Genomic DNA, 53,504 nt, shown 5'->3' with positions numbered 1-53,504 from the left:
ACCGCCCGCGCCAAGGAGATGTTCGGCTACGACGAGCTCCGGCGCGAGCAGGAGGAGCGCCGGGCCCGCGGCGACAAGGTGCAGCTCGGGCTCGGCATCTCCACCTTCACCGAGATGTGCGGCCTGGCGCCCTCGCGGGTGCTCGGCCAGCTCAACTACGGCGCGGGCGGGTGGGAGCACGCCGAGGTCCGGATGCTGCCGACCGGCAAGGTGGAGGTGCTCACCGGCGCCTCGGCCCACGGCCAGGGCCACGAGACGGCGTTCAGCCAGATCATCGCCGACCGGCTCGGCGTGCCGTTCGAGGACGTCGAGATCCTGCACGGCGACACCCAGGTGTCGCACAAGGGCCTGGACACCTACGGGTCGCGCAGCCTCGTCGTCGGCGGCGAGGCCCTCGTCCGGGCCGCCGACAAGGTGATCGAGAAGGCCAAGCCGATCGCCGCCCACCTGCTCGAGGCCGCCGTCGACGACCTCGAGTTCAGCGACGGCAGGTTCGCCGTGCGCGGCACCGACCAGGGCCTGGCGCTGACCGAGATCGCGACCGCGGTCTTCGCCGCGCACAACCTGCCCGACGGGGTCGAGGCGTCGCTGGACTCCGAGGCGACGTATGACCCGGTGAACTTCAACTACCCCCACGGGACCCACCTGTGCGCAATGGAGGTGGACACCGAGACCGGCCAGGTGCGGATGCGCAAGTACGTCGCCTGCGACGACATCGGCCAGATCATCAACCCGCTGATCGTGGCCGGCCAGGTCCACGGCGGACTCGTGCAGGGCATCGCCCAGGCGCTCTGGGAGGAGGCGGTGTACGACGACAACGGCACCCTCGTCTCCGGCTCCTTCGTCGACTACCTGCTCCCGACGGCGGCGGACACGATCTCCTTCGAGATCGACCACACCACCTCGCCGTGCACGACGAACTCGCTCGGCGCCAAGGGCGTGGGCGAGGCCGGCACCATCGCCTCGACGCCGGCGGTGGTCAACGCGATCGTCGACGCCGTGCGCCACCTGGGCGTCGACGACATCCAGATGCCGTGCACGCCCGAACGGGTCTGGCGCGCGATCAACGGCGGCTCGCCCGCCAGCCCCACCACCGGCGCCGCGGCGCCGCACTTCGATGAGTCCACCGGTCTGGACGGCAACGTCGACCGCACCACGGGAGGTGCAGCATGATCCCCGCAGCCTTCGAGTACGTCGCCCCGACCTCGGTCGAGGAGGCGCTGCAGGCTCTCCGCGAGCACAGCGGCGCCGGCGAGGACGTGAAGATCATCGCCGGAGGGCAGAGCCTGCTCCCGGTGCTCCGGATGCGGCTGAACGCCCCGGAGTGGGTGATCGACCTCGGCCGCATCGAGTCCCTGCGCGGGGTCCGCGACGCCGGCGACCACCTGGTGGTCGGCGCGATGACCACGCACCACGCCGTGGGCCAGGACCCACTCGTGCACGAGCACGCGACCGTGGTGTCCAAGGCGGTGACCCACCTCGCCGACGCCCAGGTGCGGCACCGTGGCACCTTCGGCGGAGCGCTCGCGCACGCCGACCCCGCGGGCGACCTCGGGGCCCCGGCGCTGGCGCTGGACGCCACCTTCATGGTGCAGGGGCCCGGCGGCACCCGGTCGGTCCCCGCCTCGGAGTTCTTCGTCGACCTCTTCGAGACCGCGATCTCCGAGGACGAGATCCTCACCGAGGTGCACCTGCCGAAGCACACCGGCTGGGGGGCGTCGTACGAGAAGTTCGTGCGCATCGCGCACCAGTGGCCCGTCGTCGCGGTCGCCGCCACCGTCCGGACCGAGGGCGACACCATCGCCGAGGCGCGCATCGGCCTGACCAACATGGGTTCCACGCCGTTGCGCGCGCGGGCGGTCGAGGAGGCGCTCGCCGGCCAGCCGGCGACGGAGGAGGCGGTGGCCGCGGCCGCCGCGCACGCCGCGGAGGGCACCAGCCCGCCGAGCGACCTCAACGGGGACGCCGACTACCGGCGCCACCTCGCGACCGTGCTCACCCGTCGCGCCGTGCTCGCCGCCGCCGGCCGCAACGGCACCGCCGCCCCCGCCTGAGGCCTGGATGGAACTGACGCACACCTTCACCGTCCCCACGCCGGTCGACCGGACCTGGGAGCACTTCCAGGACATCGGCGGTCTCGCCGAGTGCTTCCCGGGCGCCCAGGTCACCTCGGTGGGGGAGACCGACGACGGGGCGCCCACCTTCGAGGGCACCTGCAAGGTGAAGCTCGGTCCGATCGCGCTCGTGTACACCGGCGCGGGGTCGTTCGTCGAGCGCGACGCCGCGGCCCGCCGGTTCGTGGTCGACGCCAAGGGCCGCGACAAGCGGGGGAACGGCACGGCCGGCGCGAAGGTGACGGTCTCGATGGCGCCGGACGGCGACGCCACGCGGGTGGAGGTGCTGACCGACCTCGCGATCACCGGCAAGCCGGCCCAGTTCGGCCGGGGCGTGATGCAGGACGTCTCCGACAAGCTCCTCGGCCAGTTCGTGTCCTGCCTCGAGCAGCGGCTGGCGCCCGGCGGCGGCAGCAGCGGCGACGGCGCGGAGCTCGATGCAGGCGCCGACGCGGACCCCGACGCCGGCCCGGCCTCGGTGCCCACCGGCGCCGCGGCGGCCGAGGAGCCGGCGGGCGACCAGGACGCCGGGCCCGCCTCCGCGCCCCAGCCGTCGCCGACGCCGCAGAGCACTCAACGGGGCGGCCCCCCGCCGGCCGACGACGACGATGCGCTCGACCTGGGCGCGGCGGTGCTGCCCGTGCTGCTGCGCTCCTACGGCCGCCAGGTCGCCGGTGCCGTCGCGGTGGTGCTCGGCGTGCTGCTCCTCAGGCGGCTGCTGCGCCGCTGACCGGGTCGTCGCCGGTTCACCAGGCGTACGGGCGCGAGTAGTCCGGGTCGTCGTACCGCTCGCGGTCCTCGCGACGCTGCTCCAGCCCGCGCTGGTTGTTGCGCTCCAGCTGCTCCTCGCGCGGGTCGGGCTCGTCGCCCTCGCTGTCGCCGGGCTGCGGCGGCGGAGGAGGCTGCTGCTGCTGTCGCTCCTGCTCCTGCTGCTCCACCTTGTCGCGGAGCCGCTTGTCGACGGCCTCGGCGTCGCGGGTCTGCTCCTCGCCCCTGCCCGACTCCTGCGGGCAGCCGCCGTCGGCCAGCGCCTCGATGCCGGCCTGCCACGACGCGATGGCGCCGTCGTGGTCCTGCGCCTCCGCCCGGGCGTCGCCCACCGCCTCGTGGGCGAGGGCCAGGTTGATCCGCACCGTGCACTCCTCGCGGGTCGGCACGTCGTCCAGGGCGGTCCCGTAGTCGGCGATGGCGGAGTCGAGCTCGCCCTCGGCGTGGTGGGCGGTGCCCTCGTCGAACGGCGCCACCCACGGCTCGAGCAGGTTCAGCGACCGCGTCTCGGCGAAGGAGCCCTGGGCCCCGTCGTAGTCGCCGCGCAGGAAGGCGTCCCGGCCGGCGGCGTTGTCCTGCAGCATCCAGACCACCTTCACGGCGAAGGCCAGGACCAGCACGGTGGGCAGCAGGCCGCCGAGCAGCAGATACCGGCGCAGCCGCCGCCGGCCGGTCACCGGCCGGCTCCGCTCGGGTCTCGGCCGGCGAGGGTGTGCGGTGCCGTCCACACCGCCCGCCAGCCCGCCCGCAGCTCCAGCAGCACCAGGCCGAGGAGCAGCAGGCCGAAGAGCCAGGTCAGGTCGTGCTCGGCGGGCCGGCCGCCGTCCCGGCTGTCGGCGTAGGAGGCGTCGAACGACGCCGCGACGGCGCCCATCCCGCCGGGGCCGGTGCGGTGCTCGAACGGCACGCCCAGCTCCTCCGCGATGGACCGCAGGTTGTCCAGGTCGGCGCGGGAGACGGCGTTGTCGTAGGAGTCGTTGTCGCGGACGAAGCCCTCGCTGGCGTCGTAGTCGTCGGAGACCGGCATGACCGCGCCCCGGGTCGTGCCGTAGCCCAGCACGACGCCCTCGTCGACGAGGTCGGCGACCTGGGCGAAGGACCGGTCCTGGCCGGCCTGGGTGGTGTCCTCGCCGTCCCCGGCGTAGACCACGACGCGACGGCGCTGAGGCGCACTCTCCTCGGCCCGCTCGAGCACCTCGCGGAGCTCGGGCACCGGCCGGTCGGCCCGGGAGCCGGTCCCGTCGCGGGGGCCTTCGAGCTGGATCGTCTCGACGGCCGCCGCGAACGCGGCGGCGTCGGTGGTGAAGGGCAGCACCAGGCGCGTCTCCGCGCCGAACAGCAGCATCCCGAAGCGGGCACCCGGCAGCTTCTCGGCCAGCGTGGTCAGGTCCGCCTGGACCCCCTGGATCCGGGCCTGCCGGTCGGCGTGGTCGAGCGCGGCCATGGAGCGGGTCCGGTCCACGACGACCAGGACCTCGAGGTCGGAGAGCTGGGTCGGCACCTCGGCCTCGCCGACGCCGGGGCGCAGCAGCACGACCACGAAGGTCAGGGCGATGCCGACGCGCCGCGCGATCACGAGCGCCGAGGCGAGGGCCGGGCTCACGGCAGGTCCTCCCGCCGGCCGCGGACGGCGAGCACGCCCTCGACGATCCAGACGGCCACCAGGCCGCCGACGCCGAGACCGGCGAGCACCGTGCCGAGCTGGGGCCGGTCGAGCACCTGGACCAGCGGGGGGCGGTCGATCTCCTTGGCCTCCAGCCGGCCGATCGCCTCCACCACGGCCGCCGCGCTGCCGTCCTCGCCGAGCTGCGCGAAGGTGCCACCGGTGCGCGTCACCGCGGCCTCGAACTCCGCCCGGGCCCTGGGTCGCTCGGCGGTGGCGGGCGCGGCGATGCCGTGCACCACGACGCCCCGCGACGCCGCGAGGGCGGCCGCGTCGGCGACCGTGTAGATCCCCCGACCGATCGGCTCGTTGTCGGAGGCGAGGACGACGGCGCGGCTGCGCTGCTGGTCCTTCCGGTCGAAGCGCTGCACGCACGACGCCAACCCGTCGCCGAGCTGCGACTGCACGTCCCAGTCGACGACCGTTCCCGCGGTGAACAGGGCGTACCGCTCGCTGTAGACGCCACCCTCGCCGAACGCCGACTCGGCCTCGACGAGCCGCTCCTGCACGAACTCGTAGTCGTCGGTCAGCGGGAACACGGTGATCGCGACGCCGCTCCAGATGGTCAGCCCGACCCGCTCGCCCTGGAGTCCGGCGACGATCTTGCGGAACTCCCGCAGCACCTCCGCGTCCACGTCCACCATCGACCCCGACGCGTCGAGGCACAGCATGATGTCGCGGGTCGCGTCCGACCGCTCCAGCGTCTGCCGCTCCTGGATCCGCCCGGCGAGCACGATCGCGCCGGCGCAGGCGACGAGCGCGGCCAGGGTCAGGCACGCGCCGAGCACCACCCGCCGGCGGACGAGGGCCTGGTAGCGGGGCAGCGAGCGCAACCGGTCCGCGTGGGCGACGTACGCCGCCTGCGGGGGAGTACGACGCACCCAGGTCCGGCTCCAGGCGACGAGCAGCACGACGACCAGCGCCGCCAGCACCAGCACCAGCCACAGCCACCGGAAGCCGGTGCCGTCGGCGTCCCAGCTCAGCTCCATGTCGCCACCAGCCCCCGCGACCGGCTGACCGCGTCGTCGAACCGGGTCCGGGCCGGGTCGTCCTCCGGGGCGAACTCCGGTGGGTACATCAGCTCGATCGCGTCCACCAGCTCCTGCGGGGCCCGCGCGCGGAAGTCCGCCAGCGCCATGGTCCGCGCGGGCAGGGTGGTGACCGTTGCGACGTAGGAACGGACGACCTCGCTCAGCCGCTGGTGGCCGTCACGGGCGCCGAGCGCGCCGCTGCGCACCTCGGCCGCGACCGCGTCGATCCGCGCCAGGTGGCTGCGCTGGGCGTCGGCGACGTCCACCTCGCGCCGGACGACGCCGCGGTCGCGAGGCGGACGGGTGAACCACCAGGACAGGGCGTAGAACAGGACCGCCACGGCCACCAGGGCCACCGCGATCCACAGCCACCGGTCGGCGTAGCCGACCGGCCCGGAGAACTCCGCCGGCAGCTCGTCGGCGAGCGCGCGGCCGAGCCCGCGGCCGCTAGCGCCGGCGAGCATGCCGGTGCCTCTCCAGGAGCCGGAACACGGCGCCGATGGCGCCGTCCACGTCGTGCACCCGCTCGTGGACCACGCCGAGCTGCTCGAGACGCCGGTGCAGCTGCTGCTCCTCGGCGTCCACGAGCGCGGCGTACTCGCGCCGGAGCCGGGCGTCGTGGCGCAGCCAGCCGGGCACCTCGGCGCCCGCGTCGACGTCGACGAGCCGTCGGTCGGCGAGCGCCGGCACCGTGGGGTCGAGGTCCCCGATCGTCAGGAAGAGCACCTCGTGCTGCGCCGTCAGCCTCCGCAGGAGCAGCGCCATCTCCTCGGGCACGGCCGTCTCGTCGGAGACGACCACCATCAGGGTGCGCCGCCGCACGGTGCGCACGGTGCACCGGAGCAGGGCGGTGAGGTCGCTCGCCGGTCCGTCGGGCCGGGTGTCGTCGTGGACGGCGGCGAGCAGGCGCTCGAGATGCAGCTCGCCGCTGCCGGGCGGCCGGACGTGCTGGCGGCCGGCGTTGCCGTGCACCAGGGAGACCAGGTCGCCGTGGCGCACCGCGAGATAGCCGACCATGCCGGCGACGAAGACCGCGAGGTCGCGCTTGCTGGTGACGTCGTACGACGTGTCGCCCGCCCCGTTGAGCGCGGCCATGCTGCGGCCGGTGGAGACGCAGAGGAGCACGGTGTGCTTGCGCTCGGCGACGTACCGCTTGACCAGCAGCTGGCGGCTCCGGGCGGAGGCCTTCCAGTCGATGTCCTTCACGTCGTCGCCGCGGACGTACTCCCGGAGGTCGTTGAAGTCGATGCCGCGGCCCACGTGCAGCGAGGCGTACTCCCCCTCGAGCAGCCCCCGCACCCTGCGGTGGGCGTGGATCGAGAGCCGGGCCTTGATCCTGGTGAGGTGGGCGGTCATGACGGCAGCCGGTCAGCGCACGGTCACGGCGTCGGCACGGTCCGGAAGACGGCGTCGATCACCGTCTCCGGGCGGACCCGGTCGGCGAGCGCCTCGAAGCTGAGGTGGATCCGGTGGCGCAGCACGCTGTGCCGCAGCTCGCGGACGTCCTCGGGGATGACGTAGTGACGGCCCTGCACTACGGCCATCGCCCGGGCCGCCTGGAAGAACGCGATGGAGCCGCGCGGGCTCGCCCCGATCTCGACGTAGTTGCCGAGCTCGGGACCCAGCAGCTGGCCGACGTGGCGGGTGGCGCGGACGAGGGAGACGACGTACCGCTTGATGGCGGGGTCGACGTACACGCGGCGGACGAGCGCCTGGAGCTCGGCGACCTCGGCGGTGGTGACCACCGGCTCGACGCCGGTCATGTGCTGGCCCAGGGTGCCGTCGTCGATCCGCTCGAGGACCGTCAGCTCGTCGACCTCGCTGGGGTAGTCGACGATCTCCTTCAGCAGGAACCGGTCCATCTGGGCGTGGGGGAGGACGTAGGTGCCCTCCTCCTCGATCGGGTTCTGCGTCGCCAGCACCATGAACGGCGTCGGCAGCGGGTGGATGGTGCCGGCGATCGAGGTCTGGCGCTCCTGCATCGCCTCGAGCAGCGCCGACTGGGTCTTCGCGCTGGCGCGGTTGATCTCGTCGAGCAGCACGAAGTTGGCGTGCACCGGACCCAGCTGGGTCTCGAACTCGTGGCGGCGGGGGTCGTAGACCTGGGTGCCGATGATGTCGCTCGGCAGCAGGTCGGGGGTGCACTGGATGCGGGAGAAGCGGGCGCTGACCGCCTGGGCGAGGGTCGCGGAGGCGAGGGTCTTCGCCAGCCCCGGCACGCTCTCGAGCAGCACGTGGCCCTCTGCGAGGAGGGTGACCAGCAGGGCGGTGCGCACCGAGTGCTGCCCCACCACCCGGCTGGAGAACGCGTCGGAGACCCGCTGGATCGACTCGCTGGCACCGGCCAGCTCCTCGGGCGTCAGCGGCGTGCCGGGGCCCACGTCGGGACGGCGCAGCGTCGATCCCGTGGGGTTCGTCGGCTCGTCGGAGACGTGGGTCATGGCGAGCGGTGCTCCTGTCGCTGAGCGGGTGGCCCCCAACCTACTGCCGCCGCGGTGAGGCCCGGCCGGGTGTGCCGCTCCCGAGGATCAGGAGCCCTGCCCGCCGGACATCAGCCGCCGGCGCACGTCGTCGTCGCGCCGCAGCCGGGCGAGGTCGCGCTCGCGCCGCTCCGCGATCACGGCCATCAGCACCAGCTCGGGCGGGGCGCCTGCCGGGGGCGGCGGCGCCACGTGCGGCAGCACGTCGGCGAGCAGGGCCCGCCCCACCCGGTCCCGCGACGCGGGGTCGAGCGTGGGCAGCCGACCGAGGAACTGCCGTACGGCGAGCGCCGTGCCGGTCGGCAGCGTGCCGAGGTCCGTGCGGCGGGCCCACCCGGCCAGCTCCCGAGGCAGCGGCGGCGGGTGCGGCAGCCGCAGCGGGACCCGCTCGCGGACGACGTACGTGCCGGCGGCGTAGTCGCCGAGCCGCTTGCCGCGGGAGCTCAGCATGATCGAGAAGAAGGCCGGCGCCCCGGTGAAGGCGTAGATCTCGACGAAGCCGATCAGCGCCCGCACCAGGGCGTGGTGGAAGCTGATCGGCCCGCCGTCGTCGCGCACGGTCCGGAGGCCGAGCGCCAGCTTGCCCAGGGAGCGGCCGCGGGTCAGCGTCTCGAGGGTGGCCGGCAGGACGAGGAAGGTCAGCACCGTGGTCAGCACGAACGCCGCCCCGGTGAGCGCGTCGTCCTGGAACCGAAGCGTCGCGAGAGTGAGCACCACGAAGAGGACCAGCAGCGTGGCGACCGTGACCAGCACGTCGATCAGCCCGGACGCGATCCGCAGCCCCAACGACGCCGCGGGCAGGTCCAGGGCCACGCCCTCGCCGGTGACGAGGTCGTCGGCCGTGATCGTGGCGTAGTCGTGCGTCGGCATCGAGCGCAGCCTAGTCACCCCGGCCGGTCGCGGAGGTCGTGCGGCGACGGTCGGGCGACCCGTACCCTGTCCGCGTGCCGCGCATCGACCTCGACGCCTACGTGGCCGCTCACTCCCACGAGTGGCTGCGCCTCGAGCGGCTGGTGCGGCAGGGCCGCCGTACCGGTGCGGAGAGCGACGAGCTGGTCGACCGCTACCAGCAGGTCGCCACCCACCTGTCGGTGATCCGGACGTCGGCACCCGACGGGGAGCTGGTCGCCTACCTGTCCTCGCTGCTGGGTCGCGCGCGGATCGCGATGCTCGCCGCCCGGGTGGCGAGCTGGCGGGCCGTCGGGCGGTTCTTCACCGACCAGTTCCCCGCCGCCCTCTACCGCCTCCGCTGGTGGTGGCTCGGCTGCCTGGCCGGCAACGTGGTCGTCACCGCGGTGATGATGGTCTGGCTGCTCGAGAACCCGCAGGTGGAACAGACCCTGATCTCCCCGCAGGAGGTCGACCAGCTGGTCAACAACGACTTCGAGAGCTACTACAGCGAGAACGCCGCGAGCGCGTTCGCCACCCAGGTGTGGATCAACAACTCCTGGGTGAGCGCGCTCTGCATCGCGCTCGGCATCCTCGGCGTGCCGGTGATCTACCTGCTGTTCGTCAACATCTCTAACCTGGCGATCGTCGGGTCGATCATGGTGCGCCACGACCGGGGCGAGCTGTTCTGGGGCCTGATCATCCCGCACGGGCTGCTCGAGCTCACCTGCGTCTTCGTGGCCGGCGGCGTCGGGCTGCGCCTGTTCTGGTCGTGGATCGAGCCCGGCGGCACCGGCCGTGCGGCCTCGCTCGCGAGGGCGGGCCGCACCGCGGTCACCGTCGCCCTCGGCCTCGCCGTGGTGCTCCTGGTCAGCGGCATCATCGAGGCCTTCGTGACGCCCTCGCCGCTGCCCACTTGGGCGCGGGTCGGCATCGGCATCCTCGCCGAGGTGGCCTTCCTGCTCTACGTGTTCGTCGTCGGCAGGGCCGCCGCGCACCGCGGGTCCACCGGTGACATCTCCGCGGCCCTGCTCGAGGACCGGGTCGCCACCCAGTCCTGAGGCCTGACCGGGGGCCTAGAGCAGGCCCTGCGCCTTCAGGTGCAGGTAGTGGTCGGCGAGCGCCGGCGGCAGCTGGGCCGCGTCGGCGTCGACCACGTCGACGCCGAGCCGGCCGAGGACGTCCCGGATCCACGCGCGGCGGTGCAGCTCCTGCTCGGCCGCCGCGGCGTCGTACACGGTGTCGACGGTGTCCACGGTGGCGCCGTCGGTGGTGGCCTCGTGGGCCAGCCGGCCCAGCTCGGGGTCGCGCACCGACGCCAGCACGACCCGGTGGTGCCGGGTCAGGGTCGGCAGCACGGGCAGCAGCCCGTCGGCGATCGCCGAGGGCTCCAGCGCGGTGAGCAGCACGACGAGCGCACGTTGGCGGCCGAGGCCCTGGACCTCGCCGGCGAGGGCGTCCCAGTCCGCCTCGGCGAGCACCGGGTCGAGCCCCGCCATCTGCTCCTGCATCCGGGCGGCGACGTCGCGCGCGCCCGCCAGGCGCTGCCGCGCCCGGACCCGCCGGTCGCCGGCCAGGAAGTCGACCCGGTCCCCGGCGCGCGAGGCGAGCGCACCCAGCAGCAGCGCGGCGTCCATCGCGGCGTCCAGCCGCGGGATGCCGTCGTCGGGGTCCTCGCCGGCGACGCGCGCCACCCGCCCGGCGGAGGTCCGCGACGTGTCGAGCACGAGCACCACGCGGCGGTCGCGCTCGGGCTGCCAGGTGCGGACCACCACGTGGGGGGTGCGGGCCGACGCGCGCCAGTCGATGGAGCGGACGTCGTCGCCGCGGACGTACTCGCGCAGCGAGTCGAACTCGGTGCCCTGGCCCCGCACCCGCACGGCGGCACGGCCGTCGAGCTCGCGGAGCCGCGCCAGCCGGGACGGCAGGTGCTTGCGCGACTCGAAGGGCGGCAGTGCGCGGACCGACCCGGGGACGTCGTAGCTGCGCTGGCGCGCGGCCAGCCCCAGCGGGCCCCAGACCCGCAGGGTGACCCCGTCGGCGCGCAGGTCGCCGCGGCGGCGGGGGAGGAGCGGGGTGCTGAGCCTCCGGCGCTCCCCGGCCGGCAGGCGGAGCGAGTGGCGGTTGCCCGAGGCGCCCGCCGAGGGCTGCCACGCGTCGCGCACCTGGATCCGCAGTGACCGGGACGAGTCGTTGGCGAGCGTCAGCACCGACGTCGCCGGGTCGCCGAGACGGACCGTTCCCGGCGGTCGGCGGGCGATGCCGACGAGGTCCGGTCGGGGCGTGAGCAGCAGGTCGAGCGCGACGACCAGCAGCACGCCGAGCAGCCAGAGCGCCACGGTGCTCGCCGACGGGCGCAGCAGCACCGCCCCCACCCCGAGCAGGAGCAGGAGCGGGACGCGCCCGGAGATCGCCATCAGCGTCGGCCCCGCCGACCTAGCGGGGGACCGGCACGGAGCCGACCGCCGAGGAGAGCACCTGGGCCACGTCGACCCCCTCCAGCTCGGCCTCGGGACGCAGCCCGAGGCGGTGGGCGAGCGTCGCCTGGGCCAGCGCCTTCACGTCGTCGGGCGTCACGAAGTCCCGGCCCGAGAGCCACGCCCACGCGCGCGCGGCGCGCAGCAGCGCGGTCGCCCCGCGCGGGCTCACGCCGAGCGACAGCGACGGCGAGTCCCGCGTCGCCCGCGCGATGTCGACGATGTACGCCGCCACCTCGGGCGACACCTGCACCTGCTTCACCGCGGCCTGGCCGGCCTCGATGTCGGCGCCGCTCGCCACGGCCCGAACGCCGGCTCCGGCGACGTCGCGCGGGTCGAAGCCCTCCGCGTGGCGGGTGAGGATGGTGACCTCCTCCGAACGCGGCGGCACCGGCAGTACCACCTTCAGCAGGAACCGGTCCAGCTGCGCCTCCGGCAGGGGATAGGTGCCCTCGAACTCGACCGGGTTCTGGGTCGCGGCCACGAGGAAGGGCCGCGGCAGCGGCCGGGTGACGCCGTCGGCGGACACCTGTCCCTCCTCCATCGCCTCGAGCAGGGCGGACTGGGTCTTCGGTGGCGTGCGGTTGATTTCGTCGGCGAGCAGCAGGTTGGTGAAGATCGGTCCCTCGCGGAAGCTGAGCTCTCCGGCGGTGGAGTCGATGACCAGCGAGCCGGTGATGTCGCCCGGCATCAGGTCCGGCGTGAACTGCACCCGCCGGGTCTGCACCGAGAGGCTCGCGGCGAGGGTGCGCACCAGCAGCGTCTTGGCCGTTCCCGGCACGCCCTCCATCAGCACGTGGCCGCCGCACAGCAGGGCGACGATCAGCCCGGACACCGCGGCGTCCTGGCCGACCACCGCCTTCGCGACCTCCTGCCGGACGGCGAGCAGCCGCTCGCGTACGTCGCCGGCCGAGCTGCCGGCGGGGGTGCCGGTGGGGGTGCCGGCCTTCGCCGGCCGGTCGAGGCCTTCGTGACCTTGGGTCATCCGCGTCCTACCTCTTTCCTCAATCGGGCGAGCTCCTGGGCGAGCCGGACCAGGTCCCGGTCCGTCGTCGGGGGCGGGCCGGCCAGCAGGTGGCCGATCTCTGCCGGCGGGCGGCCGACGTCGCGCGCCACCGCCTCCGCGACGGTGACCGCGTCGGCGTGCCGGTCGAGCCGGAGCCGGGCGCCGAGCGCCCGGACCGCCGACCGCCGCAGGGCCTGGGCGGCGTGGCCGCGGTCCCCGCTCTTGCGATACATCCGGCCTCGGCTGCGCGCGGTCTCCACAGCCCTGACCACCACGGGCAGCGGCTCGGTCGAGAGGGGACCCAGCCGCCGGAAGCGCCAGAGCACCAGGCCGACGCCGGCGAGGGCGACCATCCACAGCGCGGGCGCGATCCAGTCCGGCAGCAGCGAGCCGACCGTGACCGCCTCGTCGGCCTCCGCGTCGGCCGGGTCGGGGACGTACCAGACCAGCCGGTCGTCCTCGCCCAGCAGCCGCAGCGCGACCGCGGCGTTGTCGGCGCGCAGGACCTGGTCGTTGGTGAGGGCCTCGCCCGCGCCGAACAGCACGACGTCGGCGTCCCGGTCGGCCACGAGGACCGCCCCCGCGCCGCCGGCGAAGCAGCCGGACCCCGCATAGGCCGTCGCCTCGTCCACCTCCAGCGACAGGCCGTCCACGTCGATCCCGTCGACCGGGCCGCAGTCGGCCTCCAGGTCGCCGCCGAACAACGACGACGTGGTCTGGCTGCCGTCGACCTCCTGCACCAGCGAGTACGACGGCTCGACCAGCACCAGCCGGCCGGGCGAGGCGTGGTCGCGCAGTCGCCGGAGCGTGCTGGGCGAGAGGTGGTGGGTGCTGGTCACCACGACCGTGGTGCCGTCGTCGACGGCCGTGTCCTCCAGGGCGTCGGCGGACCGGGCGACCGTGACGTCGACGCCCTCCTCGGCCAGCACCTCCGCGACGGCCTGCGCGCCGTCGGGCGCGGGATTGCTGGGATCGAGCGGCTCGGTCGACTCCGCGCCGCCGGCGGTCCAGACCGCGGCGACGAGTGCCAGGAGCACCGCCGCGGCCAGCAGCAGCCGGACCCGCAGGCGGCGCCACCGCTCGCCCGGGCCGCTGCGCTCGCCCTGGTCGACCGGGATGGCGCCGGCCGGCGCCGGCGTGGTGCCGGCCGTCATCGGCGGACCCTCCTGCCGGCCAGCTCGTCGTCGAGGGCGAGGACCTCGACCGCCTGCTCGCGCGTGGCCGGGCGGTCGCCGTACAGCACCTGGTCGAAGACGTCGGCGCTGTCGTGGATGCGACCGCTCTGCCCGGGGAAGGCAGCAGCGAGCGCGGCCGCGAGCTCGTGAGCGGTGGCCTGGGGGACGTCGTCGATCCGGTCCCGCTCCACCTGACGCACGGCGAGCGCGCGGAAGGCGTCGACCAGCGCGCCCGCGTTGTCGCCGGCCGCGAGCGCCGCCTCCGCCCGAGCCCTCAGCTCGGCGGCCGTCACGACCTCGTCGGTCAGCGCGGGAGCGCCCGAACGGCCGGCCCGGGCGGTGCGGCGCGCCCGGGAGGCGAGGACGAGCACCGCGGCCGCGAGGGCGACGGCGACCAGGATGGCTGCGGCGGACAGGAGCGTGGGGGACCCCTCGGCGGCTCCGATGCTGTCGTCGACGAGCCGCCCCAGCCAGTCGAGGATCCGGTCGACGACGTCGGTGTCGTGGTACTCCGGACGCGCCAGCTCCCGGCGCAGCAGCGACCTGCCCTCGTCCCCGCTGGGGTCGAGGGGCGGCTCCAGGGCCGGCAGCAGGACGGACGTCATTCGGGTGCGATCCCCGCCTCGCGCATGAGCTCCACGTCGAAGGCCTCCTTGCGCATGCGGAGGTCGACGTACTGCACGGAGGTCACGGTGGACAGGAAGGGCGCCACGAAGGCGTTCTGGATCACCAGGGCCACCGCCTGGGTGAGCATCAGGAGGAGAACGCCGTACTCGGGGATCGCGACGGCGGCGATGTTGCCGACCAGCGACACCGGCGTGGACAGCACGCTCCCGGCCACCGAGCCGATGAGGAAGGTCAGCAGCGCGATCCCGAAGGTGCGCCAGAAGTGGCGGTGGGTCAGCCGCCACGCGCGGCCGATCGCGCCGAACACCCCCACCTCCTCCAGCATCAGCGGCGGCACCGCGAGGTAGTAGGCCCGGATCCACAGCCAGCAGGACAGTGCGACGAAGGCGGGGACGGTGATCAGCCCCCACAGCAGGATCAGTCCCCAGGCGTCCTGCGCGACGACGACCACGAGCACCCACAGCAGCACGTAGGCCACCAGCAGTGCCAGGAACGCGACCGAGAGCAGCACGGTGAGCCCGATCAGGCGCCACCGCTTGCCGCGGGTCGCCGCCCAGGCCTGACCGAGGGTCAGTCGCCGGCCGACGGCCGCCGCGCGGGTGACGTGGGCGATCATCCCGGTCACGAAGATGACGCCCACCTGCGCGAGGAGGAGGGAGAGGAACAGCGAGCCGTACGCCGCCAGGAGCCCGACCGCCTCGGCGGCGTCGGCCTCCGGGTCCAGCTCGCCGGACGCGTCCACCGCCAGCCCGACGGTGAAGGTCAGCACGGCGGTCACCAGGACGGGGATGAGCATCGCCACCGCGGTGACCATCACGGCCGCGCCGACGGTGGCCTTGGGGTTGAAGCGGATGATCCGGAACGCGCCGTCGTAGATGTTGCCGAGCGTCAGCGGGCGCAGCGGGAAGGCGCCCGGCTTGTGCGCCGCGCCCAGCATGCCGGGCAGCCCTCCCGGCGCCCTCGGGTACGACGGCAGCGGCGCGTACGACGCCCCGGAACCGGGCGACGGGTGACCGGGCGGTGGGTGACCGGGCCCTGGGTGGCCGGGCGACGCGTGGGTCGTCGGCCCGGAGGGTGGGTCCTCCGGCGCCGGAGCGCCCGGCGGCGGGAACGGGTTCGGCGCACCGTCGGTCATCGCACTCCTCGGCGGTCGGTCGGGGGTCGGCGCCATCCTCGCACTGCGCCCGTGCTGGCCGTCATCCTGCCGGGACCGCCCTCGTCCGAGCGGCCCGCTCGCGAATTTGGTGCGCTCCTCGAACTCTGCCAAGATGTTCAGGTTGCTCCGGCGGGTCGTCGGGGTGCGCCCCACCTTGACTACTGAATCGTGTCTCCGCGCGGAGCGGCCGGGTTCCTTCCGAATCCCGGGCAAACCGGTGCCGCGGCGAGCGTGCCCGGTGGTCGACGTTGGTCGCACCGCACGCCACCGGGATCCCCAGCGGATCCCGTCGGTGGGACTCGATCAGCCACAACAACAGCCCGACTTCCCCGCGGGGAGACGTGCGCGCCCGACAGGTGCGACACGCCCGACCTCGGGGGTCGGTGCTGGCACAGCCCCGATTGCTTGGCCCGGTACGTACGACACAGAAGGACGAGAGAGACCTATGGCGGGACAGAAGATCCGCATCAGGCTCAAGGCCTATGACCACGAGGTGATCGACACCTCGGCGCGCAAGATCGTGGACACGGTGACCCGCACGGGTGCCAAGGTCGCCGGCCCCGTGCCGCTGCCGACCGAGAAGAACGTCTTCTGCGTCATCCGCTCGCCGCACAAGTACAAGGACTCGCGCGAGCACTTCGAGATGCGCACGCACAAGCGTCTCATCGACATCATCGACCCCACGCCGAAGACCGTCGACTCGCTGATGCGCCTCGACCTCCCGGCCGGTGTCGACATCGAGATCAAGCTCTGAGCTCTGAGGTAGATCGACATGACCATCGAACGCAACGTCAAGGGCCTCCTCGGCACCAAGCTGGGCATGACCCAGCTCTGGGACGAGAACAACCGGGTCATCCCGGTGACGGTCGTCGCCGCGGGCACCAACGTCGTGACCCAGGTCCGCCAGCCCGAGCCGGACGGCTACAACGCCATCCAGGTCGGCTTCGGCGAGATCGAGGGCCGCAAGGTGAACAAGCCGCAGGCCGGACACTTCGAGAAGGCCGGCACCACCCCGCGCCGTCACCTCGTCGAGATCCGCACGGCCGACGCCGCCACCTACACCGTGGGCCAGGAGCTCCCGGTCGACACCTTCGTGGCCGGTGAGGTCATCGACGTGACCGGCACCAGCAAGGGCAAGGGCTTCGCGGGCGTCATGAAGCGGCACGGCTTCGCCGGCGTCGGCGCCTCGCACGGTGCCCACCGCAACCACCGCAAGCCCGGGTCCATCGGCGCGTGCGCCACGCCGGGTCGCGTCTTCAAGGGCCTCCGGATGGCCGGTCGCATGGGTAGCGACACGGTCACCACGCAGAACGTCACCGTGCACGCGGTCGACGTCGAGAAGGGCCTGATCCTCCTGAAGGGCGCTGTTCCCGGCCCCAAGGGTGGCGTCGTCGTCCTCCGCTCGGCTGCCAAGCTCGCCGAGCCGATGAGCCGGAAGGCCTGATCGCCATGGCTAACAAGGTTTCCATCGACCTCCCCGCCGAGATCTTCGACGTCGAGGTCAACGTCCCGCTGATCCACCAGGTCGTGGTCGCCCAGCAGGCGGCCGCGCGCCAGGGCACGCACGCCACCAAGACCCGCGGCGAGGTCCGCGGCGGTGGCCGCAAGCCCTACAAGCAGAAGGGCACCGGCCGCGCCCGTCAGGGCTCGACCCGGGCGCCGCAGTTCGCCGGTGGTGGCACCGTCCACGGCCCGCAGCCGCGCGACTACAGCCAGCGCACCCCCAAGAAGATGAAGGCGGCCGCACTGCGGGGCGCCCTCTCCGACCGGGCGCGCAACGGCCGCATCCACGTGGTCGACGGCCTCGTCTCCGGTGACAAGCCGTCGACGAAGTCGGCGCTGGCCGCCCTGTTCGGCCTGGTCGCCGACCGCCGCAAGTTCCTCGTCGTGCTCGAGCGCGCCGACTCGCTCACCTGGCTCTCGCTGCGCAACGCGCCCGAGGTGCACATCGTGGCTGTCGACCAGCTCAACACCTACGACGTGCTGGCGAGCGACGACGTGGTCTTCAGCAAGGCCGCCTTCGACGTGTTCGTGTCCGGCGGCTCCGCCGAGGCCGCGCCGAAGGCCAAGAGCACCAAGGCCGCCGAGGCCGCCGAGGAGGGTGACGCGTGAGCACGCTGCACAAGGACCACCGCGACGTCCTGATCGCGCCGGTCGTGTCGGAGAAGAGCTACAGCCTCCTCGACGCGAACAAGTACACGTTCCTGGTGCGCCCGGACGCCAACAAGACCGAGATCAAGATCGCGGTCGAGAAGGTCTTCGGCGTCAAGGTCACCTCGGTGAACACCCTCAACCGGCCGGGCAAGACCCGACGGACCCGCCACGGCATCGGCAAGCGCAAGGACACCAAGCGCGCGATCGTCAGCCTGGCCGAGGGCCACCGCATCGACATCTTCGGAGGTCCGGTCTCCTGACCGGGCGCGCAAAGGACTGAAGAGACATGGCTATCCGCAAGTACAAGCCGACCACCCCGGGCCGTCGCGGCTCGTCGGTGGCCGACTTCGCCGAGATCACCCGGACCACTCCGGAGAAGTCGCTGACCCGGCCGCTGCCCAAGAAGGGCGGCCGCAACAACCAGGGCCGGATCACCACCCGGCACCAGGGTGGCGGTCACAAGCGCGCCTACCGCGTCATCGACTTCCGTCGCTACGACAAGGACGGCGTGCCGGCCAAGGTCGCGCACATCGAGTACGACCCCAACCGCACCGCTCGGATCGCGCTGCTGCACTACGCCGACGGCGAGAAGCGCTACATCATCGCGCCGAAGGACCTGGCGCAGGGCTCGCGCGTCGAGTCCGGCGTGGGTGCCGACATCAAGCCGGGCAACAACCTGCCGCTGCGCAACATCCCCGTCGGCACCACGATCCACTGCGTCGAGCTCCGTCCCGGCGGCGGCGCCAAGCTGGCCCGCTCGGCCGGCAACAGCGCGCAGCTGGTCGCCCGTGAGGGCTCGCGCGCCACGCTGCGGCTGCCGTCCGGCGAGATGCGCTTCGTCGACGTGCGCTGCCGCGCCACCGTCGGCGAGGTCGGCAACGCCGAGCAGTCGAACATCAACTGGGGCAAGGCCGGCCGGATGCGGTGGAAGGGCAAGCGTCCGACCGTCCGCGGTGTGGTCATGAACCCGGTCGACCACCCGCACGGTGGTGGCGAGGGCAAGACCTCCGGTGGACGCCACCCGGTCTCCCCGTGGGGCAAGCCCGAGGGCCGCACGCGCAAGCGCAAGGCCAGCGACAGCCAGATCATCCGTCGCCGCAAGTCCGGCAAGGGTAGGAAGTAACTGATATGCCTCGCAGCCTGAAGAAGGGCCCCTTCGTCGACGACCACCTGATGAAGAAGGTGGACGCCGAGAACGACAAGGGCACGCACAACGTCATCAAGACCTGGTCGCGCCGCTCGATGATCGTCCCGGCGATGATCGGCCACACGATCGCCGTCCACGACGGTCGCAAGCACGTGCCGGTGTTCATCTCCGACTCGATGGTGGGCCACAAGCTGGGCGAGTTCGCCCCGACCCGCACCTACCGCGGGCACGTGAAGGAAGACCGGAAGGGACGTCGTCGATGACCACCACTGACCGCCGGCGCACCAGCGCCCGCCGCGAGTCGCTGCTGGGTGACGCCCCCGGCGCCTTCGCGAGTGCCCGCTTCCAGCGGATCACCCCGATGAAGGCGCGCCGCGTCGTCGACCTGGTCCGCGGCCTGCCCGTGGGCGAGGCGCTGACGCTGCTGCAGTTCGCCCCGCAGTCCGCCGCGCAGACCGTCTACAAGGTCGTCGAGAGCGCCGTGGCGAACGCCGAGACCACCGAGGGCCTGTCCGCAGGCGACCTCGTGGTCTCCGTCGCGCGGGTCGACGAGGGCCCCACGATGAAGCGGTGGCGTCCGCGTGCGCAGGGCCGGGCAACCCGGATCAACAAGCGCACCAGCCACATCACCATCGCGGTCCAGCCGGCCGACGTCGTCGACGCCGCCGCGAAGAACAGGAAGGCCAAGTAATGGGTCAGAAGATCAACCCGAACGGCTTCCGTCTCGGCATCTCGACCGACCACAAGTCGCGTTGGTACGCCGACAAGCTGTACAAGTCCTACGTCGGCGAGGACGTCGCGATCCGCAAGCTGCTCAGCAAGGGCATGGAGCGGGCCGGCATCGCCAAGGTGGAGATCGAGCGCACCCGCGACCGGGTCCGCGTCGACATCCACACCGCCCGGCCGGGCATCGTGATCGGCCGGCGTGGCGCCGAGGCCGACCGCATCCGCAGCGAGCTCGAGAAGCTGACGGGCAAGCAGGTCCAGCTGAACATCCTCGAGGTCAAGAACCCCGAGATCGACGCGCAGCTGGTCGCCCAGGGCGTCGCCGAGCAGCTCTCGGGCCGGGTGCAGTTCCGGCGCGCCATGCGCAAGGCGATGCAGACCTCGATGCGCTCCGGAGCCAAGGGCATCCGGATCCAGTGCTCGGGCCGCCTCAACGGCGCCGAGATGTCGCGCACCGAGTTCTACCGCGAGGGTCGCGTCCCGCTGCACACCCTCCGTGCCGACATCGACTACGGCTTCTACGAGGCCCGCACGACCTTCGGCCGGATCGGCGTGAAGGTCTGGATCTACAAGGGCGAGGTCGCCGGCACCCGGGCCGAGCGGCAGGCCCAGGCCGCTGCCCGCGCCGGTGTCCCCGGCCGCGGCGGTCGTCCCAGCCGTGGCGGTGACCGTCCCACGCGCGGTTCGCGCGGTGACCGTCCGACCCGCGCCGACCGTGGTGCCGACGCGCCTGCTGTCACCGAGGCTCCGGCCGGCGGCGACACGGCGCAGGCCACCACTCCGGCAGAGACCCAGGAGGGCTGAGCCATGTTGATGCCGCGTCGCGTCAAGCACCGCAAGCAGCACCACCCGAAGCGTCGGGGTGCTGCCAAGGGTGGCACCACGCTCGCGTTCGGTGAGTTCGGGATCCAGGCGATCGAGGGTCACTACGTGACCAACCGGCAGATCGAGTCGGCCCGTATCGCCATGACCCGGCACATCAAGCGTGGCGGGAAGGTGTGGATCAACATCTACCCCGACCGCCCGCTGACCAAGAAGCCGGCCGAGACCCGGATGGGCTCGGGCAAGGGCTCGCCGGAGTGGTGGGTCGCCAACGTCAAGCCCGGTCGCGTCATGTTCGAGCTGTCCGGTGTGCCGGAGGACGTCGCCCGCGAGGCGATGCGCCGAGCCATCCACAAGCTGCCCATGAAGTGCCGCTTCATCACCCGAGAGGCCGGTGAGTTCTGATGGCCAACGCCACGCGCGCTCACGAACTGGATGAGCTGAACGACGTCGACCTCGAGGCCAAGCTGCGCGAGGCCAAGGAGGAGCTGTTCAACCTGCGGTTCCAGGCGGCCACCGGCCAGCTGGAGAGCCACGGCCGGCTCCGCACGGTCAAGAAGGACATCGCCCGGATCTACACCGTGGTCCGTGAGCGCGAGCTCGGGATCCGTACGGCCCCGGGCGCCGAGGAGAGTGAGAAGTGATGGCCGAGCAGACTGAGGCGAAGGTCGAGCGCAACACCCGCAAGACCCGCGAGGGGCTCGTGGTCAGCGACAAGATGGACAAGACCGTGGTCGTGTCCGTCGAGGACCGCGTCAAGCACGCCCTCTACGGCAAGGTCATGCGGCGCAACACCCGCCTGAAGGCGCACGACGAGAACAACGACTGCGGCGTCGGCGACCGTGTCCTCATCATGGAGACCCGCCCGCTGTCGGCCACCAAGCGCTGGCGCGTGGTGGAGATCCTCGAGCGCGCGAAGTAGTTCATTCGAAGTTCGGCCAGGCTCGTCAGCCGCAGATCGGCTGAGCTGGCGAGAACCGGCACGACAACCAGGAGAAACTGATGATTCAGCAGGAGTCGCGACTCAAGGTCGCCGACAACACCGGGGCGAAGGAGATCCTCTGCATCCGCGTGCTCGGCGGCTCCGGTCGCCGCTACGCCGGGATCGGGGACGTCATCGTCGCCACCGTGAAGGACGCCATCCCCGGCGGCAACGTCAAGAAGGGTGACGTCGTCAAGGCCGTCGTCGTGCGCACCGTCAAGGAGCGCCGCCGGCCGGACGGCTCCTACATCCGGTTCGACGAGAACGCCGCCGTGATCCTGAAGAACGACGGCGAGCCGCGCGGCACGCGCATCTTCGGCCCCGTCGGCCGCGAGCTGCGCGAGAAGAAGTTCATGAAGATCATCTCGCTCGCGCCGGAGGTGCTGTGATGGCTGCCCAGAAGAAGTCCGAGCAGGGGCGCAAGAAGCCCAACCTGCACGTGAAGAAGGGCGACACCGTCAAGGTCATCGCCGGCAAGGACAAGGGCGCCGAGGGCAAGATCATCAAGGTGCTCCGCGAGGAGCAGCGGGTGATCGTCGAGGGCGTCAACCGCATCAAGAAGCACACCAAGGTCGTCGACCAGGGCGGTCGCGCCGGCAACACCGGCGGGATCATCACGACCGAGGCCCCGATCCACGTGTCCAACGTGATGCTGGTCGAGGGTGACGGCGTGACCAAGGTCGGTCACAAGCGGGTCGAGGTGACCAAGCGTCGCCCCGACGGCTCCGAGTACTCCTCGACGCGCAGCGTCCGCATCTCCCGCAAGACCGGGAAGGAGATCTAGAAGTGTCCGAGAGCACCGTAGACGTGGCCGAGAAGGTCACCCCCCGGCTCAAGACGAAGTACCGCGAGGAGATCCTCCCGGCGCTGAGGTCCGAGTTCGAGATCGCCAACGTCATGCAGGTCCCCGGCCTGACCAAGATCGTGGTCAACATGGGCGTCGGCGAGGCGGCTCGCGACTCCAAGCTGATCGAGGGCGCGATCCGCGACCTCACCGCGATCACCGGCCAGAAGCCGGCCGTGACCAAGGCCCGCAAGTCGATCGCCCAGTTCAAGCTGCGTGAGGGTATGCCGATCGGCGCGCACGTCACCCTCCGCGGCGACCGGATGTGGGAGTTCCTCGACCGGCTGCTGTCGCTGGCGCTGCCCCGGATCCGCGACTTCCGCGGCCTCTCGCCGCGGCAGTTCGACGGCCGCGGCAACTACACCTTCGGTCTGACCGAGCAGGTCATGTTCCACGAGATCGACCAGGACAAGGTCGACCGGCAGCGGGGCATGGACATCACCATCGTCACCACGGCGACCAACGACGAGCAGGGACGCGCGCTGCTGAAGCAGCTCGGCTTCCCGTTCGCGGAGCGGTAAGGAGAACACACATGGCGAAGACAGCGCTCAGGGTCAAGGCCGCCCGCAAGCCCAAGTTCGCAGTCCGTGGCTACACCCGCTGCCAGCGGTGCGGTCGCCCGAAGGCGGTCTACCGCAAGTTCGGCCTGTGCCGGATCTGCCTGCGGGAGATGGCGCACCGCGGCGAGCTGCCCGGCGTCACCAAGTCCTCCTGGTGACCCAGGCCCTCAACCACAAGTGACAACCGCTGAAGGTCCGTTCGCCGGTGAGCGGCCGGAAACCACAGCAGAAGGAAACACATCATGACGATGACTGACCCGATCGCAGACATGCTGACACGTCTGCGCAACGCCAACCAGGCGTACCACGACGCGGTGACCATGCCCTACAGCAAGCTGAAGGAAGGCGTCGCGGAGATCCTCAAGCAGGAGGGCTACATCACCTCCTACAGCGTGGCCGACAACGAGAACGGCGTCGGCAAGCTGCTGACCATCACGCTCAAGTACGGCCGCAACCGCGAGCGCTCGATCGCCGGCGTCCGCCGCATCAGCAAGCCGGGCCTGCGCGTCTACGCCAAGCACACCGGTCTGCCGAAGGTGCTCGGCGGCCTCGGCGTCGCGATCATCTCGACGAGCCAGGGTCTGCTGACCGACCGTCAGGCCAACCAGAAGGGCGTGGGTGGGGAAGTCCTCGCCTACGTCTGGTGACAAGGGAAGGAGAGAGAAGAATGTCGCGCATCGGCAAGCTCCCCGTCCCGGTCCCCGCGGGCGTCGACGTCCAGATCGACGGAGCCACCGTCACGGTCAAGGGGCCCAAGGGCACCCTCAGCCACACCGTCGTCCCCCCGATCACCGTCGAGCGAAACGAAGAGGGCGGCTCTGTTGTCTTGGACGTCAAGCGCCCCGACGACGAGCGGGTGTCCAAGTCGCTCCACGGCCTGTCCCGGACGCTGATCAACAACATGGTCGTCGGCGTCACCGACGGCTACGAGAAGAAGCTCGAGATCGTGGGCGTCGGCTACCGGGTCCTGTCCAAGGGCCCCACGCAGCTGGAGTTCCAGCTCGGCTACTCGCACCCGATCATCTTCGACGCGCCGGAGGGCATCACCTTCGCCGTGGAGGGCCCCACCAAGCTGGGCGTCCAGGGCATCGACAAGCAGCTGGTCGGCGAGGTCGCCGCCAACATCCGCAAGCTCCGCAAGCCCGAGCCCTACAAGGGCAAGGGCGTCCGGTACGCCGGCGAGCACGTCCGCCGCAAGGTCGGAAAGGCTGGTAAGTGACCATGGCGATCACGCTCAAGCACAAGCGCAACCTCTCGGCCCGGGCGCAGTCCAAGCTGCGTCGCCAGGTCCGCGGGCGCAAGAAGATCTCCGGCACCGCCGAGCGCCCGCGCCTGGTGGTCACCCGGTCGTCGAAGCACATCACCGCCCAGGTCGTCGACGACCTGGTCGGCAAGACCCTGGTGTCGGCCTCGACCCTCGAGGGCGAGCTCCGCTCGTTCGAGGGCGACAAGACCGCCAAGGCCAAGAAGGTCGGCGAGCTCGTCGCCGCCCGCGCCAAGGAGAACGGCGTGGAGTCGGTCGTCTTCGACCGGTCCGGCAACAAGTATCACGGTCGCATCGCGGCCCTGGCTGATGGCGCCCGCGAGGGCGGCCTGACCTTCTGAGACGCGAACAGGACTGAGGAGAGATCATGAGCGGACCCCAGCGCGGACAGCGTTCGGGCGGCGACCGCGGCCAGCGCGGTCGTGACGACCGCCGCGGCGGCGCCGACAAGAACCAGTACGTCGAGCGCGTCGTCGCCATCAACCGCGTCGCCAAGGTCGTGAAGGGCGGTCGTCGCTTCAGCTTCACCGCCCTCGTGGTCGTCGGTGACGGCGACGGCCTGGTCGGCGTCGGCTACGGCAAGGCCAAGGAGGTGCCGGCGGCGATCGCCAAGGGCGTCGAGGAGGCGAAGAAGAACTTCTTCCGCGTCCCGCGCGTCCAGGGCACCATCCCGCACCCCGTCCAGGGCGAGAAGGCCGCCGGCGTGGTGTTCCTGCGCCCGGCCGCGCCCGGTACCGGTGTGATCGCCGGTGGTCCGGTGCGCGCCGTGCTGGAGTGCGCCGGCATCCACGACGTGCTCAGCAAGTCGCTGGGCTCGTCCAACCAGATCAACATCGTGCACGCGACCGTCGCGGCGCTCCAGATGCTGGAGCAGCCCGAGTCGGTGGCCGCCCGTCGCGGTCTGCCGGTCGAGCACGTCGCCCCGGCGGCGCTGCTCAAGGCCAAGGCCGAGGGCGAGGCCGCTGCGACCGCTGCCAAGAGCGGCTCCGAGGCGGTGTCCGTCTGATGGCGCAGCTGAAGGTGCAGCAGACCAAGTCGAAGATCGGCGCGAAGGCCAACCAGCGCGAGACCCTGCGCAGCCTCGGCCTCAAGCGGATCGGCGACGTCGTGATCAAGGAGGACCGTCCCGAGATCCGGGGCATGGTCCACACCGTCCGTCACCTGGTGACGGTCGAGGTCGTCGGAGGCGAGTGACAATGACGCTGAAGCTCCACCACCTGCGCCCCGCCCCGGGCGCCAAGACCGCCAAGACCCGCGTGGGTCGCGGTGAGGGCTCCAAGGGCAAGACCGCCGGTCGTGGCACCAAGGGCACCAAGGCCCGCTACCAGGTGCCCGCCGCGTTCGAGGGTGGCCAGATGCCGGTGCACATGCGGCTGCCGAAGCTCAAGGGCTTCCGCAACCCGTTCAAGGTGACCTACCAGGTCGTCAACCTCGACCGGATCAGCGCGCTGTTCCCCGAGGGTGGCGACGTCACCCCGGAGACGCTCGTCGCCCGCGGCGCCGTGCGCAAGGGCGAGCCGGTCAAGGTGCTCGGCCAGGGTGAGATCACGGTCAAGGTCGCGGTGAGCGCGAACGCGTTCTCGGCGTCTGCCAAGGAGAAGATCGAGGGCGCCGGCGGGACCGTCACGGTCCTGTGAGTGCCTGAGGGGAGGGGCGCGGCGGCCGGCAGCAGCCGGCGGCCGCGCCCCTCACTGCTCCGAGCACTTCGTCACCGTCGGTGAGGGAGCGCCTGTTAGGCTTCCGGCGGCCGCTGGCCGGTAACATCCAATGTCCGGACGGACCCGCCCGCGACGGGGGGCCACGGGGCGGAGCCCCGTGTGTGCGGCCATCAGTAGGAAAGAGGATCTGAGTGCTCAGCGCGTTCGCGAACGCCTTCCGGACTCCGGACCTGCGGCGCAAGCTGCTGTTCGTCCTGATGATCATCGTCATCTTCCGGGCCGGCTCGCAGATCCCCGCCCCCGGCGTGCACGTCTCCAACGTGGAGCGCTGCCTGGACATCGCCCGCGACGGCGAGAACGCCGACCTGTACAGCCTGGTCAACCTCTTCTCCGGTGGCGCGCTGCTGCAGCTGACCGTGTTCGCGCTGGGGATCATGCCCTACATCACCGCGAGCATCATCCTGCAGCTGCTGGTCGTGGTGATCCCGCGGCTGGAGGCCCTCAAGAAGGAGGGCCAGGCCGGGCAGACCAAGATCACCCAGTACACCCGGTACCTCACGCTCGGCCTCGCCGTCCTGCAGGCGACCGGCATCGTCGCCCTGGCCCGCACCGGCAACCTGCTGCAGGGTTGCAACGAGCCACTGCTGCACAGCGACGACACCAAGACCTTCCTGATCCTCGTGGTCACGATGACCGCGGGCACCGCGGTGATCATGTGGCTCGGTGAGCTGATCACCGAGCGCGGCATCGGCAACGGCATGTCGATCCTGATCTTCACCCAGGTCGTCGCGACGTTCCCGGCGGCGCTGTGGGAGGTCCGGATCAAGCAGGGCTGGTGGACGTTCGCCATCGTGGTTGCCATCGGTCTGGTGATCGTCGCGGCCGTCATCTTCATCGAGCAGGCCCAGCGCCGGATCCCCGTGCAGTACGCGCGCCGGATGGTCGGCCGCAAGATGTTCGGCGGCAGCTCGACCTACATCCCGCTGAAGGTCAACCAGGCCGGCATCATCCCGGTCATCTTCGCCTCGTCGCTGCTCTACCTGCCGGCGATGGCGGTGCAGTTCAACCAGAACGACCCCAACCGGGTGATCCGCTGGGTCAACGAGTACCTCGTCGACCAGGGCCACCCGCTGCACATGGCGACGTACTTCGCGCTGATCATCTTCTTCACCTACTTCTACGTGTCGATCACCTTCAACCCGCAAGAGGTGTCCGACAACATGAAGAAGTACGGCGGCTTCATCCCCGGGATCCGGGCGGGCAAGCCGACCCAGGACTACCTGTCCTACGTCCTGTCCCGCATCACGCTGCCGGGCGCTCTCTACCTCGGTGTGATCTCGCTCGTGCCGCTGATCGCGTTCGTGCTGATCGAGGCCAACCAGAACTTCCCGTTCGGCGGCACGTCCATCCTGATCATGGTGGGCGTCGCGCTCGACACGGTGAAGCAGATCGAGAGCCAGCTCCAGCAGCGCAACTACGAAGGATTCCTGCGGTAGCGCAATGCGTCTTCTCATCATGGGCCCTCCGGGAGCTGGCAAGGGCACCCAGGCCAAGGCGGTCGCCGACCACTTCGGCATCCCGGCGATCTCGACCGGTGACATCTTCCGAGCCAACGTCGCCGAGGGCACGCCGCTGGGCGTCGAGGCCAAGCGCTACATGGACGCCGGGGAGTACGTCCCCGACGAGGTCACCAACGACATGGTGCGCAACCGGCTCGCGGAGCCCGACGCCCAGCCGGGCTTCCTCCTCGACGGCTATCCCCGGACCCTCGCGCAGGTCGAGGAGCTCGACGACATGGTGGCCAACACCGGTCACCGGATCGACGCGGTGCTGGTCCTCACCGTCGACAAGGAGGCCGTGGTCGGACGGCTCCTGAAGCGTGCCGAGACCGAGGGCCGCGCCGACGACACCGAGGACGTCATCCGCCGTCGCCTGGAGGTCTACGCCGAGGAGACCGAGCCGCTGATCAAGGTGTACGACGCCCGCGGGCTCGTCGTCGAGGTCGACGGCATGGGTGAGATCGACGAGGTGCAGCAGCGGATCTTCGCCGCCCTCGACGCCGTCCCGCAGTCCTGACGGCCGCCAGGTCAGCGGCTTGTTCGGCGGCCATCGGCTCGAGGTCAAGAGCCCGGAGCAGGTGCGCGCCATGCGCACGGCGGGGCTCGTGGTGGGCCGCACCCTCGAGCGGCTGCGCACCGCGGTGCGTCCGGGTGTGACGACCGCGGAGCTGGACCGGCTGGCGGAGCAGAGCATCCGCGACCAGGGCGGCGTGCCGTCCTTCCTCGGCTACGGCGAGCCGCCGTTCCCCGCCACGATCTGCGTGTCCGTCGACGACGAGGTGATCCACGGCATTCCCGGCTCTAGGGTGCTCGCCGAGGGCGACGTGGTGTCGATCGACTGCGGCGCGGTCGTCGACGGCTGGCACGGCGACGCCGCGATCACAGTGCCGGTCGGTGCGGTGCGGGCGGAGGTCGCCGAGCTGCTGCGCGTCACCGAGGAGGCCCTGTGGCGCGGGCTGGCCGCCGCCCGGATCGGGGCGCGGGTCGGCGACATCTCACACGCCATCGAGTCCTACCTCGACAGCCAGGCCGGTGACCGGGCGTGGGGGATCGTGGACGGCTACACCGGGCACGGCATCGGCACCGCGCTGCACATGGACCCCGACGTGCCCAACTACGGCCGGCCCGGTCGCGGGCCCCGGCTGCGGCCCGGCCTGGCGCTCGCGGTCGAGCCGATGGTCACCCTCGGCAGCGGGGAGACCCGGGTGGCCGCGGACGAGTGGACGGTGGTGAGCGCCGACGGCTCGTGGGGCGCGCACTTCGAGCACACCTTCGCGCTGACCGCCGACGGCGCGTGGGTCCTCACCGCCGAGGACGGAGGCCGGGCCCGCCTGGAGCAGCTCGGGGTGCCGTACGGCGGCGAGGACTAGGCTGGTGCGCATGGCGCGGGACCCGATCACCCCGGCAGCCCTGGCGGCCCGGCCGCTGCTCTTCGCCTCCGGCAAGGAGGCGTACGTCGCCAGCCAGGTGCTCCGCACCTGGGAGACCCCCGACGGTGCCGACCCGGCCTGGGCCGAGGACGTTGTGGGCGCGCTGGGCCCGGGGGAGCGGGCCCTGGTGGCCCTCTCGTTCGCGCCGGGGGCGCCCGGGCTGGCGCACCAGGTCGTCGGCTCCGAGCACGCGCTGGAGCGGCCCGCCGACTCCGGCGACGCGACCGACCGCCGCTACCACGTCACCGAGTTCCCGACCGCCGCCGACTACGCCGCGATGGTCGAGACCGCCCTCGCCCGGATCGAGGACGGCACGATCCGCAAGGTGGTGCTCGGGCGGTGTCTCGACGTGGTGAGCGAGCCGCCGCTGGCGCCGGCCGAGGTCATCGACCGGCTGCTGGCGACCCGCCCGGGGCGCTACGTCTTCAGCGTGCCGCTCCCGCCGGGCGAGGGTCAGCCCGACGACGACGGACCGGTCCTCCTCGGAGCCAGCCCGGAGCTGCTGGTGCGGCGGCGCGGCGACCAGATCACCTGCACGCCGCTGGCCGGCTCGTCGCCCCGCTCCGACGACGCCGACGAGGACGCCCGCCGCGCCGACGCCCTGCGCCGCTCGGCGAAGGACCTCGCCGAGCACGCGTTCGTCGTGGACGCCATCGTGCACGCGCTCAAGCAGGTGTGCGTCGAGGTGGAGCATCCCGCGACTCCCGAGCTGCTCGCCACCGACACGGTGTGGCACCTGGCCTCGCCGATCCGCGCCCGGCTCGCCGCGGGCGAGACCGGTCTCACCGCGCTCCGCCTGGCCCAGCTGCTCCACCCGACCCCCGCCGTCGGCGGGGTCCCCACGGCCGCCGCCAACGAGGTGATCGCCGACCTCGAGGGCGACCTGCGCGCCTACTTCGCCGGCTGTGTCGGCTGGGTCGACGCGTCCGGGGACGGCGAGTTCGCGGTCACCATCCGGGCCGCCGTCATCGACGGCTCCCGGCTGCGGCTGTTCGCGGGCGCCGGGATCGTCGCCGGCTCGGACCCGGCGGCGGAGGTCCGCGAGACCGGCGCCAAGCTGGCGACCATGGCCCGGGTCACCGGCCTGCCCTGAGACCGGATTGGGACGGCGCTGCGCCACGTGGAAGGATGCAGGCACCAGAGGGGAGTACTCCTTCGCTGCGGGATCGTCACCACGACCGGACGCTGACGTCCGGTCCGGTCCCGCAGGTCGCCGGCCCGGTGCGGACGGCGGCGGAAGAGACCTCGGGCGATCATCCGACCGCTCCTCCAGGACCCCACTGAAAGGCTTTGCCCTGTGGACGTGACCACCCTCGAATGGGCCATCACCATCGCGGCGACCATCGGCGTGCTGCTGTTCGACGTCATCGTCATCGCGCGCGACCCGCACGAGCCGACGATGAAGGAGTGCGCCATCGCGCTCTGCTTCTACGTCGGCGCCGCCCTGGCGTTCGGCCTCTTCGTCCTGCTCCACCACGGCACGTCGTACGGCGTGGAGTTCTACACCGGCTGGCTGACGGAGTACTCGCTGTCGATCGACAACCTCTTCGTCTTCATCGTGCTGATGGCGGCCCTCAAGGTGCCCCGGAAGTACCAGCAGGAGGCGCTGCTCGTCGGCATCGTCCTGGCGCTGATCTTCCGCGGCATCTTCATCGCCCTCGGCTACGCGCTGATCGAGAACTTCAGCTGGGTCTTCTACATCTTCGGCGCGTTCCTGGTCTACACGGCCGTGAAGCTCGTGAAGTCCTACGGCAGCCACGAGGACGAGCACCCCGAGGACAACGCCGTCGTCACGTTCGCCCGGCGGCACATGCGGGTCGGCGAGGCCTACCACGGCCTGAAGCTCTGGTACCACGAGAACGGCGTCCGCTTCGTCTCGCCGATGGTGATCGTGATCATCGCGCTCGGCGTCACCGACATCCTCTTCGCGCTGGACTCGATCCCCGCGATCTTCGGCATCACCCAGGAGCCCTACCTGGTCTTCACGGCCAACGTGTTCGCGCTGATGGGCCTGCGCCAGCTGTACTTCCTCCTCGGAGGGCTGCTGAAGAAGCTCGTCTACCTCTCGCTGGGCCTCGCGTTCATCCTGGCCTTCATCGGCGTGAAGCTGTTCCTGCACGCGCTGCACGTCAACGAGCTGTCGTTCATCAACGACGGCGAGCACGTCTCGGCGGCGCCGGAGATCTCCTCGCTGTTCAGCCTCGCGGTCATCATCGTCACGCTGGTCGTCACCGCGGTGGCGAGCCTGTGGCGGTCGAGCAAGGGCGCGAAGGCGCACGTGCCCGAGGAGGTCGAGGAGTCGGCGATCGCCGAGCCCGACGACACTCCCGGCCCCGACTGGCGCTGAGCGCCAGCGCCCGCCGGGCGCCCGGGCCGGCCCTCGTCGGACTGGCGCCCGCCGGGCCGGCGATCCACTAGGGTTCGGTGACGTCAGGCTGCTCCCCGAACCATCGACGAGGAACCCGTGGACCGCATCCAGGTGCAGTGGGCCGGGAACACCCGGACCTTCGACGGCCCGCGGGTGGTCATCGGCAGGGAGCTGGACTGCGACGTGCCGGTCGCCGACGCCCGGGCCTCCCGCCACCACGCGTTCCTCCAGGTCGAGGACGGCGGCTGGGTGGTCGTCGACGCCAGCAGCAACGGCACCTACGTCGCCGGCCAGCGGATCACCCGGCTCCCGCTGACCGGCGGGCCGGTGAGCCTCCATCTCGGGGGTCCGGTCGGCGAGCCGGTCGTGGTGAGCGTGGTCGCCGCCCGGCAGCCCGCACCACCGCCGTACCAGCCGCCGGCCCAGCAGGGCTCCTCCTCGCGCCCGGTGCCCCCGCAGGCGTCCCAGCAGGCTTCCCAGCAGCCGCAGCCGGCCCCTCAACCTCCCAAGCCTTCCCCGGCCGGCGAGTTCTGGAAGCAGCTCCCGCCACCCCAGCTGCCCGCCGGGGCCGACGCCCAGGACGCCTGGCGGCCGGCCGGCGTGGTGCCGCCCGGCCAGCTGCCCCACGGCCACTCCATCGTGCTGCCCCAGCAGGTGCAGGCCGGCCGGACGCTGACCATCGGGCGCGACCACGCCAACGACATCGTGCTCGACGACCCGCTCGTGAGCCGGCACCACGCGCGCCTCGAGCCGCCGGCGGCGGGCAACCCGGCGGTGCTGCACGACCTCGGCTCGTTCAACGGGACGTTCGTCGACGGGCGCCGCCTCGACGGCGCGACCGCGCTGCCGGTGGGCGCGGAGGTGATCTTCGGCAACCAGACCTTCCGCTGGGACGGCCAGCAGCTCGTGGCCTCGGCGACGACCCACGAGTTCACGCTGTACGCCGACGGCCTGACCCAGGTCGTGGCGGGCGGCAAGCGGCTGATCGAGAACGTCTCCTTCCAGCTCGCCCCGCGCAGCCTGACCGCCGTCATCGGCCCGTCGGGCGCCGGGAAGTCGACGCTGCTGGGTGCGCTGACCGGGCTGCGGCCGGCGAGCCACGGCCGCGTCATCTGGCAGGGCCACGACCTCTACCAGCACTACGACCAGCTGCGCTTCCAGATCGGCCTGGTGCCGCAGCAGGACATCCTGCACCCGCAGCTGAAGGTGAGGCAGGGCCTGCGGTTCGCCGCCCAGCTGCGGCTGCCGCCCGACACCACCGCGCAGGAGTGGGATGCGCGGGTGCACCACGTGGCCCACCAACTCCAGCTCGGGGAGCGGCTCGACAACCGGATCGGCACGCAGCTCTCCGGCGGCCAGCGCAAGCGGGTGTCGATCGCCACCGAGCTGCTGACCGCGCCGCCGCTGCTCTTCCTCGACGAGCCCACCTCCGGCCTCGACCCGGGCCTGGACCTCGAGGTCATGAAGCAGCTGCGCGGTCTCGCCGACGACGGCCGCGTCGTCATGGTGGTCACCCACTCGGTGCTCGCGCTCGACGTCTGCGACAACGTGCTGGTGCTGGCTCCGGGCGGCCGGATCGCCTACTTCGGCCCGCCGAGCGGCGTCCTCGCCCACTTCGGCAAGGCCAGCTACCCCGAGGTCTTCGACCTGCTCGACGAGCCCGACCTGTGGCAGCGGATCCCTGTGCCGCAGCACTCGGTGGACACCTCGTCGGTCGCGCGGCACTCCCACGCGGCCGCCGTACCGGCGCCGCCGCGGCAGTCGGTGGGCCGCCAGCTCTCGACGCTGGTCAAGCGCAACCTCGCCGTGGTGCTCGCCGACAGGCTGCTGCTCGGCATGCTGCTCCTCCTGCCGCTGGTCCTCGGTGGCCTGAGCCGTCTGGTGCCCGGCAGCAACGGGCTGTCCCTCGACGAGTCCCGCCGCGAGACGACCCTGCCCGACGGCACGGTCGTGGAGAACTTCGCGACCGGGGAGGCGTCGCAGCGGCTGATCGTGCTGATCGTCGCGGCCTGCCTGATGGGCACGGCGCTCGCGATCCGCGAGCTGGTGGGGGAGCGGCCGATCTTCCGGCGGGAGTACGCCGTGGGGCTGTCCCCCGGCGTCTACTTCACCAGCAAGGTGCTCGTCCTGGGCACCGCCGCCTTCGTGCAGGGCCTCGTGGTGACGTTCCTGGCCACCGTCGGCCTGCCCGGCGCCGACGGCGACCTCGGCACCGTCCGGGTCGCGGTCGCCATCGCAGCCCTGGCCTTCACGATGGTGGTGGTCGGCCTGGCGCTGTCCGCCCTCGTCACCAGCACCGAGCAGACGATGCCGGCGCTGGTCGGCCTGGTGATGCTCCAGCTGGTGCTGTCCGGCGCGCTCTTCGAGATCGCCGGCCGGCCGGTGCTCGAGCAGGTCGCCTGGCTCTCGCCGTCGCGGTGGGCCTACGCCGCCTCGGCCTCCGCGATGGACCTGGTGCGCGAGACGCAGGGCACCGACAAGGAGGACTGGATCGCGCTGGGCGGCGGGTTCCACTACCTGATGGACCTCTTCGTCCTCGGCGTGCTGTGCCTCGCGGCGTTCGCCGTGGGGCTGCTGCTCGTCCGGCGCAGCGCCACCGCCGACGACTGAGGGAATGCCAGGGCCTGCTGCGGCCTTGGACCAGGGATGACCTCCCTCGCCCTCTCCGTCCTCGACCTCGTCCCGGTGCGCACCGACCAGACCACCTCCGACGCGGTCGCCGCCTCGCTCGACCTCGCCCGCACGGCCGACCGGCTCGGCTACCGCCGCTACTGGCTGGCCGAGCACCACAACATGCCGGCCGTGGCGGCGACCAACCCGCCGGTGCTGATCGGGCTCGTGGCGGGAGCGACGGAGCGGATCCGGGTCGGCTCGGGCGGGGTGATGCTGCCCAACCACGCGCCGCTGGTGGTGGCGGAGCAGTTCGCGCTCCTGGAGGCGGCGTTCCCCGGGCGGATCGACCTCGGCATCGGCCGGGCACCCGGCACCGACCCGGTCACCAGCTGGGCGCTGCGCCACGGCGCCGGCGGCGTCAGCGACGAGGCGGTGTCCCGCTTCCCGGAGTACGTCGACAACGTGCTGGCGATGATGGAGCCGGGCGGCGTCGGGCTGGCCCTGCGGGGGAGCACGCACGTCCTCAAGGCCACGCCGGCCGCGCGCTCGGTGCCCGAGATCTGGCTGCTCGGCTCCTCGGACTACTCCGCGCGACTCGCGGCGGAGAAGGGGATGCCCTACGTCTTCGCCCACCACTTCTCCGGGTCCGGCACCCAGGAGGCGATCGAGCTCTACCGCTCCTCGTTCCAGCCGTCGCCGGAGCTGGCGGAGCCGCGCACCTTCCTCACCGTGAACGCGTCGGTCGCGCCGACCGCGGAGGAGGCCGAGCGGCAGGCGCTCCCACAGCTGCTCCAGATGGTCGCGCTGCGCACCGGCCAGCCGCTCGCGCCGCAGCTGCTGGTCGAGGAGGCGGAGAAGGTCGTCGCCGAGGGCCTCCCCGAGGCCCATCGCAGCCTGGTCGACGCCATGCGCCGGCGGTGGGTGATCGGCGACCCGGCCGCGGCCCGCGCGGAGATCGGGTCGCTCGCGGCGTCGTACGCCGTCGACGAGGTGATGGTCAACCCGGTCGGCGGCGCCGCGGCGGGCGCCGACCCGCGCACCGCGCCGGCGCGGGAGCAGACGCTGACCCTGCTGGCGGGCTGACTCGCGGATTGGGAGTTCGGAACCGGCCGCCTATAGACTGGCGTGTCGGTCCAACGTGGGTTTCGTGTGTGGTGCACGACCCGACGAGGTCCACCGGCTGTCGCGCGTGCGGCGCCGGAGGTTCCCGGGCCACCGGTAGGCAACCCGTTCCCGAGCAGATTGTGAGACATGGCCAAGAAGGAAGGCGTCATCGAGATGGAGGGCTCCGTCGTGGAGGCCCTTCCCAACGCCATGTTCCGTGTCGAGCTGAGCAACGGCCACAAGGTCCTCGCTCACATCAGCGGCAAGATGCGCCAGCACTACATCCGGATTCTCCCCGAGGACCGCGTGGTGGTGGAGCTCTCGCCGTACGACCTCTCCCGCGGCCGGATCGTCTACCGCTATAAGTGAGCCGCCCGGCTCACTTCCCGCCACTAGCAAGAAAGGGCTGACATGAAGGTCAACCCGAGCGTCAAGCCGATCTGTGACAAGTGCAAGGTGATCCGTCGCCACGGCCGCGTCATGGTGATCTGCGAGAACCCGCGCCACAAGCAACGGCAGGGCTGAGGAGCGCAGCGGAGGTACGCCGAGCGCCAGCGAGGTGTGCCGGAGCGAAGCACCGCAGGCCCTGGCGAGATGAACACCGCCGGGACCGGGCAGAAGGTTGATCAACCCGAAGCCCAACAGCACCACCACAACTGAACACCACACCACGTGATCGCTTAGCCGCAGCACCACCCGCGGCGAACCACCTCCGGAACGGATGGCCGGAGCTGGGACCAGACGTCCCGGACGCATCACGACCACACCACCGTGAACCGCAAGGAGACAGCCAGACATGGCACGCCTCGTCGGAGTCGACCTTCCGCGCGACAAGCGCATCGAGATCGCTCTTACCTACATCTACGGCATCGGCCGTACCCGCGCCCAGCAGCTGCTGGCCGCCACCGGGGTCAGCCCCGACCTCCGCGTCCACGAGCTGGGCGACGAGGAGCTGGTCAAGCTCCGTGACGAGATCGAAGCCAACTTCAAGATCGAGGGTGACCTCCGTCGTGAGGTCCAGGCCGACATCCGTCGCAAGATCGAGATCGGCAGCTACCAGGGTCGCCGCCACCGCATGGGCCTTCCGGTCCGCGGTCAGCGCACCAAGACCAACGCGCGCACCCGCAAGGGCCCCAAGCGCACGGTTGCCGGCAAGAAGAAGGCCAAGTGATCTGAGCCGCCGGCTCGACACTGCCTCACGACCAGCTTTCCCAAGGAGATAACGCATGCCTCCCAAGGCTCGCGCGGGCGCCAAGAAGGTCCGCCGCAAGGAGAAGAAGAACGTCGCTCAGGGCGAGGCCCACATCAAGAGCACGTTCAACAACACGATCGTCACGATCACCGACCCCACCGGGGCCGTGATCTCGTGGGCCTCTGCCGGCACCGTCGGCTTCAAGGGCTCCCGCAAGTCCACCCCGTACGCCGCTCAGATGGCCGCCGAGGCCGCCGGCCGTCGGGCGATGGAGCACGGCATGAAGAAGATCGACGTCTTCGTCAAGGGCCCGGGTTCGGGTCGCGAGACGGCGATCCGCTCGCTGGGTGCGATCGGCCTCGAGGTCGGCACCATCCAGGACGTGACCCCCGCCCCGCACAACGGCTGCCGCCCGCCCAAGCGCCGCCGCGTCTGAGCCCGGATTTGCAGCGAAGGAGTCTTTGAACCATGGCCCGTTACACCGGACCTCTCACCAAGAAGTCCCGCCGCCTCGGCGTCGACCTGGTCGGCGGCGACGCCGCGTTCGAGAAGCGCCCCTATCCTCCCGGCCAGCACGGCCGCGCGCGGATCAAGGAGAGCGAGTACCGCAACCAGCTGCAGGAGAAGCAGAAGGCCCGCTTCACCTACGGCGTGATGGAGAAGCAGTTCCACCGGTACTACGTGGAGGCTGCGCGTCGCCAGGGCAAGACCGGTGACAACCTGCTCCAGCTCCTCGAGTGCCGCCTCGACAACGTCGTCTACCGCGCCGGCTTCGCCCGCACCCGCCGGCACGCCCGCCAGCTGGTGACCCACGGCCACTTCCTGGTCAACGGTCGCAAGGTCGACATCCCGTCCTACCAGGTGGCGCAGTACGACATCATCGACGTGCGCGAGAAGTCGCTGGAGATGACGCCCTTCATCGTGGCTCGCGAGACCCACGGCGAGCGGGTCGTCCCGGCCTGGCTCGAGGCGCTGCCGTCCCGGATGCGGATCCTGGTCCACTCGCTCCCCGTGCGCGAGCAGATCGACATCCCCGTCCAGGAGCAGCTCATCGTCGAGTTCTACTCGAAGAAGTAAACGGTCGGGGGGCTGTGCGCCCCCCGACTGCCCCCCGCTGGGGGCCGCCCCTCAGGCCCCGGCGGACGCAGTTCTCTTCTCCATTCCGCACCACGTCTGGGTCCTCATATAGCGGTCGGCCCGGAAAGGAACGAAACAAGTGCTCATCGCACAGCGCCCCACCCTGTCGGAGGAGACCGTCGACCAGTTCCGGTCGCGCTTCGTCATCGAGCCGCTCGAGCCCGGCTTCGGCTACACGCTCGGCAACTCGCTGCGTCGTACCCTCCTCTCCTCGATCCCCGGTGCCGCCGTCACCAGCATCAAGATCGACGGCGTCCTCCACGAGTTCTCGACCATCGAGGGCGTCAAGCAGGACGTCACCGAGATCATCCTGAACCTCAAGGGCCTCGTCGTGTCCTCCGAGCACGACGAGCCGGTCACCATGTACCTCCGCAAGTCCGGCGCGGGTGACGTCACCGCCGCCGACATCGCGCCGCCCGCCGGCGTCGAGGTGCACAACCCCGACCTGAAGATCGCCACCCTCTCCGACAACGGCAAGCTCGAGCTCGAGCTCGTCGTCGAGCGCGGCCGCGGCTACGTCTCCGCCGTGCAGAACAAGGGCGCGGACAACGAGATCGGCCGGATCCCGGTCGACTCGATCTACAGCCCGGTCCTGAAGGTGACCTACAAGGTCGAGGCCACCCGCGTCGAGCAGCGCACCGACTTCGACAAGCTGGTCATCGACGTCGAGACCAAGCCGTCGATCCTGCCGCGCGACGCCATCGCGTCGGCCGGCAAGACGCTGGTCGAGCTCTTCGGCCTGGCCCGCGAGCTCAACGTCGAGGCCGAGGGCATCGACATCGGCCCCTCGCCGGTCGACGAGCAGCTCGCCGCCGACCTGGCGCTGCCGGTCGAGGACCTCCAGCTGACCGTCCGGTCCTACAACTGCCTCAAGCGCGAGGGCATCCACACCGTGGGTGAGCTCATCAGCCGCTCGGAGCAGGACCTGCTCGACATCCGCAACTTCGGCGCGAAGTCGATCGACGAGGTCAAGGCCAAGCTCCACGAGATGGGCCTGTCCCTCAAGGACAGCGCTCCGGGCTTCGACCCCTCCGCCGCCCTCGCCAACTACAGCGAGGACGACGAGGACGAGTCGTTCGTCGAGGACGAGCAGTTCTGAGTTGATCTGCCCGAGCGTGTCTTCGGTGCATAGGGGGGCAGCAAGCTGCCCGCCGGCACCTCCCGACACGCTGCCGGGCCGCGGTTGGCCCTCGTAGGTCCAGCCTCGGTCCGGCGGCAAGACAAGCAGCACCACCGCAGCACCACCGCAGCATCACCGCAGCACCCTTCATCTGACAACTCCGGTACCTGACACGGCCGGACCCAGCACCCGGTACCTCGTACGGCCGGGCAGGAAAGCGAGAGAGAAATGCCGAAGCCCAAGAAGGGTCCCCGCCACGGCGGGAGCGCCGCCCACCAGCGGCTCATCCTGTCCAACCTCGCCACCGCGCTCTTCGAGCACGGCCGGATCACGACCACCGAGGCCAAGGCCCGCACCCTGCGGCCGTACGCCGAGAAGCTGATCACCAAGGCGAAGAAGGCACACCTGGGTGAGAACCCGCTGCACCAGCGTCGCGAGGTGCTCAAGGTCATCCGCGACAAGGGCGTCGTGCACACGCTGTTCGCGGAGATCGGCCCCACCTTCGCCGAGCGTCCCGGCGGCTACACCCGGATCACCAAGATCGGTCCGCGCCAGGGCGACAACGCGCCCATGGCCGTGATCGAGCTGGTGACCGAGGACTACAAGCCGTCGGCGCCCAAGACGAAGCCCGCCGCCGAGCCGGCGCCCGCGGAGTCCGCGGCCCCGGCCGAGGTCACCAAGGCCGCCGAGGACGCGCCGGCCGAGGTCGAGGCGCCCAACGAGGCCGGCGACACCGAGGTGCTCTCCACCGAGGCCACCGACGTCGAGACCGCCGAGGGCGAGTCGAACGCCGACGAGGCGCAGTCCGCCGAGGACGCCGAGGGCACCGACAAGGCCTGAGGTCGACGCTCGTCCGGAGGCCCGTCACCCGCGAGGGTGGCGGGCCTTCGCCGTTTCGGGTCCGTGGGGCTGCGGTCCGTAGACTGGAGGCATGACGACGATCGACCTCGGCACCCCGCGTCTGCTCGACGACGCCGACCGGGAGGTGCTCCTCGCGGACCCGCGCGGCTACTGCGCCGGCGTCGACCGCGCGGTCGTCACGGTGGAGCAGGCGCTCGACCTGTACGGCGCCCCGGTCTACGTGCGCAAGCAGATCGTCCACAACAAGCACGTCGTGGCCGACCTCGAGTCGCGCGGCGCGATCTTCGTCGAGGAGCTCGACGAGGTGCCGCCGGGCGCCACCGTGGTGTTCTCCGCCCACGGCGTCTCGCCGGCCGTGCACCGGCAGGCGGCGGAGCGTGACCTGAAGACGATCGACGCAACCTGCCCGCTGGTGACGAAGGTGCACCGCGAGGCGGTCCGGTTCGCCCGTGAGGGCTACACCATCCTGCTGATCGGCCACGCCGGCCACGAGGAGGTCGAGGGCACCGCCGGCGAGGCGCCGGAGCAGACCGTCCTCGTCGAGCACCCCGACGACGTCGACGGGCTCGAGTTCCCCACCGACGCCAAGCTCGCCTGGCTCTCGCAGACGACGCTGAGCGTCGACGAGACCATGGAGACGGTGCGCCGGCTGCGGGCGAAGTTCCCGCAGCTGGAGGACCCGCCCAGCGACGACATCTGCTACGCCACGCAGAACCGCCAGGTGGCGGTCAAGGAGATCGGCGCGACCGCCGACCTGGTGATCGTGGTGGGCTCGGCAAACTCCTCCAACTCGGTCCGCCTGGTCGAGGTGGCCCTCGAGGCCGGCGCCAAGGCCTCCTACCGCGTCGACGACGCCTCGGAGATCGACGAGTCGTGGCTCGACGGTGTGCGGACGGTGAGCGTGACGTCGGGCGCGTCGGTGCCCGACGACCTGGTCCAGGGGGTGCTCGGCTTCCTCGCGGAGCGCGGCTACCCCGACGCCCGCGCCGTACGGACGGCGGAGGAGTCGCTGGTGTTCTCGCTGCCCAAGGAGCTGCACCGCGACATGAAGGCCGCCGGCCGGGTCTGACCCGGAGCACGGTCCGATGGCCCGCTATCTCGACGTCCACCCGGACAACCCCCAGCCGCGGCTCCTGCAGCAGGTGGTCGAGGCACTGCACGACGACGCGCTGATCGCCTACCCGACCGACTCCGGCTACGCGCTGGGCTGCCGACTCGGCAACCGCGACGGCCGCGACCGGATCCTGCGCATCCGCGACCTCGACGAGCGTCACCACTTCACGCTCGTCTGCCGCGACTTCAGCCAGCTCGGCCAGCTGGTGCACGTCGACAACGCGGCCTTCCGGGCGATCCGCTCGGCGACGCCGGGGCCCTACACGTTCATCCTGCCCGGCACGCCCGAGGTGCCCCGGCGGCTGCTCCACGCCAAGAAGCGCACGGTCGGGGTGCGGATCCCGGACCACGCGGTGGTCCAGGCGATCCTCGACGCGCTCGGCGAGCCGCTGCTCTCCAGCTCGCTGATCCTGCCGGGCGAGACCGAGCCGCGGGCGCTGGGCTGGGAGATCAAGGAGGAGCTCGACCACCAGGTCGACATCGTGATCGAGGCGGGCGAGACGCCGGCGGAGCCGACGACCGTGGTCGACTGGTCCGAGGGCGCCCCGGAGGTCGTACGACGCGGCGCGGGCGACCCCGACCGGTTCGAGTCCTAGCGGCGCACGAAGCTGCGCCGCAGCGCCAGCAGGCCGAGGCAGGCGCCGTACCCGAACATCAGCGGCAGTGCGTGCCCGGACAGGCCGGAGACGGTGGCCTGCACCACCCCGTCCTCGGGGTGCGCCACCGACGCCGGCTCGGTGACTGCCAGCAGCAGCACGACGAGCAGCATCGCCAGCGGGGGAAGGACGCCGACGGTGAAGAAGTCCCGCGGACGCACGGTGAGGGCGGCCCCCACGCAGAGGGTGACGAAGACCAGGTCGTAGAGCAGGCCGAGCCGCGCGGAGAGCAGCAGATCGACCACCGCCGCGGTGAGCAGCAGCGCGACCGCGAGGGAGGCGACCTCCCGGCCCGGCTGGCGGCCCTCCTCCCACAGGGTGCGGGGCCGCTGGTGCAGCACGCTGCTCACCCCTCCACGCTAGGCGGGGCGTCGGTGCTCTCCGGTGCGACGCGCCGGGACACGCGGGGTCAGGGCGGTCAGGGCAGTCAGGGCGGTCAGGGCGAGAGGCGGCGGCCGGTGGCGGTGTCGAACACGTGCGCAGCGCCCTCCGGCACGGCCACGTGGACCAGGTCCCCGGCGGCGACGTGTCCGCGCGTCGGCAGCCGGACGGCGACCTGTGCGAGCCGGTCGCCGAGGTCGGCCTTGCCGTGGGCGAAGCCGTCGGAGCCCAGCTCCTCGACCAGGTCGACCCGCACCGGGATGCCGGCGCCCGGCTCGACCAGCCGCCAGGCCTCGGGCCGGACGCCGACGGTCACCTCGCTGGTGAGCGCGCGTCGGGTGGTGCCGTCGAGCGGGACGGGGTGGGAGCCGAGAAGCACCCGGCCGTCGGTGACCCGGGCGGCGACGAGGTTCATCTGCGGCGACCCGATGAACCCGGCGACGAACAGGTTGGCCGGGCGGTCGTAGAGGGCCAGGGGCGCGTCGACCTGCTGGATCCGGCCCTCGTGCATCACGGCCACCCGGTCGCCCATGGTCATCGCCTCGACCTGGTCGTGGGTGACGTAGACGGTCGTCACGCCGAGCTCGCGCTGCAGGCGGGCGATGTCGCTGCGCGTCTGCACCCGCATCTTGGCGTCGAGGTTGGAGAGCGGCTCGTCCATGCAGAACACCTGCGGCTGCCGGACGATGGCGCGGCCCATGGCGACCCGCTGCCGCTGGCCGCCGGAGAGCGCCTTCGGCTTGCGGTCGAGGTAGTCGGTGAGGCCGAGCATGGTGGCGACCTCCTCGACGCGACGGTCACGCTCACGCCGGTCGACCTTGGCCAGGGTGAGGGCGAAGGCCATGTTGTCGCGCACCGACTTGTGCGGGTAGAGCGCGTAGTTCTGGAACACCATCGCGATGTCCCGGTCCTTCGGTGGCAGCCGGGTGACGTCCCGGTCGCCGATCAGGATCCGGCCGGCGTCGACGTCCTCCAGGCCCGCGAGCATCCGCAGCGTGGTGGTCTTGCCGCACCCGGACGGGCCGACCAGGACCAGGAACTCGCCGTCCTTCACCTCCAGGTCGATGCCGGGGACCGCGGGGGAGTCCGCTCCGGGGTACCAGCGCTGCGCCTCGACGAATGTGATCTGGCTCATGTCTGGACACGGTATATGTAAGTATGCTGAACTAACAAACATGTCCTGGCGCAGCCCCACCGACCGGCCTCCTCGGGACCGGACCAAGCTCCGGCGCGCGGACTCGCGTCGCCACCACCGGTCGATGCTGCTCCAGGACCTCTTCGCCGACGGGCCCGCGAGCCGGGCCGACCTCGCCCGCAGCAGCGGGCTGACCAGGGTCACGGTCTCGGACCTGGTGGCGGAGCTGCTCGAGGAGGGGTTGGTCGAGGAGCTGGGCGCGCCCAGCGAGAGCCGCATCGGGAAGCCGCCGACCCTCGTCGGGCTGGTGGCCGACGCGAAGCACGTCGTGGCGATCGACCTCTCCGTCGACGACCACGTCGTCGGCGCCGTGCTCAACCTCGCGGGTGAGGTGGTCGCCCGGGACACGCATCCCCTGCAGGGTCGGCGCGGGCCGGAGGCGGTCGCCCTGGTCCGCTCCTTCGCCGCGCGGATGATCGAGCAGAGCACCCGACCGCTCCTCGGCGTCGGCGTCGCGACCCCCGGCGTGGTGACCCACGACGGCGTGGTGCTCGACGCCCCGAACCTCGGGTGGCACGACGTCCGGCTGGCCGAGGAGCTGGCCGAGGCGCTGGGTCAGCCCGTCTACGTCGCCAACGACGCCAACACCGCCGTGATGGGCGAGTACACCTTCGGCGGCGGGGGCGAGGGCGGCCTGATGCTGCTCCGCCTCAGCACCGGCGTGGGTGCCGGCCTGGTGCTGGGCGGTGCCGTGGTGCATGGCCAGGGCGGCGCCGCCGGGGAGATCGGGCACGTGCAGGTCGACCCGGGCGGCGAGACCTGCGCCTGCGGCCGGCCCGGATGCCTCGAGACGTTCGTGTCGGTGCCCAGGCTGCGCCGCCGGATCGCCGAGGGTGAGGCCGACGACGTGCTGGCCGCCGCGGGCCTCCGGCTCGGCACCGCGCTGGCGCCCGTCGTCGCCACCCTCAACCTCGCCGAGGTCGTGCTGAGCGGCCCCGCCGACCTGGTGGGGGACCTGGCCCGCGTGGCGGAGGCGACGGTGCGCGAGCGGGTCATGGCGGTCTCGGCCGACCGGTTCGTCGTACGGGCGTCGACGCTCGGCGACGACGGTGTGCTGGTCGGCGCGACCGGCCTGGTGCTCGCCGGCGAGCTCGGAGTGTCCTGACGACCCGAAAGGCTCCACCCCCAGACAGAGCGGTCCCGCAGCGGGTCCGTGTCCAGTGAGGAAGACGAAGGGAACAAGCGGTGCGCATTCAAAGGACAGTGGCCGTCGCGGCCGTCACCGCCCTGCTGGGCGTGACCAGCGCGTGTGGCTCCGGAGACGAGAAGGCCGACGGTGGCCCGAAGGAAGCCGACATCGTGGTGTGGCTCAACGGAGCCGACACCCCCCAGGAGGCCAGGGACTGGCTCGAGAAGACCTTCGAGGAGGAGAACCCGGGCTCCACCCTCACCATCGAGCAGCAGGAGTGGGACGGCCTGGTCGAGCGGCTGACGACCGCGCTCACCTCCGAGGAGCAGACCCCCGACGTCGTCGAGGTCGGCAACACCCAGGCCCCGACCTTCACCACCGTCGGCGCGTTCAGCGACCTCACCGACCACCTCGACGACCTGGGCGGCGACGACCTGCTCCCGGGCTTCGTCGAGGGAGCCACCATCGACGGCCGGACCTACGCGGTGCCCTACTACGCCGGGTCGACCTACGTCTTCTACCGCAAGGACCTCTTCGAGCAGGCCGGGATCGACCAGGTGCCGGCCACGATGGACGAGTTCGTCGACACCGCGGTCAAGCTCAAGCAGGCCAGCGGCGAGAAGGACTTCTCCGGCTACTGGCTGCCTGGGCAGGACTGGCGGGACGGCGTTGCCTTCCTCTGGGACGCCGGCGGCGAGCTCGCCGTCGCCGACGGCGAGGAGTGGCGGGGCGCCCTCTCGGAGCCGGAGTCCATCGCGGGCCTCCAGACCGTGCAGCGGCTCTTCCAGGAAGCCTCGGGCGCCCCGGCGGACGCCAACGAGTCCGACCCGGTGACGCCGTTCTGCGCCGGCAAGATCGGCATGATGTCGCGCCCCGGCTGGGTCTACGGCATGCTCACCGACCCCAAGGAGGGCTGCCCCAAGCTCGCCAAGCAGGTCGGCGTCTTCGCCCTGCCCGGGTCGGACGGCGAGCCGGCTCCGGTGCTGCTGGGCGGCTCCGACATCGCGATCTCCGCGAAGTCGCCCAACCAGGACCTGTCGGTGAAGGTCGTCGAGCTGATGCTGAGCGAGGAGTACCAGACGATCCTCGCCGAGGCGGGGCTCACGCCCGCCAAGGAGTCGCTCGCCACCAAGCTCGGTGACGACGAGTTCGCCCAGGCCACGATCGAGGCGGCGTCCAACGCCAAGCTCACGCCGCCGGCAGCCAGCTGGGCCACCGTCGAGGGCAAGCGGATCCTCGAGGACCTGTTCAGCAAGATCGCCCAGGGCGGCGACGTCGAGCAGCTCGCCGCCGAGGCCGACGAGCAGATCACCGCCGAGCTGAACTAGCGACCACCAGCCACGGCGTCCGGCCGGGACCCGCCAGCCCCCGGCCAGACGCCGTACTCCACCGCGCCCCTGGCGCGCCGACCCAGCCGAGAGGAGAGTCCCCGCATGGCCCGCACCAAGGCGGCGGTACGACGCCGGCCCCTCCCGCTCGGGCTGATCCTCCCGGCGGCGGCGATCCTCGCCCTCGCCCTCGGCTACCCGCTCGTCCGCCAGGTGGCGATGTCGTTCCAGCAGTTCGGCCTGGAGCAGCAGTTCGGCCGCCCGCCGACCTGGGCGGGCCTGGACAACTACCGCGACCTGCTCACCGACTCCTACCTGTGGGAGGTCACCGCTCGGACCGTCGCCTTCTGCCTGGTCAACGCCGGCCTGACCCTCGCGCTCGGGATGGGCATCGCGCTGCTGATGGCCCGGATGAGCCGGATCGTCCGGCTCGCCGCGCAGGTGGCGCTCCTCCTCGCGTGGGCGATGCCGGTGGTGGCCGCGATGACGGTGTGGCAGTTCCTCTTCGACACCCAGTACGGCGTCGTGAACTGGACCCTGGTCGCGCTCGGCGCCACCGGCTACGAGGACCACTCCTGGCTGGCGGAGCCGTGGTCGTTCTTCATGATCGCGACTCTGGTCGTGGTCTGGATGAGCGTGCCCTTCGTCGCGTTCACCCTCTACGCGGCGCTGACCCAGGTGCCCGAGGACGTGATCGAGGCCGCCGAGATCGACGGCGCCGGCGCATGGCGGCGGTTCCTGCACGTCGTCCTGCCGACGATCCGGCCGGTGCTCCTCGTGGTGCTGCTGCTCCAGGTCATCTGGGACCTTCGGGTCTTCACCCAGATCTACACGCTGCAGCAGGCCGGCGGGATCACCCGGGACACCAACCTGCTCGGCACCTACATCTACACCGAGGGCATCAAGGGCGGCGAGTTCGACACCGCGGCCGCGGTGGCGATGTTCATGCTCGCCATCACGATCGTGCTGACCGCGCCGTACGTCCGGATGATGCTCCGCCAGGAGGAGGACTGATGGCCCGGCGCACCCGGCTGCGGACGCGGATCGGAGCCGACCTGATCGGCGTCCTCGTGCTCCTGGTCTGCATCTTCCCGGTCTACTGGATGGTGAGCCGGTCGTTCCTGCCGCGCAACCGGATCAGGGCCGACGAGCAGACGTGGTGGCCGGCCGGCGGCACGCTCGACAACTACGACCGGGTCTTCGAGAACGGCCGGTTCGCCGACGCCCTGCTCACCAGCCTGGCGGTCACCCTGCTGACCGTGGCCGTCGCGCTGCTGTTCGCGTTCCTCGCAGCGGTCGCCGTCAGCAGGTTCCGGTTCCGCAGCCGCAGGACCTTCATCCTCACCCTGCTCCTGGTGCAGATGATCCCCGCGGAGGGGCTGTTCATCAGCCAGTACAAGATGCTGGAGGGGATGAGCCTGCTCAACTCGGTGCTCGGCCTGACGCTCGTGTACGTCGGCACGGTGCTGCCGTTCACGGTGTGGACCCTGCGCGGGTTCGTCGACGGCGTCCCGCAGCAGCTCGAGGAGGCGGCGATGATGGACGGCTGCTCCCGCCTCGGCGCCTTCTTCCGGGTGACCCTGCCGCTGCTCGCACCCGGCCTGGTGGCCACCGGCGTCTTCGGCTTCATCCAGGCCTGGAACGAGTTCACCCTCGCCGTGGTCGTGATGCGCGACCCCGCCAAGGAGACGCTCCCGGTGTGGCTCGCCGCCTTCACCGACAGCCGCCGGGGCGAGGACTGGGGCGGGATCATGGCCGCCTCCACGCTGATCACCATCCCGGTCGTGATCTTCTTCCTTCTCGTCCAGCGCCGGATGGTCTCGGGCCTCACCGCGGGCGCGGTGAAGGGATGAGCGCCGCCGAGCTGGAGTCGCTGGCGCTGCGGGTGCTGCTCGCGTCGTGGCGAGGCCCCCACCTGCCGCCCGAGTGGTCCCGGCTGCTGGCCGACGGCCTGGGCGGGGTGTGCCTGTTCGGCTCGAACCTCACCGGCACCCGTGCCGACGCCACCGCGCTGGTGGGCGAGGTCCGCGCCGCCCGGCCCGACGCGCTGGTGGCCACCGACGAGGAGGGCGGCGACGTCACCCGGCTCCACGTGCGCGAGGGCAGCCCGGTTCCCGGCGCGGCGGCGCTCGGCGCGGTCGACGACGTCGCGCTCACCGAGGGGGTCGGTCGCGCCGTGGGAGCGGACCTCGCCGGCGTCGGGATCGACCTCGCCCTGGGCCCGGTCGCCGACGTGAACAGCAACCCGGACAACCCGGTGATCGGCACCCGCAGCTTCGGCGCCGACCCCGAGCGGGTCAGCAGGCACGTCGCGGCCTGGGTCGAGGGGCTGCAGGCGACCGGTGTGGCGGCCTGCGTCAAGCACTTCCCGGGCCACGGCGACACCGCGCAGGACAGCCACCTGACCCTGCCGGTCCTGGCCGCTCCGGCCGCCACCCTCCGCGAGCGCGAGCTGCCGCCGTTCGCCGCCGCGGTGGCCGCCGGCGCGGCCGCGGTGATGACGTCGCACCTGGTCGTACCGGCCGTCGACACCGACCGCCCGGCCACGTTCAGCCCCGCGGTCCTCGGCCTGCTGCGCGACGAGCTCGGCTTCGCAGGTGCGGTCGTCAGCGACGCCCTCGACATGGCCGGCGCGAGCGCCGGGCGCGGCATCCCGGAGGCGGCGGTGCTCGCGCTGGTCGCCGGGGCCGACCTGCTGTGCGTCGGGCCGGACAAGGAGGCCTCGCTCGTGCGAGCGATCCAGGCCGCGGTCGTCGACGCGGTGAGCTGCGGCCGGCTCCGCGAGGAGCGGCTGCGGGAGGCCGCGGACCGCGCCGCCGGCGTCCGGCGAGCCGCCTCCGGACGTGCGCCGGACGCCCCGCCGGCGCCGGAGGTGATGACGGCGGTTGCCCGGCGGGCCGTGGTGGTCGAGGGCGACCTCGGCGACCTCGCCGGCGCCCGCGTCGTCACCATCGACACCGAGCCCAACATCGCGGTCGGCGTGGCACGGTGGGGGCTCGACGCCGACGTCGTACGACGGCCGGGGGAGGCGCTGCCCGAGGGGCCGCTGGTCGTCCAGGTGCGCGACGCCCACCGCCGGCCCGACGTGGGCGCCATGCTGGCCGCGCTCGAGCCGCCGGCGGTCGTGGTGGAGTGGGGCTGGCCCGGCCCCCGCACCGGATGGCCGTCCAGCACGGTCCCGCGGGTGTGCACCCGCGGCAGCTCGGCGCCCGCGATCGCGGCCGTCGCTGAGATTCTCGGAGAGGCAGGGTGGGCCCGGTGACCGGGGGACAGCTCAGGGTCGGCATCGACATCGGTGCCACCAAGATGCTCGGGGTGGCGGCCACCGCCGACGGATCGGTGCGCGCGGAGGTGCTGGCCGTCAGCCCCACCGGTGGCGACGAGGTGGTCGCCGCCGCCGCGGACGTCGTCGCCGAGCTGCGCGCCCGCACGGGTGAGCCCCTCGAGACGGTCGGCGTCGGCGTGCCCGGCCTGGTCGACGCGGCACGCGGCGCGGTGAAGCACGCCGTCAACCTGGGGCTCGAGGCCGACTGGTATCCCATCGGCAAGCGGCTCGCCGCGAAGACCGGGAGCCGGGTGACCGTCGACAACGACGTCAACGCCGCCGCGCTCGGCGCCGCCATGGTCACCGGCCACGACGACCTGGTCTACCTCAGCCTCGGGACCGGCCTGGCGGCCGCCGCGATCCTCGGCGGCCGGCTGCGGCGTGGGGCGAGCGGCGCGGCGGGCGAGATCGGGCACATCCCGGTCGACCCGGCGGGCCGGGTCTGCCAGTGCGGGCAGGTCGGCTGCCTGGAGACCTCCGCCTCCGGGTCCGCGGTCGCCGAGGCCTGGCCGGTGCGCGGCGTACCCCCGGCCCAGGCGCTCTTCGACGACGCCGAGGCGGGCGATCCGGCCGCGGTCGAGGTGCGCGACCGGTTCGCCGCCCGCGTGGCTGACGCCGTGCGCCTGGTCGCGCTGACCGTCGACCCCGAGCACGTCGTGCTGGGCGGGGGTGCCGCCCAGGTCGGTGACCGGCTCCGCGTGGCGGTGGCCCGGGCGCTGTCCGCGCAGGCCGCCGGGTCGCCGTTCCTGGCCTCCCTCGACCTCGCCGGCCGGGTGCAGCTGGTGCCGCTGGACGTCCCGGTGGCCGCCCTCGGCGCCGCCCTCCTGGGGCAGCAGCCGTGAGCGCGCTCCTCGTCCGGGGAGGCGTCGACACGGCGGGTCTGGCCGTGGACGTCGCCGTCGCCGACGGCCGGATCGTGGCCGAGGCCCCCGGCGCCGTCGAGTACGACGCCCGCGGGCTCACCGTCCTGCCCGGGCTGATCGACCTGCAGGTCAACGGCGCGGCCGGCATCGACCTGACGCTGGAGCCGGAGCGGCTCTGGGAGGTGGCGGCGGCGCTGGCGGCGTACGGGGTGACGGCGTTCCTCCCGACCGTGATCACCTCGGCTCCCGCCGCGCGGGAGCGTGCCCTCGCGACGCTCGCCGCGGGCCCGCCGGACGGGTGGACCGGGGCCCGGCCGCTCGGCCTCCACCTCGAGGGGCCGATGATCGCCGCCGCCCGCAAGGGGGCGCACCCGGAGCGGTGGCTCGCCGCCCCGTCGCTCGACCTGGTCGCCGGATGGTCGCCGGCCGAGGGGGTGGCGATGGTGACGCTCGCCCCCGAGCTGCCGGGGGCGCTGGAGGTGATCCGGGCGCTGGTCGGTCGCGGCGTGGTGGTCGCGGTCGGCCACACCGAGGCGGCCGCCGAGCAGGTGCTCGCCGCCGTCGACGCCGGTGCTCGGGTCGTCACCCACCTGGGCAACGCCATGCCGCCGCTCTCGGCACGGGAGCCGGGACCCGTCGGCGCCGCGCTCGCCGACCCGCGGCTCACGGCCGGGGTGATCGCCGACGGCCACCACCTGGCTCCCGCGACGCTCTCCGCCTTCTGGCGGGCGCTGCGGCCCGACCGGTTCCTCGCGGTGACCGACTGCACCGCCGCGCTCGGCCTGCCCGACGGAGAGACCCGGCTCGGCGACCAGCACGTCGTCGTACGCGACGGGACGGTGCGGCTGGCCGACGGCACCCTCGCCGGCTCCAGCGCCCCGCTGTTGCACTGCCTGCGGGTGCTGCGGGACGCGACAGGCTGCTCCCTGGCCGAGGCGGTCGCCGCCTGCACGACCACGGCGGCCGGGGTGGTCGGTGACGTCGACCGCGGACGGATCGCGCCGGGCGCCCGCGGCGACCTGACCCTCGTCGACGACGACCTCCGGCTGGTGGCGACCGTGGTGGGCGGCCGGGTGGTCCACGAGGAGGCGCGCTGATGGAGGTCGTACCGTTCGGCACCGCCGACGCCGTCGCGGCGCTGGCCGCCGACACGATCGAGGCGGCCGTCCGGGCGCGCCCCGAGGCGGTCCTCGGCCTCGCGACCGGGTCGACGCCGCTCCCGACCTACCGGGAGCTGATCCGCCGCCACCGCGCCGGCACCGGGCCGTCGTACGACCGGGTCCGCTGCTTCACCCTGGACGAGTACGTCGGCCTCCCGGCTGGCCACCGGGAGAGCTACCGCGCGACGATCGCGCGCGAGCTGACCGACCCCCTGGGCATCGCCGCGGACCGGGTGCAGGGACCCGACCCGTCGCCCGACGGGCTGCCGACCGCCGGGGCGCGGTACGAGCAGGCGCTGGCCGCGGCCGGGGGAGTGGACGTGCAGCTGCTCGGCATCGGGAGCGACGGCCATCTCGCCTTCAACGAGCCGGGGTCGTCGCTGGCGTCACTGACCCGGATCAAGACGCTCACGGACCAGACGCGGCGCGACAACGCGCGGTTCTTCGGCTCGGTCGACGAGGTCCCGCGCCACGTCCTCACCCAGGGCCTGGGCACGATCCTCCAGGCGCGCCACCTGCTCCTGCTCGCCACCGGCTCCGCCAAGGCGGCCGCTCTCGCCGCCGCCGTCGAGGGTCCGCTCACCGCCTCCTGCCCGGCATCCGTGCTGCAGCTGCACCCCCATGTGTCGGTGCTGGTCGACGACGACGCGGCCGGGCGGCTCCGGCGCCGCGACCACTACCGGGAGGTCTACGCCGCCAAGCCCGAGTGGCAGGCCCTGTGAGCACTGACTAGGACAGGTCGACGACGACCGGGGCGTGGTCGGAGGCACCCTGCCCGGCCCGCTCCTCGCGGTCGATGAAGGCGCCCGTCACCCGGTCGGCGAGGGCCGGTGAGCCGAGGACGAAGTCGATCTTCAGCCCGCGGTCGCGCTCGAACCGCTGGCGGTAGTAGTCCCAGTAGGTGAAGCCGGGCGCGTGGGCGCGGGTGACCTCCGCCCAACCGCTGTCGAGGAAGGCCTGGAACGCCGCGCGCTCCGCGGGCGTGACGTGGGTGGAGGTGCGGAACTGCGCCGGGTCGAAGACGTCGTCGTCGGTCGGGCAGATGTTCCAGTCGCCCACCAGCGCCGTCGGCGCGTCCAGCCAGGCGGTGGCCGCCTCGCGCAGCCGGGCCAGCCAGTCGAGCTTGTAGTGGTAGTGCGGGTCGTCGGGCTTGCGGCCGTTGGGGACGTAGAGGCTCCAGATCCGGACGCCGCCGCAGGTCGCCCCGATCGCGCGGGCCTCGGTCACCAGCGGCTCTCCCCAGCCGGGCTGCCCGTCGAAGCCGACCTGGACGTCCTCGATGCCGACCCGGCTGATCAGGGCGACGCCGTTCCACTGGTTCAGGCCGTGCGCCGCGACGTCGTACCCCCGGGCCTGCAGGCCCATCAACGGCAGCTGGTCCTCGCGCGCCTTGGTCTCCTGCACCGCCAGCACGTCGATGTCGTGCCGTTCGAGGAAGGCCTCGACGCGGTCGATCCGCGAGCGCAGCGAGTTCACGTTCCAGGTGGCGATCCGCACCCCGCAACGCTACTGGTGGCTCAGAACTCTGCAGCTCGCGGGCCCTTCCGATTTCTGAGCCGCGCAAACTCTTGTCCGACAACCCTGCGCGGGGTTCGAATGAGCCGCACTCGCCTCCCAGGAAAGGTGCTTCGATGAGGTTGTCTCGGGTCAACAGGATGTCGGTCGCGGGCGCTGCCTGCCTCGCCGTCGCGTTCGCTTCAGCCACCGTCTCCGCCACCAGCGCCGACGGCACGACGGGCTCGGCGCCCAGCTACAAGGAGTTCGAGGCGGCGACGTACGTCGACGTCGACGGCGCCTACGTCGTCAACGGCGACGAGATCGAGAGCACCAAGGCCGGGCTCCGGAAGTTCTACGACTCGATGGTCGGCGACGACCATGGGCACGTCCACGAGGACGGTCTCGTCGTCAACACCGTCAGCGGTCGCGACGACAAGTGGAGCGCGTCGCAGGCGCTGAACCTCACCTACTGCGTCAGCACCCGGTTCGGCAGCCGGCACGCCGACGTCGTCAGCGCGATGGCCGGCGGGGCGGCGCTCTGGGAGCAGGCCACGTCGAAGATCGACTTCAGGCACGTCGCCGCGCAGGACGGCAGCTGCAACACCCGCAACAACAACGTGCTGTTCTCCGTGGAGCCGGTGAACACGAGCCAGTACATCGCCCGCGCCTTCTTCCCCAGCTCCCCGAAGCGCTCCCGCAACGTGCTGATCGACAACTCGATCTGGTCGTCGGGCAACTGGGAGCCGGTGGACATCCTCGCCCACGAGCTCGGCCACACCCTCGGCTTCCGCCACGAGCACACCCGCCCCGAGGCCGGCACCTGCTTCGAGGACAACAACTGGCGCCCGCTCACGCCGTACGACGCGGCGTCGATCATGCACTACCCGCAGTGCAACGGCAGCTCCGACGATCTGGAGTTCCAGCCATCCGACGCCGACGGGGCCCGCGCGCTGTACGGCTCCTGAACCTCCCCCCAGGGCGACGGCCCTCCTGCCTACGCGGCGGGAGGGTCGTTGTCTTCGGGTCGGGGTTGGGGTGGTGGCTGCCGGGGAGCTGCGGTTGCGTAGGTGGTGCCGGGCCGAAAGGGCTTTTAGGCGGTGCGGTTTCCCGTTGAGTCGGGTTGCGTTGCCGGCCTCCGTTGCGTAGGGGGCGATGGCGGGTGCCGTAGGGGTCGCGATCGTTGCTGCGGCGACCGGGTTTGCGCCACCTTTCGTCCACAGCGTTCGATGGAGAATCGCCAGTCCCCAGGCGGGTTTCCGGCTCGGGGTTGTGTCGGCGCGTGGTGCTTTGATGGGTGTCATGGAGCTCGGGAACCACAGCGACGCGGAGGGGCAGTACGACGGCTGCTCGACCGCGGAGCTGCTCGCCCACGCGGCGAGCGAGGTCCGGGCCCGACGCGCCTCGGTGGTCCGGGAGTGGCAGGTGATCACCGCCTGGGCCGACCAGAACATCGTCGACTGCGAGGAAGGTGCCGCGACCCTGGTCGAGGGGTATGTCGACACCGGGATCCCGATCGCCGGCCCGGGGGCACCGCTGGTGTCGGAGTTCGCGTTGATGGAGCTGATCGCCACGCTGGAACGCACTCCCGACGGTGGCCGCGCCTATGTCGGCCGGGTCATCGGGTGTGCGTGGCGGCTCAAGCACATCTACGCCGCCGTCCTCGCCGGGCGCTGTTTGCCGTGGAAGGCGGAGCGGGTCGCCGACCTCACCCACGACCTCAGCCTGGAGGCCGCTGCGCACGTCGACCGGAAACTGGCCCCGCACATCCGGTCGTGTTCGTGGCGGGAGGTCGAGCACCACATCGACGAGGCCATGACCCTCTACGACCCCGAGGCGGCTGAGGCCCGGCGTGAGGCGTCGTCGGACTCCCGGCGGTTCGACGTCCACCTCGACGACGTCACCGACGGCGTCGTGCAGGTCGACGGGGTCCT

At 72.0% G+C, this 53,504-nt stretch carries 65 protein-coding genes and 1 pseudogene (1 of these 66 running past the window's edge); 51 read left to right on the top strand and 15 right to left on the bottom strand.

Features of this window, described 5'->3' with window-relative positions; genetic code table 11:
• The 3 genes in view from ACPOLA_RS13525 to ACPOLA_RS13515 are tightly spaced (at most 7 nt apart) and all read left to right on the top strand, a layout consistent with a single transcriptional unit that may run on beyond the window.
• Window positions 1–1,173, top strand: partial view of a xanthine dehydrogenase family protein molybdopterin-binding subunit gene (locus ACPOLA_RS13525; RefSeq protein WP_435770962.1) — the end only. Its footprint begins 1,323 nt before the window's first position; the window shows 1,173 of its 2,496 coding nt (coding positions 1,324–2,496); the start codon falls outside the window, past its left edge; its stop codon occupies window positions 1,171–1,173.
• Window positions 1,170–2,054, top strand: coding sequence for an FAD binding domain-containing protein (locus tag ACPOLA_RS13520; protein ID WP_435770961.1), 885 nt, complete (start codon window positions 1,170–1,172; stop codon window positions 2,052–2,054). Before ACPOLA_RS13525 ends, ACPOLA_RS13520 begins: the two co-directional genes overlap by 4 nt.
• Window positions 2,055–2,061: 7 nt before the next feature.
• The gene (locus tag ACPOLA_RS13515; RefSeq protein WP_435770960.1) at window positions 2,062–2,844 is read left to right on the top strand and encodes an SRPBCC family protein; all 783 of its coding nucleotides are present in this window, start codon (window positions 2,062–2,064) and stop codon (window positions 2,842–2,844) included.
• Between the two features lie 16 nt (window positions 2,845–2,860).
• On the opposite strand, the gene ACPOLA_RS13510 is transcribed toward ACPOLA_RS13515, so the two are convergent.
• The 7 genes from ACPOLA_RS13510 to ACPOLA_RS13480 form a co-directional block, all read right to left on the bottom strand.
• A complete protein-coding gene (locus ACPOLA_RS13510) occupies window positions 2,861–3,559 on the bottom strand; it encodes a tetratricopeptide repeat protein (protein ID WP_435770959.1) in 699 nt (232 codons plus the stop codon).
• Window positions 3,556–4,485, bottom strand: a complete 930-nt coding sequence (locus ACPOLA_RS13505) for a vWA domain-containing protein (protein WP_435770958.1) — start codon at window positions 4,483–4,485, stop codon at window positions 3,556–3,558. Before ACPOLA_RS13505 ends, ACPOLA_RS13510 begins: the two co-directional genes overlap by 4 nt.
• Entirely contained in the window at window positions 4,482–5,534 is a 1,053-nt protein-coding gene (locus ACPOLA_RS13500; protein ID WP_435770957.1) for a vWA domain-containing protein, read from the bottom strand. The genes ACPOLA_RS13505 and ACPOLA_RS13500 overlap by 4 nt, the downstream gene beginning before the upstream one ends.
• Entirely contained in the window at window positions 5,525–6,040 is a 516-nt protein-coding gene (locus ACPOLA_RS13495; RefSeq protein WP_435770956.1) for a hypothetical protein, read from the bottom strand. Before ACPOLA_RS13495 ends, ACPOLA_RS13500 begins: the two co-directional genes overlap by 10 nt.
• On the bottom strand, window positions 6,024–6,932 hold the full coding sequence (locus ACPOLA_RS13490; RefSeq protein ID WP_435770955.1) for a DUF58 domain-containing protein: 909 nt from the start codon (window positions 6,930–6,932) through the stop codon (window positions 6,024–6,026). The genes ACPOLA_RS13495 and ACPOLA_RS13490 overlap by 17 nt, the downstream gene beginning before the upstream one ends.
• Before the next feature lie 23 nt (window positions 6,933–6,955).
• Window positions 6,956–8,017: an AAA family ATPase gene (locus tag ACPOLA_RS13485; RefSeq protein WP_435770954.1), complete on the bottom strand. Its 1,062-nt coding sequence runs from the start codon at window positions 8,015–8,017 to the stop codon at window positions 6,956–6,958.
• 87 nt (window positions 8,018–8,104) lie between these two features.
• A complete protein-coding gene (locus ACPOLA_RS13480) occupies window positions 8,105–8,926 on the bottom strand; it encodes an RDD family protein (RefSeq protein WP_435770953.1) in 822 nt (273 codons plus the stop codon).
• 74 nt (window positions 8,927–9,000) lie between these two features.
• On the opposite strand from ACPOLA_RS13480, the gene ACPOLA_RS13475 reads away from it, so the two are divergent.
• Window positions 9,001–10,005 carry a stage II sporulation protein M gene (locus tag ACPOLA_RS13475; RefSeq protein ID WP_435770952.1) on the top strand — a complete coding sequence of 335 codons (1,005 nt, stop codon included), beginning with the start codon at window positions 9,001–9,003 and terminating at the stop codon, window positions 10,003–10,005.
• 15 nt (window positions 10,006–10,020) lie between these two features.
• Here ACPOLA_RS13475 and ACPOLA_RS13470 read toward each other — a convergent pair whose 3' ends face one another.
• The 5 genes from ACPOLA_RS13470 to ACPOLA_RS13450 are packed head-to-tail and all read right to left on the bottom strand — an operon-like array spanning window position 10,021 to window position 15,364.
• Entirely contained in the window at window positions 10,021–11,361 is a 1,341-nt protein-coding gene (locus ACPOLA_RS13470; protein WP_435770951.1) for a DUF58 domain-containing protein, read from the bottom strand.
• A gap of 19 nt (window positions 11,362–11,380) precedes the next feature.
• Window positions 11,381–12,406 carry an AAA family ATPase gene (locus ACPOLA_RS13465; RefSeq protein WP_435770950.1) on the bottom strand — a complete coding sequence of 342 codons (1,026 nt, stop codon included), beginning with the start codon at window positions 12,404–12,406 and terminating at the stop codon, window positions 11,381–11,383.
• Window positions 12,403–13,581, bottom strand: a complete 1,179-nt coding sequence (locus tag ACPOLA_RS13460; protein WP_435770949.1) for a DUF4350 domain-containing protein — start codon at window positions 13,579–13,581, stop codon at window positions 12,403–12,405. Before ACPOLA_RS13460 ends, ACPOLA_RS13465 begins: the two co-directional genes overlap by 4 nt.
• A complete protein-coding gene (locus ACPOLA_RS13455; protein ID WP_435770948.1) occupies window positions 13,578–14,207 on the bottom strand; it encodes a DUF4129 domain-containing protein in 630 nt (209 codons plus the stop codon). The genes ACPOLA_RS13460 and ACPOLA_RS13455 overlap by 4 nt, the downstream gene beginning before the upstream one ends.
• Entirely contained in the window at window positions 14,204–15,364 is a 1,161-nt protein-coding gene (locus tag ACPOLA_RS13450; RefSeq protein WP_435770947.1) for a DUF7544 domain-containing protein, read from the bottom strand. The genes ACPOLA_RS13455 and ACPOLA_RS13450 overlap by 4 nt, the downstream gene beginning before the upstream one ends.
• A 466-nt stretch (window positions 15,365–15,830) precedes the next feature.
• On the opposite strand from ACPOLA_RS13450, the gene rpsJ reads away from it, so the two are divergent.
• The 37 genes from rpsJ to ACPOLA_RS13265 all read left to right on the top strand — a co-directional run bounded on the left by rpsJ (window position 15,831) and on the right by ACPOLA_RS13265 (window position 40,635).
• Window positions 15,831–16,139, top strand: coding sequence for a 30S ribosomal protein S10 (rpsJ, locus tag ACPOLA_RS13445; RefSeq protein WP_007078637.1), 309 nt, complete (start codon window positions 15,831–15,833; stop codon window positions 16,137–16,139).
• A gap of 18 nt (window positions 16,140–16,157) precedes the next feature.
• Window positions 16,158–16,829 (top strand): 50S ribosomal protein L3, encoded by a 672-nt coding sequence (rplC, locus tag ACPOLA_RS13440; RefSeq protein ID WP_435770946.1) that lies wholly within the window; start codon window positions 16,158–16,160, stop codon window positions 16,827–16,829.
• A 5-nt stretch (window positions 16,830–16,834) separates the two neighbouring features.
• Window positions 16,835–17,497 (top strand): 50S ribosomal protein L4, encoded by a 663-nt coding sequence (gene rplD / locus ACPOLA_RS13435; RefSeq protein WP_435770945.1) that lies wholly within the window; start codon window positions 16,835–16,837, stop codon window positions 17,495–17,497.
• A complete protein-coding gene (rplW, locus tag ACPOLA_RS13430; RefSeq protein ID WP_435770944.1) occupies window positions 17,494–17,799 on the top strand; it encodes a 50S ribosomal protein L23 in 306 nt (101 codons plus the stop codon). Before rplD ends, rplW begins: the two co-directional genes overlap by 4 nt.
• Window positions 17,800–17,825: 26 nt before the next feature.
• Window positions 17,826–18,662, top strand: a complete 837-nt coding sequence (gene rplB, locus ACPOLA_RS13425; protein ID WP_435770943.1) for a 50S ribosomal protein L2 — start codon at window positions 17,826–17,828, stop codon at window positions 18,660–18,662.
• Window positions 18,663–18,667: 5 nt separating this feature from the next.
• Window positions 18,668–18,949 carry a 30S ribosomal protein S19 gene (gene rpsS / locus ACPOLA_RS13420; RefSeq protein WP_435770942.1) on the top strand — a complete coding sequence of 94 codons (282 nt, stop codon included), beginning with the start codon at window positions 18,668–18,670 and terminating at the stop codon, window positions 18,947–18,949.
• Window positions 18,946–19,377, top strand: coding sequence for a 50S ribosomal protein L22 (rplV, locus tag ACPOLA_RS13415; protein ID WP_435770941.1), 432 nt, complete (start codon window positions 18,946–18,948; stop codon window positions 19,375–19,377). Before rpsS ends, rplV begins: the two co-directional genes overlap by 4 nt.
• A complete protein-coding gene (gene rpsC / locus ACPOLA_RS13410) occupies window positions 19,377–20,216 on the top strand; it encodes a 30S ribosomal protein S3 (RefSeq protein ID WP_435770940.1) in 840 nt (279 codons plus the stop codon). Before rplV ends, rpsC begins: the two co-directional genes overlap by 1 nt.
• 3 nt (window positions 20,217–20,219) lie before the next feature.
• Window positions 20,220–20,639: a 50S ribosomal protein L16 gene (gene rplP, locus ACPOLA_RS13405; RefSeq protein WP_435770939.1), complete on the top strand. Its 420-nt coding sequence runs from the start codon at window positions 20,220–20,222 to the stop codon at window positions 20,637–20,639.
• Window positions 20,639–20,878 (top strand): 50S ribosomal protein L29, encoded by a 240-nt coding sequence (gene rpmC / locus ACPOLA_RS13400; protein ID WP_435770938.1) that lies wholly within the window; start codon window positions 20,639–20,641, stop codon window positions 20,876–20,878. The genes rplP and rpmC overlap by 1 nt, the downstream gene beginning before the upstream one ends.
• Window positions 20,878–21,156 (top strand): 30S ribosomal protein S17, encoded by a 279-nt coding sequence (gene rpsQ, locus ACPOLA_RS13395; protein WP_435770937.1) that lies wholly within the window; start codon window positions 20,878–20,880, stop codon window positions 21,154–21,156. Before rpmC ends, rpsQ begins: the two co-directional genes overlap by 1 nt.
• A gap of 80 nt (window positions 21,157–21,236) precedes the next feature.
• Window positions 21,237–21,605: a 50S ribosomal protein L14 gene (gene rplN, locus ACPOLA_RS13390; protein ID WP_011757324.1), complete on the top strand. Its 369-nt coding sequence runs from the start codon at window positions 21,237–21,239 to the stop codon at window positions 21,603–21,605.
• Window positions 21,605–22,000 (top strand): 50S ribosomal protein L24, encoded by a 396-nt coding sequence (gene rplX, locus ACPOLA_RS13385; RefSeq protein WP_435770936.1) that lies wholly within the window; start codon window positions 21,605–21,607, stop codon window positions 21,998–22,000. Before rplN ends, rplX begins: the two co-directional genes overlap by 1 nt.
• Window positions 22,001–22,002: 2 nt before the next feature.
• Complete coding sequence (gene rplE / locus ACPOLA_RS13380) at window positions 22,003–22,581, top strand: 50S ribosomal protein L5 (RefSeq protein ID WP_435770935.1); 579 nt, start codon at window positions 22,003–22,005, stop codon at window positions 22,579–22,581.
• Between the two features lie 11 nt (window positions 22,582–22,592).
• Entirely contained in the window at window positions 22,593–22,778 is a 186-nt protein-coding gene (locus tag ACPOLA_RS13375) for a type Z 30S ribosomal protein S14 (protein ID WP_028636399.1), read from the top strand.
• A gap of 84 nt (window positions 22,779–22,862) precedes the next feature.
• On the top strand, window positions 22,863–23,267 hold the full coding sequence (gene rpsH, locus ACPOLA_RS13370) for a 30S ribosomal protein S8 (RefSeq protein ID WP_435770934.1): 405 nt from the start codon (window positions 22,863–22,865) through the stop codon (window positions 23,265–23,267).
• A 20-nt stretch (window positions 23,268–23,287) separates the two neighbouring features.
• Window positions 23,288–23,839, top strand: coding sequence for a 50S ribosomal protein L6 (gene rplF, locus ACPOLA_RS13365; protein ID WP_435770933.1), 552 nt, complete (start codon window positions 23,288–23,290; stop codon window positions 23,837–23,839).
• 2 nt (window positions 23,840–23,841) lie between these two features.
• Window positions 23,842–24,225: a 50S ribosomal protein L18 gene (gene rplR, locus ACPOLA_RS13360; RefSeq protein WP_435770932.1), complete on the top strand. Its 384-nt coding sequence runs from the start codon at window positions 23,842–23,844 to the stop codon at window positions 24,223–24,225.
• A gap of 26 nt (window positions 24,226–24,251) precedes the next feature.
• Window positions 24,252–24,890, top strand: a complete 639-nt coding sequence (gene rpsE, locus ACPOLA_RS13355; protein ID WP_435770931.1) for a 30S ribosomal protein S5 — start codon at window positions 24,252–24,254, stop codon at window positions 24,888–24,890.
• Complete coding sequence (rpmD, locus tag ACPOLA_RS13350) at window positions 24,890–25,078, top strand: 50S ribosomal protein L30 (protein WP_179727414.1); 189 nt, start codon at window positions 24,890–24,892, stop codon at window positions 25,076–25,078. Before rpsE ends, rpmD begins: the two co-directional genes overlap by 1 nt.
• A gap of 2 nt (window positions 25,079–25,080) precedes the next feature.
• A complete protein-coding gene (gene rplO / locus ACPOLA_RS13345; RefSeq protein ID WP_435770930.1) occupies window positions 25,081–25,521 on the top strand; it encodes a 50S ribosomal protein L15 in 441 nt (146 codons plus the stop codon).
• A gap of 212 nt (window positions 25,522–25,733) precedes the next feature.
• Window positions 25,734–27,038: a preprotein translocase subunit SecY gene (gene secY, locus ACPOLA_RS13340; RefSeq protein ID WP_435770929.1), complete on the top strand. Its 1,305-nt coding sequence runs from the start codon at window positions 25,734–25,736 to the stop codon at window positions 27,036–27,038.
• Window positions 27,039–27,042: 4 nt separating this feature from the next.
• Entirely contained in the window at window positions 27,043–27,618 is a 576-nt protein-coding gene (locus tag ACPOLA_RS13335; RefSeq protein ID WP_435770928.1) for an adenylate kinase, read from the top strand.
• A 19-nt stretch (window positions 27,619–27,637) separates the two neighbouring features.
• Window positions 27,638–28,471, top strand: coding sequence for a type I methionyl aminopeptidase (gene map, locus ACPOLA_RS13330; RefSeq protein ID WP_435770927.1), 834 nt, complete (start codon window positions 27,638–27,640; stop codon window positions 28,469–28,471).
• Window positions 28,472–28,481: 10 nt separating this feature from the next.
• The gene (locus ACPOLA_RS13325) at window positions 28,482–29,624 is read left to right on the top strand and encodes an isochorismate synthase (RefSeq protein ID WP_435770926.1); all 1,143 of its coding nucleotides are present in this window, start codon (window positions 28,482–28,484) and stop codon (window positions 29,622–29,624) included.
• Window positions 29,625–29,834: 210 nt separating this feature from the next.
• Window positions 29,835–30,878, top strand: a complete 1,044-nt coding sequence (locus ACPOLA_RS13320; protein ID WP_435770925.1) for a TerC family protein — start codon at window positions 29,835–29,837, stop codon at window positions 30,876–30,878.
• A gap of 117 nt (window positions 30,879–30,995) precedes the next feature.
• Complete coding sequence (locus ACPOLA_RS13315; protein ID WP_435770924.1) at window positions 30,996–33,509, top strand: FHA domain-containing protein; 2,514 nt, start codon at window positions 30,996–30,998, stop codon at window positions 33,507–33,509.
• A gap of 36 nt (window positions 33,510–33,545) precedes the next feature.
• The gene (locus ACPOLA_RS13310) at window positions 33,546–34,595 is read left to right on the top strand and encodes an LLM class flavin-dependent oxidoreductase (RefSeq protein ID WP_435770923.1); all 1,050 of its coding nucleotides are present in this window, start codon (window positions 33,546–33,548) and stop codon (window positions 34,593–34,595) included.
• A 168-nt stretch (window positions 34,596–34,763) separates the two neighbouring features.
• The gene (gene infA / locus ACPOLA_RS13305) at window positions 34,764–34,985 is read left to right on the top strand and encodes a translation initiation factor IF-1 (RefSeq protein ID WP_028656368.1); all 222 of its coding nucleotides are present in this window, start codon (window positions 34,764–34,766) and stop codon (window positions 34,983–34,985) included.
• Between the two features lie 42 nt (window positions 34,986–35,027).
• Complete coding sequence (gene rpmJ, locus ACPOLA_RS13300; protein ID WP_004008316.1) at window positions 35,028–35,141, top strand: 50S ribosomal protein L36; 114 nt, start codon at window positions 35,028–35,030, stop codon at window positions 35,139–35,141.
• 271 nt (window positions 35,142–35,412) lie between these two features.
• Window positions 35,413–35,787, top strand: coding sequence for a 30S ribosomal protein S13 (gene rpsM / locus ACPOLA_RS13295; protein ID WP_435770922.1), 375 nt, complete (start codon window positions 35,413–35,415; stop codon window positions 35,785–35,787).
• 55 nt (window positions 35,788–35,842) lie between these two features.
• Window positions 35,843–36,244 (top strand): 30S ribosomal protein S11, encoded by a 402-nt coding sequence (gene rpsK, locus ACPOLA_RS13290; RefSeq protein ID WP_038681087.1) that lies wholly within the window; start codon window positions 35,843–35,845, stop codon window positions 36,242–36,244.
• Window positions 36,245–36,276: 32 nt separating this feature from the next.
• Window positions 36,277–36,885 (top strand): 30S ribosomal protein S4, encoded by a 609-nt coding sequence (rpsD, locus tag ACPOLA_RS13285; protein WP_435770921.1) that lies wholly within the window; start codon window positions 36,277–36,279, stop codon window positions 36,883–36,885.
• A gap of 139 nt (window positions 36,886–37,024) precedes the next feature.
• Window positions 37,025–38,044 (top strand): DNA-directed RNA polymerase subunit alpha, encoded by a 1,020-nt coding sequence (locus ACPOLA_RS13280; RefSeq protein ID WP_435770920.1) that lies wholly within the window; start codon window positions 37,025–37,027, stop codon window positions 38,042–38,044.
• Between the two features lie 249 nt (window positions 38,045–38,293).
• Window positions 38,294–38,905 (top strand): 50S ribosomal protein L17, encoded by a 612-nt coding sequence (rplQ, locus tag ACPOLA_RS13275; protein WP_435770919.1) that lies wholly within the window; start codon window positions 38,294–38,296, stop codon window positions 38,903–38,905.
• Between the two features lie 91 nt (window positions 38,906–38,996).
• Window positions 38,997–39,995, top strand: coding sequence for a 4-hydroxy-3-methylbut-2-enyl diphosphate reductase (locus ACPOLA_RS13270; protein ID WP_435770918.1), 999 nt, complete (start codon window positions 38,997–38,999; stop codon window positions 39,993–39,995).
• Between the two features lie 16 nt (window positions 39,996–40,011).
• Window positions 40,012–40,635, top strand: a complete 624-nt coding sequence (locus ACPOLA_RS13265; protein ID WP_435770917.1) for an L-threonylcarbamoyladenylate synthase — start codon at window positions 40,012–40,014, stop codon at window positions 40,633–40,635.
• Here ACPOLA_RS13265 and ACPOLA_RS13260 read toward each other — a convergent pair.
• On the bottom strand, window positions 40,632–41,045 hold the full coding sequence (locus ACPOLA_RS13260; protein WP_435770916.1) for a DUF6542 domain-containing protein: 414 nt from the start codon (window positions 41,043–41,045) through the stop codon (window positions 40,632–40,634). The two genes, ACPOLA_RS13265 and ACPOLA_RS13260, sit on opposite strands and share 4 nt — an antisense overlap.
• A gap of 86 nt (window positions 41,046–41,131) precedes the next feature.
• Complete coding sequence (locus ACPOLA_RS13255) at window positions 41,132–42,211, bottom strand: ABC transporter ATP-binding protein (protein WP_435770915.1); 1,080 nt, start codon at window positions 42,209–42,211, stop codon at window positions 41,132–41,134.
• 40 nt (window positions 42,212–42,251) lie between these two features.
• Here ACPOLA_RS13255 and ACPOLA_RS13250 point away from each other — a divergent pair, with 40 nt between their 5' ends.
• The 8 genes from ACPOLA_RS13250 (at window position 42,252) to ACPOLA_RS13215 (ending at window position 50,798) form a co-directional block, all read left to right on the top strand.
• Complete coding sequence (locus tag ACPOLA_RS13250; RefSeq protein WP_435770914.1) at window positions 42,252–43,376, top strand: ROK family protein; 1,125 nt, start codon at window positions 42,252–42,254, stop codon at window positions 43,374–43,376.
• A gap of 98 nt (window positions 43,377–43,474) precedes the next feature.
• Window positions 43,475–44,728: an extracellular solute-binding protein gene (locus tag ACPOLA_RS13245; RefSeq protein ID WP_435770913.1), complete on the top strand. Its 1,254-nt coding sequence runs from the start codon at window positions 43,475–43,477 to the stop codon at window positions 44,726–44,728.
• Between the two features lie 105 nt (window positions 44,729–44,833).
• Window positions 44,834–45,742 carry a carbohydrate ABC transporter permease gene (locus ACPOLA_RS13240; protein WP_435770912.1) on the top strand — a complete coding sequence of 303 codons (909 nt, stop codon included), beginning with the start codon at window positions 44,834–44,836 and terminating at the stop codon, window positions 45,740–45,742.
• Window positions 45,742–46,581, top strand: coding sequence for a carbohydrate ABC transporter permease (locus ACPOLA_RS13235; protein WP_435770911.1), 840 nt, complete (start codon window positions 45,742–45,744; stop codon window positions 46,579–46,581). The genes ACPOLA_RS13240 and ACPOLA_RS13235 overlap by 1 nt, the downstream gene beginning before the upstream one ends.
• Window positions 46,578–47,990, top strand: a complete 1,413-nt coding sequence (locus ACPOLA_RS13230; RefSeq protein ID WP_435770910.1) for a glycoside hydrolase family 3 N-terminal domain-containing protein — start codon at window positions 46,578–46,580, stop codon at window positions 47,988–47,990. Before ACPOLA_RS13235 ends, ACPOLA_RS13230 begins: the two co-directional genes overlap by 4 nt.
• A complete protein-coding gene (locus tag ACPOLA_RS13225) occupies window positions 47,987–48,895 on the top strand; it encodes an ROK family protein (protein ID WP_435770909.1) in 909 nt (302 codons plus the stop codon). The genes ACPOLA_RS13230 and ACPOLA_RS13225 overlap by 4 nt, the downstream gene beginning before the upstream one ends.
• The gene (nagA, locus tag ACPOLA_RS13220; protein WP_435770908.1) at window positions 48,892–50,013 is read left to right on the top strand and encodes an N-acetylglucosamine-6-phosphate deacetylase; all 1,122 of its coding nucleotides are present in this window, start codon (window positions 48,892–48,894) and stop codon (window positions 50,011–50,013) included. Before ACPOLA_RS13225 ends, nagA begins: the two co-directional genes overlap by 4 nt.
• On the top strand, window positions 50,013–50,798 hold the full coding sequence (locus ACPOLA_RS13215; protein ID WP_435770907.1) for a glucosamine-6-phosphate deaminase: 786 nt from the start codon (window positions 50,013–50,015) through the stop codon (window positions 50,796–50,798). Before nagA ends, ACPOLA_RS13215 begins: the two co-directional genes overlap by 1 nt.
• Window positions 50,799–50,805: 7 nt before the next feature.
• Here ACPOLA_RS13215 and ACPOLA_RS13210 read toward each other — a convergent pair whose 3' ends face one another.
• Complete coding sequence (locus tag ACPOLA_RS13210; protein WP_435770906.1) at window positions 50,806–51,573, bottom strand: exodeoxyribonuclease III; 768 nt, start codon at window positions 51,571–51,573, stop codon at window positions 50,806–50,808.
• 134 nt (window positions 51,574–51,707) lie between these two features.
• Here ACPOLA_RS13210 and ACPOLA_RS13205 point away from each other — a divergent pair, with 134 nt between their 5' ends.
• Window positions 51,708–52,538 (top strand): M57 family metalloprotease, encoded by an 831-nt coding sequence (locus ACPOLA_RS13205; protein WP_435770905.1) that lies wholly within the window; start codon window positions 51,708–51,710, stop codon window positions 52,536–52,538.
• Window positions 52,539–52,872: 334 nt separating this feature from the next.
• Window positions 52,873–53,504 (top strand): annotated as a pseudogene (locus ACPOLA_RS13200) (hypothetical protein); the annotation flags it as partial.

This window comes from Nocardioides proteolyticus, from assembly GCF_051280635.3.
Lineage (GTDB): Bacteria > Actinomycetota > Actinomycetes > Propionibacteriales > Nocardioidaceae > Nocardioides.
The sequence above is the reverse complement of the archived record's forward strand: the minus strand, read 5'-3'. Positions and strand labels throughout refer to the sequence as shown.

Bases quoted from the DNA above. Each gene is read 5' to 3' on its own strand.
- ACPOLA_RS13520 (WP_435770961.1), top strand. From the start codon at position 1,170: ATGATCCCCGCAGCCTTCGAGTACGTCGCCCCGACCTCGGTCGAGGAG.
- ACPOLA_RS13515 (WP_435770960.1), top strand. From the start codon at position 2,062: ATGGAACTGACGCACACCTTCACCGTCCCCACGCCGGTCGACCGGACC.
- ACPOLA_RS13500 (WP_435770957.1), bottom strand. From the start codon at position 5,534: ATGGAGCTGAGCTGGGACGCCGACGGCACCGGCTTCCGGTGGCTGTGG.
- ACPOLA_RS13495 (WP_435770956.1), bottom strand. From the start codon at position 6,040: ATGCTCGCCGGCGCTAGCGGCCGCGGGCTCGGCCGCGCGCTCGCCGAC.
- ACPOLA_RS13490 (WP_435770955.1), bottom strand. From the start codon at position 6,932: ATGACCGCCCACCTCACCAGGATCAAGGCCCGGCTCTCGATCCACGCC.
- ACPOLA_RS13485 (WP_435770954.1), bottom strand. From the start codon at position 8,017: ATGACCCACGTCTCCGACGAGCCGACGAACCCCACGGGATCGACGCTG.
- ACPOLA_RS13480 (WP_435770953.1), bottom strand. From the start codon at position 8,926: ATGCCGACGCACGACTACGCCACGATCACGGCCGACGACCTCGTCACC.
- ACPOLA_RS13470 (WP_435770951.1), bottom strand. From the start codon at position 11,361: ATGGCGATCTCCGGGCGCGTCCCGCTCCTGCTCCTGCTCGGGGTGGGG.
- ACPOLA_RS13465 (WP_435770950.1), bottom strand. From the start codon at position 12,406: ATGACCCAAGGTCACGAAGGCCTCGACCGGCCGGCGAAGGCCGGCACC.
- ACPOLA_RS13460 (WP_435770949.1), bottom strand. From the start codon at position 13,581: ATGACGGCCGGCACCACGCCGGCGCCGGCCGGCGCCATCCCGGTCGAC.
- ACPOLA_RS13455 (WP_435770948.1), bottom strand. From the start codon at position 14,207: ATGACGTCCGTCCTGCTGCCGGCCCTGGAGCCGCCCCTCGACCCCAGC.
- ACPOLA_RS13450 (WP_435770947.1), bottom strand. From the start codon at position 15,364: ATGACCGACGGTGCGCCGAACCCGTTCCCGCCGCCGGGCGCTCCGGCG.
- rpsJ (WP_007078637.1), top strand. From the start codon at position 15,831: ATGGCGGGACAGAAGATCCGCATCAGGCTCAAGGCCTATGACCACGAG.
- rplC (WP_435770946.1), top strand. From the start codon at position 16,158: ATGACCATCGAACGCAACGTCAAGGGCCTCCTCGGCACCAAGCTGGGC.
- rplD (WP_435770945.1), top strand. From the start codon at position 16,835: ATGGCTAACAAGGTTTCCATCGACCTCCCCGCCGAGATCTTCGACGTC.
- rplB (WP_435770943.1), top strand. From the start codon at position 17,826: ATGGCTATCCGCAAGTACAAGCCGACCACCCCGGGCCGTCGCGGCTCG.
- rpsS (WP_435770942.1), top strand. From the start codon at position 18,668: ATGCCTCGCAGCCTGAAGAAGGGCCCCTTCGTCGACGACCACCTGATG.
- rplV (WP_435770941.1), top strand. From the start codon at position 18,946: ATGACCACCACTGACCGCCGGCGCACCAGCGCCCGCCGCGAGTCGCTG.
- rpsC (WP_435770940.1), top strand. From the start codon at position 19,377: ATGGGTCAGAAGATCAACCCGAACGGCTTCCGTCTCGGCATCTCGACC.
- rplP (WP_435770939.1), top strand. From the start codon at position 20,220: ATGTTGATGCCGCGTCGCGTCAAGCACCGCAAGCAGCACCACCCGAAG.
- rpmC (WP_435770938.1), top strand. From the start codon at position 20,639: ATGGCCAACGCCACGCGCGCTCACGAACTGGATGAGCTGAACGACGTC.
- rpsQ (WP_435770937.1), top strand. From the start codon at position 20,878: ATGGCCGAGCAGACTGAGGCGAAGGTCGAGCGCAACACCCGCAAGACC.
- rplN (WP_011757324.1), top strand. From the start codon at position 21,237: ATGATTCAGCAGGAGTCGCGACTCAAGGTCGCCGACAACACCGGGGCG.
- rplX (WP_435770936.1), top strand. From the start codon at position 21,605: ATGGCTGCCCAGAAGAAGTCCGAGCAGGGGCGCAAGAAGCCCAACCTG.
- ACPOLA_RS13375 (WP_028636399.1), top strand. From the start codon at position 22,593: ATGGCGAAGACAGCGCTCAGGGTCAAGGCCGCCCGCAAGCCCAAGTTC.
- rpsH (WP_435770934.1), top strand. From the start codon at position 22,863: ATGACGATGACTGACCCGATCGCAGACATGCTGACACGTCTGCGCAAC.
- rplF (WP_435770933.1), top strand. From the start codon at position 23,288: ATGTCGCGCATCGGCAAGCTCCCCGTCCCGGTCCCCGCGGGCGTCGAC.
- rplR (WP_435770932.1), top strand. From the start codon at position 23,842: ATGGCGATCACGCTCAAGCACAAGCGCAACCTCTCGGCCCGGGCGCAG.
- rpsE (WP_435770931.1), top strand. From the start codon at position 24,252: ATGAGCGGACCCCAGCGCGGACAGCGTTCGGGCGGCGACCGCGGCCAG.
- rpmD (WP_179727414.1), top strand. From the start codon at position 24,890: ATGGCGCAGCTGAAGGTGCAGCAGACCAAGTCGAAGATCGGCGCGAAG.
- rplO (WP_435770930.1), top strand. From the start codon at position 25,081: ATGACGCTGAAGCTCCACCACCTGCGCCCCGCCCCGGGCGCCAAGACC.
- ACPOLA_RS13335 (WP_435770928.1), top strand. From the start codon at position 27,043: ATGCGTCTTCTCATCATGGGCCCTCCGGGAGCTGGCAAGGGCACCCAG.
- ACPOLA_RS13325 (WP_435770926.1), top strand. From the start codon at position 28,482: ATGGCGCGGGACCCGATCACCCCGGCAGCCCTGGCGGCCCGGCCGCTG.
- ACPOLA_RS13310 (WP_435770923.1), top strand. From the start codon at position 33,546: ATGACCTCCCTCGCCCTCTCCGTCCTCGACCTCGTCCCGGTGCGCACC.
- infA (WP_028656368.1), top strand. From the start codon at position 34,764: ATGGCCAAGAAGGAAGGCGTCATCGAGATGGAGGGCTCCGTCGTGGAG.
- rpmJ (WP_004008316.1), top strand. From the start codon at position 35,028: ATGAAGGTCAACCCGAGCGTCAAGCCGATCTGTGACAAGTGCAAGGTG.
- rpsM (WP_435770922.1), top strand. From the start codon at position 35,413: ATGGCACGCCTCGTCGGAGTCGACCTTCCGCGCGACAAGCGCATCGAG.
- rpsK (WP_038681087.1), top strand. From the start codon at position 35,843: ATGCCTCCCAAGGCTCGCGCGGGCGCCAAGAAGGTCCGCCGCAAGGAG.
- rpsD (WP_435770921.1), top strand. From the start codon at position 36,277: ATGGCCCGTTACACCGGACCTCTCACCAAGAAGTCCCGCCGCCTCGGC.
- rplQ (WP_435770919.1), top strand. From the start codon at position 38,294: ATGCCGAAGCCCAAGAAGGGTCCCCGCCACGGCGGGAGCGCCGCCCAC.
- ACPOLA_RS13270 (WP_435770918.1), top strand. From the start codon at position 38,997: ATGACGACGATCGACCTCGGCACCCCGCGTCTGCTCGACGACGCCGAC.
- ACPOLA_RS13265 (WP_435770917.1), top strand. From the start codon at position 40,012: ATGGCCCGCTATCTCGACGTCCACCCGGACAACCCCCAGCCGCGGCTC.
- ACPOLA_RS13255 (WP_435770915.1), bottom strand. From the start codon at position 42,211: ATGAGCCAGATCACATTCGTCGAGGCGCAGCGCTGGTACCCCGGAGCG.
- ACPOLA_RS13250 (WP_435770914.1), top strand. From the start codon at position 42,252: ATGTCCTGGCGCAGCCCCACCGACCGGCCTCCTCGGGACCGGACCAAG.
- ACPOLA_RS13240 (WP_435770912.1), top strand. From the start codon at position 44,834: ATGGCCCGCACCAAGGCGGCGGTACGACGCCGGCCCCTCCCGCTCGGG.
- ACPOLA_RS13235 (WP_435770911.1), top strand. From the start codon at position 45,742: ATGGCCCGGCGCACCCGGCTGCGGACGCGGATCGGAGCCGACCTGATC.
- ACPOLA_RS13230 (WP_435770910.1), top strand. From the start codon at position 46,578: ATGAGCGCCGCCGAGCTGGAGTCGCTGGCGCTGCGGGTGCTGCTCGCG.
- ACPOLA_RS13215 (WP_435770907.1), top strand. From the start codon at position 50,013: ATGGAGGTCGTACCGTTCGGCACCGCCGACGCCGTCGCGGCGCTGGCC.
- ACPOLA_RS13205 (WP_435770905.1), top strand. From the start codon at position 51,708: ATGAGGTTGTCTCGGGTCAACAGGATGTCGGTCGCGGGCGCTGCCTGC.